The organism is Adhaeribacter aquaticus DSM 16391, assembly GCF_000473365.1.
GTDB classification, from domain to species: Bacteria; Bacteroidota; Bacteroidia; order Cytophagales; family Hymenobacteraceae; genus Adhaeribacter; species Adhaeribacter aquaticus.
The window spans coordinates 2812566-2870236 of record NZ_KI421517.1 but is presented as its reverse complement, the minus strand read 5'-3'; the positions used below and the strand labels follow the sequence as shown (position 1 = coordinate 2870236).

At 40.0% G+C, this 57671-nt stretch carries 47 protein-coding genes (2 of these 47 cut by a window edge); 16 read left to right on the top strand and 31 right to left on the bottom strand.

What is annotated here, in order from left to right:
• The 4 genes from ADHAQ_RS0114825 to ADHAQ_RS0114810 all read left to right on the top strand — a co-directional run.
• Nucleotides 1–5, top strand: partial view of a LemA family protein gene (locus ADHAQ_RS0114825; protein WP_026463602.1) — the final stretch only. Its footprint begins 574 nt before the window's first position; only the last 5 of its 579 coding nucleotides appear in the window; the start codon falls outside the window, past its left edge; the stop codon is at nucleotides 3–5.
• A gap of 82 nt (nucleotides 6–87) precedes the next feature.
• The gene (locus ADHAQ_RS0114820) at nucleotides 88–525 is read left to right on the top strand and encodes a TPM domain-containing protein (RefSeq protein WP_026463601.1); all 438 of its coding nucleotides are present in this window, start codon (nucleotides 88–90) and stop codon (nucleotides 523–525) included.
• Between the two features lie 70 nt (nucleotides 526–595).
• The gene (locus ADHAQ_RS0114815) at nucleotides 596–1387 is read left to right on the top strand and encodes a TPM domain-containing protein (protein WP_034256845.1); all 792 of its coding nucleotides are present in this window, start codon (nucleotides 596–598) and stop codon (nucleotides 1385–1387) included.
• 45 nt (nucleotides 1388–1432) lie between these two features.
• Entirely contained in the window at nucleotides 1433–1825 is a 393-nt protein-coding gene (locus ADHAQ_RS0114810) for a hypothetical protein (RefSeq protein ID WP_034256844.1), read from the top strand.
• A gap of 102 nt (nucleotides 1826–1927) precedes the next feature.
• Here ADHAQ_RS0114810 and ADHAQ_RS0114805 read toward each other — a convergent pair whose 3' ends face one another.
• From ADHAQ_RS0114805 to ADHAQ_RS0114795, 3 genes are all read right to left on the bottom strand, one after another.
• Nucleotides 1928–2173, bottom strand: a complete 246-nt coding sequence (locus ADHAQ_RS0114805) for a hypothetical protein (RefSeq protein ID WP_026463598.1) — start codon at nucleotides 2171–2173, stop codon at nucleotides 1928–1930.
• 13 nt (nucleotides 2174–2186) lie between these two features.
• Entirely contained in the window at nucleotides 2187–2423 is a 237-nt protein-coding gene (locus tag ADHAQ_RS0114800; protein ID WP_026463597.1) for a hypothetical protein, read from the bottom strand.
• Between the two features lie 192 nt (nucleotides 2424–2615).
• Nucleotides 2616–2819, bottom strand: a complete 204-nt coding sequence (locus ADHAQ_RS0114795) for a hypothetical protein (protein WP_157433428.1) — start codon at nucleotides 2817–2819, stop codon at nucleotides 2616–2618.
• Nucleotides 2820–3127: 308 nt separating this feature from the next.
• Here ADHAQ_RS0114795 and polA point away from each other — a divergent pair, with 308 nt between their 5' ends.
• On the top strand, nucleotides 3128–5971 hold the full coding sequence (gene polA / locus ADHAQ_RS0114790; protein WP_026463595.1) for a DNA polymerase I: 2844 nt from the start codon (nucleotides 3128–3130) through the stop codon (nucleotides 5969–5971).
• Between the two features lie 228 nt (nucleotides 5972–6199).
• Nucleotides 6200–7093: an NAD(P)/FAD-dependent oxidoreductase gene (locus ADHAQ_RS0114785; RefSeq protein ID WP_026463594.1), complete on the top strand. Its 894-nt coding sequence runs from the start codon at nucleotides 6200–6202 to the stop codon at nucleotides 7091–7093.
• Nucleotides 7094–7210: 117 nt separating this feature from the next.
• On the opposite strand, the gene ADHAQ_RS0114780 is transcribed toward ADHAQ_RS0114785, so the two are convergent.
• Complete coding sequence (locus ADHAQ_RS0114780; protein ID WP_026463593.1) at nucleotides 7211–8110, bottom strand: hypothetical protein; 900 nt, start codon at nucleotides 8108–8110, stop codon at nucleotides 7211–7213.
• A gap of 441 nt (nucleotides 8111–8551) precedes the next feature.
• On the opposite strand from ADHAQ_RS0114780, the gene ADHAQ_RS25855 reads away from it, so the two are divergent.
• Nucleotides 8552–9517 carry a zinc dependent phospholipase C family protein gene (locus ADHAQ_RS25855; protein WP_051359948.1) on the top strand — a complete coding sequence of 322 codons (966 nt, stop codon included), beginning with the start codon at nucleotides 8552–8554 and terminating at the stop codon, nucleotides 9515–9517.
• A gap of 66 nt (nucleotides 9518–9583) precedes the next feature.
• On the opposite strand, the gene ADHAQ_RS0114770 is transcribed toward ADHAQ_RS25855, so the two are convergent.
• The 10 genes from ADHAQ_RS0114770 to ADHAQ_RS0114715 all read right to left on the bottom strand — a co-directional run bounded on the left by ADHAQ_RS0114770 (nucleotide 9584) and on the right by ADHAQ_RS0114715 (nucleotide 23186).
• The gene (locus tag ADHAQ_RS0114770) at nucleotides 9584–10510 is read right to left on the bottom strand and encodes a M48 family metalloprotease (protein ID WP_245590620.1); all 927 of its coding nucleotides are present in this window, start codon (nucleotides 10508–10510) and stop codon (nucleotides 9584–9586) included.
• Nucleotides 10511–10839: 329 nt separating this feature from the next.
• Nucleotides 10840–11211 carry a hypothetical protein gene (locus ADHAQ_RS0114765; RefSeq protein ID WP_026463591.1) on the bottom strand — a complete coding sequence of 124 codons (372 nt, stop codon included), beginning with the start codon at nucleotides 11209–11211 and terminating at the stop codon, nucleotides 10840–10842.
• 279 nt (nucleotides 11212–11490) lie between these two features.
• Nucleotides 11491–12861: a GH1 family beta-glucosidase gene (locus tag ADHAQ_RS0114760; protein ID WP_034256842.1), complete on the bottom strand. Its 1371-nt coding sequence runs from the start codon at nucleotides 12859–12861 to the stop codon at nucleotides 11491–11493.
• Nucleotides 12862–12959: 98 nt separating this feature from the next.
• A complete protein-coding gene (locus ADHAQ_RS25850; RefSeq protein WP_034256840.1) occupies nucleotides 12960–13970 on the bottom strand; it encodes a glycosyltransferase family protein in 1011 nt (336 codons plus the stop codon).
• Nucleotides 13967–14836 carry a UDP-2,3-diacylglucosamine diphosphatase gene (locus tag ADHAQ_RS0114750; protein ID WP_026463589.1) on the bottom strand — a complete coding sequence of 290 codons (870 nt, stop codon included), beginning with the start codon at nucleotides 14834–14836 and terminating at the stop codon, nucleotides 13967–13969. Before ADHAQ_RS0114750 ends, ADHAQ_RS25850 begins: the two co-directional genes overlap by 4 nt.
• Before the next feature lie 1503 nt (nucleotides 14837–16339).
• The gene (locus ADHAQ_RS0114735; RefSeq protein ID WP_026463587.1) at nucleotides 16340–17314 is read right to left on the bottom strand and encodes a Gfo/Idh/MocA family protein; all 975 of its coding nucleotides are present in this window, start codon (nucleotides 17312–17314) and stop codon (nucleotides 16340–16342) included.
• 186 nt (nucleotides 17315–17500) lie between these two features.
• Complete coding sequence (locus ADHAQ_RS0114730) at nucleotides 17501–18919, bottom strand: APC family permease (protein ID WP_026463586.1); 1419 nt, start codon at nucleotides 18917–18919, stop codon at nucleotides 17501–17503.
• Nucleotides 18920–19033: 114 nt separating this feature from the next.
• Nucleotides 19034–19507 (bottom strand): 23S rRNA (pseudouridine(1915)-N(3))-methyltransferase RlmH, encoded by a 474-nt coding sequence (gene rlmH, locus ADHAQ_RS0114725; protein WP_026463585.1) that lies wholly within the window; start codon nucleotides 19505–19507, stop codon nucleotides 19034–19036.
• Nucleotides 19508–19904: 397 nt separating this feature from the next.
• On the bottom strand, nucleotides 19905–21020 hold the full coding sequence (locus ADHAQ_RS0114720; protein ID WP_026463584.1) for a Gfo/Idh/MocA family protein: 1116 nt from the start codon (nucleotides 21018–21020) through the stop codon (nucleotides 19905–19907).
• A gap of 687 nt (nucleotides 21021–21707) precedes the next feature.
• Nucleotides 21708–23186, bottom strand: coding sequence for a M48 family metalloprotease (locus tag ADHAQ_RS0114715; RefSeq protein WP_026463583.1), 1479 nt, complete (start codon nucleotides 23184–23186; stop codon nucleotides 21708–21710).
• Between the two features lie 323 nt (nucleotides 23187–23509).
• Between ADHAQ_RS0114715 and ADHAQ_RS0114705 the strand changes: the two genes are divergently transcribed.
• On the top strand, nucleotides 23510–24286 hold the full coding sequence (locus tag ADHAQ_RS0114705; RefSeq protein WP_026463582.1) for an SDR family NAD(P)-dependent oxidoreductase: 777 nt from the start codon (nucleotides 23510–23512) through the stop codon (nucleotides 24284–24286).
• Between the two features lie 100 nt (nucleotides 24287–24386).
• Here the strand turns inward: ADHAQ_RS0114705 and ADHAQ_RS0114700 are convergent, their stop codons facing one another.
• Complete coding sequence (locus tag ADHAQ_RS0114700; RefSeq protein WP_026463581.1) at nucleotides 24387–25688, bottom strand: sugar MFS transporter; 1302 nt, start codon at nucleotides 25686–25688, stop codon at nucleotides 24387–24389.
• Between the two features lie 251 nt (nucleotides 25689–25939).
• On the opposite strand from ADHAQ_RS0114700, the gene ADHAQ_RS0114690 reads away from it, so the two are divergent.
• Nucleotides 25940–27460, top strand: coding sequence for a gluconokinase (locus tag ADHAQ_RS0114690; protein ID WP_026463580.1), 1521 nt, complete (start codon nucleotides 25940–25942; stop codon nucleotides 27458–27460).
• Nucleotides 27461–27525: 65 nt separating this feature from the next.
• Nucleotides 27526–28842 carry a gluconate:H+ symporter gene (locus tag ADHAQ_RS0114685; protein WP_026463579.1) on the top strand — a complete coding sequence of 439 codons (1317 nt, stop codon included), beginning with the start codon at nucleotides 27526–27528 and terminating at the stop codon, nucleotides 28840–28842.
• An 85-nt stretch (nucleotides 28843–28927) separates the two neighbouring features.
• On the opposite strand, the gene ADHAQ_RS0114680 is transcribed toward ADHAQ_RS0114685, so the two are convergent.
• The 6 genes from ADHAQ_RS0114680 to ADHAQ_RS0114655 form a co-directional block, all read right to left on the bottom strand.
• Nucleotides 28928–29689 carry a LytR/AlgR family response regulator transcription factor gene (locus tag ADHAQ_RS0114680; protein WP_026463578.1) on the bottom strand — a complete coding sequence of 254 codons (762 nt, stop codon included), beginning with the start codon at nucleotides 29687–29689 and terminating at the stop codon, nucleotides 28928–28930.
• 67 nt (nucleotides 29690–29756) lie between these two features.
• Nucleotides 29757–30809 (bottom strand): sensor histidine kinase, encoded by a 1053-nt coding sequence (locus tag ADHAQ_RS25845; protein ID WP_084523864.1) that lies wholly within the window; start codon nucleotides 30807–30809, stop codon nucleotides 29757–29759.
• Nucleotides 30810–31028: 219 nt separating this feature from the next.
• The gene (locus tag ADHAQ_RS0114670; protein ID WP_026463577.1) at nucleotides 31029–31775 is read right to left on the bottom strand and encodes a head GIN domain-containing protein; all 747 of its coding nucleotides are present in this window, start codon (nucleotides 31773–31775) and stop codon (nucleotides 31029–31031) included.
• Nucleotides 31776–32408: 633 nt separating this feature from the next.
• Nucleotides 32409–32960: a DUF2911 domain-containing protein gene (locus ADHAQ_RS0114665; RefSeq protein WP_026463576.1), complete on the bottom strand. Its 552-nt coding sequence runs from the start codon at nucleotides 32958–32960 to the stop codon at nucleotides 32409–32411.
• 92 nt (nucleotides 32961–33052) lie between these two features.
• Complete coding sequence (locus ADHAQ_RS0114660) at nucleotides 33053–34450, bottom strand: RtcB family protein (protein WP_026463575.1); 1398 nt, start codon at nucleotides 34448–34450, stop codon at nucleotides 33053–33055.
• A gap of 245 nt (nucleotides 34451–34695) precedes the next feature.
• The gene (locus tag ADHAQ_RS0114655) at nucleotides 34696–36177 is read right to left on the bottom strand and encodes a TolC family protein (protein WP_084523859.1); all 1482 of its coding nucleotides are present in this window, start codon (nucleotides 36175–36177) and stop codon (nucleotides 34696–34698) included.
• A gap of 143 nt (nucleotides 36178–36320) precedes the next feature.
• Here ADHAQ_RS0114655 and ADHAQ_RS28355 point away from each other — a divergent pair, with 143 nt between their 5' ends.
• Both ADHAQ_RS28355 and ADHAQ_RS25840 read left to right on the top strand, forming a co-directional pair.
• Nucleotides 36321–36668, top strand: coding sequence for a hypothetical protein (locus ADHAQ_RS28355; RefSeq protein WP_169728004.1), 348 nt, complete (start codon nucleotides 36321–36323; stop codon nucleotides 36666–36668).
• Entirely contained in the window at nucleotides 36661–37533 is an 873-nt protein-coding gene (locus tag ADHAQ_RS25840; protein ID WP_034256838.1) for an HAEPLYID family protein, read from the top strand. Before ADHAQ_RS28355 ends, ADHAQ_RS25840 begins: the two co-directional genes overlap by 8 nt.
• A 110-nt stretch (nucleotides 37534–37643) precedes the next feature.
• On the opposite strand, the gene ADHAQ_RS0114640 is transcribed toward ADHAQ_RS25840, so the two are convergent.
• From ADHAQ_RS0114640 to ADHAQ_RS0114620, 5 genes are all read right to left on the bottom strand, one after another.
• The gene (locus ADHAQ_RS0114640) at nucleotides 37644–39086 is read right to left on the bottom strand and encodes a TolC family protein (RefSeq protein ID WP_034256837.1); all 1443 of its coding nucleotides are present in this window, start codon (nucleotides 39084–39086) and stop codon (nucleotides 37644–37646) included.
• Nucleotides 39087–39094: 8 nt separating this feature from the next.
• Nucleotides 39095–40462 carry an HlyD family secretion protein gene (locus tag ADHAQ_RS25835; protein WP_051359945.1) on the bottom strand — a complete coding sequence of 456 codons (1368 nt, stop codon included), beginning with the start codon at nucleotides 40460–40462 and terminating at the stop codon, nucleotides 39095–39097.
• Nucleotides 40463–40465: 3 nt separating this feature from the next.
• Nucleotides 40466–42205: a peptidase domain-containing ABC transporter gene (locus ADHAQ_RS0114630; protein WP_026463571.1), complete on the bottom strand. Its 1740-nt coding sequence runs from the start codon at nucleotides 42203–42205 to the stop codon at nucleotides 40466–40468.
• Between the two features lie 6 nt (nucleotides 42206–42211).
• Nucleotides 42212–42916 carry a TetR/AcrR family transcriptional regulator gene (locus tag ADHAQ_RS0114625; RefSeq protein WP_026463570.1) on the bottom strand — a complete coding sequence of 235 codons (705 nt, stop codon included), beginning with the start codon at nucleotides 42914–42916 and terminating at the stop codon, nucleotides 42212–42214.
• A gap of 317 nt (nucleotides 42917–43233) precedes the next feature.
• Nucleotides 43234–44157: a LysR family transcriptional regulator gene (locus ADHAQ_RS0114620; protein WP_026463569.1), complete on the bottom strand. Its 924-nt coding sequence runs from the start codon at nucleotides 44155–44157 to the stop codon at nucleotides 43234–43236.
• Nucleotides 44158–44342: 185 nt separating this feature from the next.
• On the opposite strand from ADHAQ_RS0114620, the gene ADHAQ_RS0114615 reads away from it, so the two are divergent.
• From ADHAQ_RS0114615 to ADHAQ_RS0114605, 3 genes are read left to right on the top strand one after another with little or no spacing between them, the layout of a single operon-like run.
• Entirely contained in the window at nucleotides 44343–45197 is an 855-nt protein-coding gene (locus ADHAQ_RS0114615; protein ID WP_026463568.1) for a DUF6671 family protein, read from the top strand.
• Between the two features lie 5 nt (nucleotides 45198–45202).
• Nucleotides 45203–45727 (top strand): hypothetical protein, encoded by a 525-nt coding sequence (locus ADHAQ_RS0114610; protein ID WP_026463567.1) that lies wholly within the window; start codon nucleotides 45203–45205, stop codon nucleotides 45725–45727.
• The gene (locus tag ADHAQ_RS0114605) at nucleotides 45702–46667 is read left to right on the top strand and encodes a sodium-dependent bicarbonate transport family permease (RefSeq protein WP_026463566.1); all 966 of its coding nucleotides are present in this window, start codon (nucleotides 45702–45704) and stop codon (nucleotides 46665–46667) included. The genes ADHAQ_RS0114610 and ADHAQ_RS0114605 overlap by 26 nt, the downstream gene beginning before the upstream one ends.
• A gap of 209 nt (nucleotides 46668–46876) precedes the next feature.
• Here ADHAQ_RS0114605 and ADHAQ_RS28705 read toward each other — a convergent pair whose 3' ends face one another.
• From ADHAQ_RS28705 to ADHAQ_RS0114590, 4 genes are all read right to left on the bottom strand, one after another.
• A complete protein-coding gene (locus ADHAQ_RS28705; protein ID WP_342667303.1) occupies nucleotides 46877–48397 on the bottom strand; it encodes an ABC transporter permease in 1521 nt (506 codons plus the stop codon).
• Between the two features lie 18 nt (nucleotides 48398–48415).
• Complete coding sequence (locus tag ADHAQ_RS28700; protein ID WP_245590618.1) at nucleotides 48416–49300, bottom strand: ABC transporter permease; 885 nt, start codon at nucleotides 49298–49300, stop codon at nucleotides 48416–48418.
• 81 nt (nucleotides 49301–49381) lie between these two features.
• On the bottom strand, nucleotides 49382–51823 hold the full coding sequence (locus tag ADHAQ_RS0114595; protein ID WP_026463565.1) for an ABC transporter permease: 2442 nt from the start codon (nucleotides 51821–51823) through the stop codon (nucleotides 49382–49384).
• A 56-nt stretch (nucleotides 51824–51879) separates the two neighbouring features.
• Entirely contained in the window at nucleotides 51880–54312 is a 2433-nt protein-coding gene (locus ADHAQ_RS0114590; protein ID WP_026463564.1) for an ABC transporter permease, read from the bottom strand.
• A 353-nt stretch (nucleotides 54313–54665) separates the two neighbouring features.
• Here ADHAQ_RS0114590 and ADHAQ_RS25825 point away from each other — a divergent pair, with 353 nt between their 5' ends.
• On the top strand, nucleotides 54666–55859 hold the full coding sequence (locus ADHAQ_RS25825) for a serine hydrolase domain-containing protein (RefSeq protein ID WP_051359944.1): 1194 nt from the start codon (nucleotides 54666–54668) through the stop codon (nucleotides 55857–55859).
• 143 nt (nucleotides 55860–56002) lie between these two features.
• Here the strand turns inward: ADHAQ_RS25825 and ADHAQ_RS0114580 are convergent, their stop codons facing one another.
• Nucleotides 56003–57671: the 3' portion of an ABC transporter permease gene (locus tag ADHAQ_RS0114580; protein WP_026463563.1), read on the bottom strand. Its footprint extends 689 nt past the window's final position; only the last 1669 of its 2358 coding nucleotides appear in the window; its start codon lies beyond the right edge, outside the window — the gene reads right to left on this strand; it ends in the stop codon at nucleotides 56003–56005.

The window sequence follows — 57671 nt, the reverse complement described above, 5'->3', positions numbered from 1 at the left end:
TTTAAAGGTGGTCAATAGGAAGAAAGACAGTAAAAAGCAACTAACCGCTTTTTACTGTCTTTCTTCCAAACCTGAAGGTAAAGAAAAATGAAAGACACTATCACGCCAGAAGACGAAATACAGATAGTTAATGCCATTAAGGAAGCTGAGAATAACACCTCTGGCGAAATTCGGGTTCATATAGAAAATACCTGCGAAATAGACACACTAGACCGTGCTACTCAGGTTTTTGCTTATTTGCACATGCACCAAACCAAATTGCGCAATGGCGTTTTGTTCTACGTAGCCTTAAAAAGTCATAAATTTGCTGTTTTGGGCGATGCTGGTATAAATGCTGTTGTTCCACCTAACTTCTGGCACGAAATAACAAATCTGGTAGTAGGCTTTTTTAAGCAAGGCAAATATGCCGAGGGTTTAAGCAAAGGAATACTAATGGCAGGAGAACAACTTAAAGCCTACTTCCCGTACCAGGAAGGTGCTGACACAAACGAACTGGATAACAATATCTCTTTCGGAACCGAATAAATAAGAGTAGTAAACTTTGGCTTGCCTTGTTTTGGGTACCTGCCCTGTTGTTATACCTGCGCTAAATATTATGAAAAACTTACTGCTACTATTCTTTTACCTAACCATTTCCGTTTCACCACTGGCTGCACAGGAGGCCGGAGATGTACCGCCGCGCCCAAATCCGCCGCGGTTGGTAAACGATTTAGCTGGCATATTGCAACCCGACGAAGTGGCGGCACTGGAGCGAAAGCTTGTCGCTTACAATGATTCTACTTCTACCCAGATTACCATTGTGAATGTTTCTTCTATTGGCCCTTATGAAATTGCCGCTTTTGCCTACCGTATAGCCGAGACCTGGGGAATTGGGCAGAAAGGGAAAAACAACGGGGTTATCATACTAACAGCTGTAAAGGAGCGAAAGGTAAATATCTCTACCGGCTACGGCATGGAGGCTATTTTGCCTGATGCCATTGCTAAACGCATTACAGAATACACATTAAAACCAAATTATAGAAATGGAGATTACTATAAAGGGTTGGATGAGGCTACCAGTTTTATCATAGATGTTGCCAGCGGGCAGTACAAAGCAGATCCTAAAGGCACAAGTGGAGGCGATTCGCCGGTTATGTTCTGGTTGATAATTGGCTTCCTAGCCTTGATAATCTTATTAAACTTCCGTAAAAAGGGTGGCGGCGGCAGAGGGGGCCGGGGAATGCGCACTTTAGGTGGACCTTTCTTTCCTCCGGTAATTTTCGGTGATTTTTCTTCTGGCCGTGGTCCTTTTGGCGGAGGCGGAGGCTTTGGTGGTGGCGGCGGAGGTGGTTTTGGCGGCTTTGGTGGCGGCTCATTTGGCGGCGGCGGGGCCAGCAGCGATTGGTAACTGCTATAGTTTTATTGTAGTACTTAAACTTAACCTGTGTTTAACATGCTAAAATCATTATTTCTGCTAGTTACAGGCTGCTTTTTGTACCTCTCATCCGCCCGTGCACAAATAAGAAATACAACTTCCGTTTCCTCCGACAGCGTTATGATTACCATTTTTCTGAAACACCAGCAGGATAAAAGCTTAAAAGAAATTCAGAAAAAGCAGGAAGAGAATAAACTTTGGGAACAATTTCCGCCTAAAGAAGCGCGGGTAATTTCATGGTATGTAATGATGGGTATTGGCCAGGTTGTTACAGTTAAAATTCCTGCATCCGCATTACGCCCACTAAATTTAGCCATTGAGAATGGAGCCTGGGGAGCTTTCGATACCGAGTTTTACCCTACCTACGATTACGTTCCTATCTGGAAAAACAACTTAAAATCTAAAAAATAACCTGCATTTTCAAGAATAGAGCTAATGTAACCTACAAAGAAAAAGCACAGACATTAAGTCTGTGCTTTTTCTTTTTTTAAAATTAAAACTTGAAAGCCTGTTTTACAGGGAAGGCAACTTAATCATGTTCAGGTATGGCTCCAGGCAAATTATATTCTTAAACCCGCTAACCTCTATCACCTGCTTCTGATCTGCTTCTAAAACCCAAATTTCTACAAAGAAACATTTAACTGCAAATAACTTAATTCTATACTCCTTTAAGGTGCGTTGTGCCAGCAATAATCCCCTGACTTGCACAATCTCTGCACGCAACTTAGTAGAATAAGTATTGAAGTCAGTTAAATTCATTAGCTATTTTTATTTATACTGCCTGGTGTGCTGCAAAAGAAACTGGTCTTTCGGCCATTTTATTGTGAGCCAAATATTTTATTCTTTCTTCTAAGCTCTCAATAAGTTGCTTATTAGCATTAGACTGTAGCTCCTGGCTATCAAGTTGCTGAAGCTTAACCAATAGTCCTAAACAATCAGAAAAGGAATAGTTAGCAATGGTATTTTTTCTATCTAAAAACGAATTTGTATTTATTGTTATTTTTGGCATAATTCAATTAATCTATAAACTACCTCTTATAAGTAAAAAGAGGCTAAAAAGTTACTTGCCTCCCTGTTTTTACGTATTTATTTAACCCTATCAGTACTTCGCGTATACAGCGTTTTTTGTACTTTTTACATACAACCCGAAGCCACTTAGTGCATTACAACTTTATATATTAAAAACTTTATAAAAGTCAGTTTAAACTCCAGTTATATCTCCTCCAGATTCCTTAACAGCAACCAGCTTTAATATTCTGGCTTCAACCTTTTTTAATAAAGCCTTTCTTGTGGGCAGATTATATGAAGCTTCTGCCTTGTCTTGTAACTTTCTAAGCAACTCCAGACAATTGTGAATATTTAACTGCTCAATTTCTGCTGGGTTAATTAACTGCTGCTTTTCCAAAACCAATTCCCTTTGTTTTATAGACTACTTGAAGATAGGCGAAAAAATTCCCTTGCATTAATAAAAGCCTAGTTTTTAAGTATTTAAAGGCGTAAACTCAGTAATAACACCCGCTAAAAACCTAAATACGTATAGCTTTTTCTTAATAAATTTATACTTAAAGCTTTTTACTTAAGTCAGTTTTAGATGGTTAATTGAACAGTATTTAAGCACCCTTCTATTTAATGCACGCCTCCTAGTTTGCAACATTTAAATTTTAACTATCCTGGCCGTTAGCGGTTATTCCTAAAATCTGATTAATTTTGGCTATGAGCGAAAGAACAAAAAAACTATTTCTACTGGATGCCATGGCTCTTATTTACCGGGCGCATTTCGCATTCAGTAAAAACCCGCGCATTAATTCTAAAGGCATGAATACCGGGGCCGCTCTCGGTTTTACCAATACCTTATTTGAAGTTTTATCTAAGGAAAAACCAACGCATATTGGAGTGGCCATAGATGGACCAGCTAAAACATTCCGGCACGAAAACTTTACAGAATATAAAGCAAATCGGCAGGCAATGCCCGAAGATATTGGCATTGCTATTCCCTACGTAAAACAAATTGTAGAGGCTTTCAATATTCCCTTACTAGAATTACCAGGTTATGAAGCCGATGATGTAATAGGGACTCTTTCTTGTAAAGCTGAAAAAGCAGATTTTGATGTGTACATGATGAGCCCTGACAAAGACTTTTGCCAGCTGGTAACCAATCATGTTTTTCTATATAAACCAGCTTTTTTAGGTAATGGGGTAGATATTCTGGATGTAAAAAAAGTATGTGAGAAGTGGGAAATCAGCAATGTAAAACAGGTAATTGATATTTTAGGTTTACAAGGCGATGCCGTAGATAATATTCCGGGCATACCAGGTATAGGCGAAAAAACCGCTAAAACCCTAATTCAGAAATACGGTTCGGTAGAAAATCTTATTGCCAATGCCGATGAACTAAAGGGAAAACAACGCGAAAATATCATTCAATACGCCGAACAAGGATTACTTTCGAAGGAACTGGCCACCATTCATTTAGATGTACCCATTGACTTCAATGAAGATCTGTTTCAGTACCGGGGACCGGATGCTGAAAAATTGAAAGCATTATTTGAAGAACTGGAATTCCGGCAACTAGCCCAGCGAATTTTAGGCACCAGCTTAGCCGAACCTGCCAAAGCTCCCGCAGCCAAAGCTAACCGCACCATGGTAAAAGGTAAAAAATCTGATCAGCAAACCTCCTTATTTGAAGAGCTTGCTGATTTGGTAGCTGATATTCCGGAATCTGCTCCTGCTCAGAATACGCAAAAGAAAGATATCAACAACACCCTGCACGATTATCATCTTATTAATACACCAGAGCTGCGGGCTAGCTTAATAAACTTTTTGAAGCTGCAAGGAGAAATTTCTTTTGATACCGAAACCAACAGCATCGACCCCATTACAGCTCGTTTGTTAGGGATGTCTTTCTGTTATAGAGCCGGGGAAGCTTATTACGTACCCCTACCGGACAATAAAGAAGAAGCGCAAAAAGTTGTAGAGGAGTTCCGGTCTGTGCTGGAAGACCCCGCAATAGTTAAAATCGGTCAAAATATTAAGTATGATATTCTGGTACTAAAAAGTTATGGCATAGAAATAAAAGGACGCATTTTTGACACCATGCTGGCACATTATTTACTTGAGCCAGACATGCGGCACAACATGGATTTGCTTTCGGAAACTTACCTGAACTATACGCCTGTTTCTATTACCGAGCTTATAGGTAAAAGAGGAAAAAAGCAGCTAAGCATGGCCGATTTGACACCCGAAGAAGTTTATGAATATGCTTGCGAAGATGCCGACATTACCTTACGTTTAAAGCAATATTTTGAGCCCCGCCTGGAAAAAGCTGGGGTGATGAAACTATTTAACGAGGTAGAGAATCCACTTATTCCGGTTTTAGCCGCCATTGAAAAAGAAGGTATAAGTATTGATGCCAGTGCCATGGCGGAGTCATCGAAGGAACTTTCCGGCTATATGGCCGACCTGGAGAAACGAATTTATGAAATTGCCGGCACTAATTTTAATATTGGTTCTCCTAAACAACTAGGTGAGATTTTATTTGAAAAATTAGGCATTCAGGAAAAAACCAAAAAGACCAAAACGGGTCAGCATGCCACCGGCGAAGAAATTTTATCTAAGCTGGCTCATAAACATGAAATCGCCCAGCTTATTCTGGATCACCGGGAATTATCTAAACTAAAAAGTACGTACATAGATGCCTTACCCCAACTGATTTGCCACCTGGATGGCCGCGTACATACTTCTTTTAACCAAGCAGTTGCCGCCACCGGGCGTTTAAGCTCTACCAACCCCAACTTGCAGAATATTCCTATCCGCACAGAGAAAGGCCGGGAAATACGTAAAGCTTTTGTACCCCGGGATCAGAATTACCTGCTGGTTTCAGCCGATTATTCGCAGATAGAGCTTCGCATTATGGCTGAATTTAGCGGCGATGCCACCATGAAAGAAGCGTTCCAGAAAGGATTGGATATTCACTCTTCCACAGCGGCCAAAGTATTTCGGGTGCCTATAGATGAAGTAGATTCTGATATGCGACGCAAAGCCAAAACCATCAATTTTGGGATTATATACGGCATTTCAGCTTTTGGCCTGGCCGATAGGTTAAATATATCACGTCGGGAAGCCGCTGATATTATTGATGCTTATTTCCAGGAGTTCTCCGCCGTAAAAAACTATATGGACGAGGCTATCAGTAAGGCCCGCGAACAAGAATATGTAGAGACTTTATTAGGCCGTCGCCGGTACCTCCGCGATATAAATTCAGCGAATGCCAACATTCGGGGATATGCCGAACGCAACGCCATTAATGCTCCTATTCAAGGCACAGCTGCCGATATAATCAAAATTGCCATGATCAATATTCATAATTGGCTGGAAGAAGAAAAACTAAAAACCCGTATGATTCTGCAGGTACACGACGAATTGGTGTTTGATACCCCAAGAGAAGAATTGGACTACATTAAACCTAAAATAGAAGACCTGATGAAGCATGCGCTGCCGTTAAGCGTCCCGATGGAGATTGGTATAGGGGTAGGCGAAAACTGGCTTCAGGCACATTAATTTTCGTTTGTTTATCACATTACAAAAGCCCAAACAAATCAATGTTTGGGCTTTCTTTTTCTACCCTGTAGTGTCAACCGCTCTTGAGAATGCTTCTTTCAAAACCTCTATATATGTTTACAATTGTAACCTGGAGGTGCAGACTTAGCCATTTATATATTTTTCTGCCTGTTTCATCATCCTTATTTAGAAGCTTCACGTTAAGGGATAGCTACTTATTTTTAAGCTATGTACGATGTAACTATTATTGGCGGCGGACCAGCCGGCTTAAGTGCTGCTTTATTACTGACGCGGTGCATGCGTAAAGTAATTTTGTTTGATTCAGGAGAATACCGGAATGCTTATTCAAATGCCATGAATGGCTTTATTTCGAGAGACGGCACTAATCCCAAAGAATTTTTAAAATTGGTCCGCGCTGATTTGAATAAATATAAAGTTGATCTGAAAGACAGAAGAATTGTAAAGGCGCGCCGCGACAATAACCTATTTGAGGTAACTGATAGTGATAATAATATTTACCTTTCCCGGAAGCTTCTGATTGCAACTGGTGTAAAAGACCGGTGGCCACAAATTCCAGGTATCGAGCCCTTCAATGGCAAGAGTGTGCATCATTGTCCTTACTGCGATGGCTGGGAATCCAGAAACAAACCGCTGGGCGCTTATGGAAAAGGGCGGGATGGCTTTGGTTTATCCTTGTCCTTAAAAACCTGGAGCAGCGATGTTACCTTATTTATGGATGGGATCCGGAACTTAAGAAAAGAAGATGCTGCCGTGCTGGAACGAAACCACATAAAAGTAGTAACAGCCCCTATTGAACGGGTAGAAGGAGAAGGAACCGAGCTGAAACGGATTGTGCTGAAAGGAGGTGCCACCATTCCGTGTGAAGCTTTATTCTTTAGTACTGGCCACGAACAACGCAGCAATTTAAGTATAGAATTAGGCTGCGATTTTACCAGCAAAGGGGTAGTACGTACTTATAAAAATCAGCAAACCAATATACCAGGCCTTTTCGTGGCAGGCGATGCGGCCCGGGAAATGCAATTGGTAATTGTAGCTGCCTCTGAAGGCACCAAGGCTGGCGTGATGATTAACAAAGAGCTTCAAGAAGAATTCAGGTTATAAATAACTATAAAAGCATACTTTTAAACTATAGCCACATGAGCTTAAGTAACTAAAAGTATGCTTTATATTTATTATTAAAGACCAATCAAATAACTAGCTGCTATCTATTTATTGTAATTAGAATCCAGTATAAGTAAAGGTACCGGAATAAGAAACGGTTCTTCCACCAACATCTACAGTAGTATACCTGGAAACTGGCCTACCAGCTTCGTTATAGCTATACCCGTAGGTTTCAGCACCAACTAAAAGATTACCATCTTTACTAAGGATATATCTTTTGCCCGGATTATTTACCCATAGAGTTACTTGTGGCAGATAAGGTTCTGATAAGTACGGAATAGCATTCTGTTTATTATCAAAGTTCTCGTAATGGAAAGAGGCTGACAATACTAACTGCCCCGTTGCCGGATCAATATAATATTGCTTCATCAGGTTCATATTTCCTTTATTATCATAAGCATAAACCTGTTTTTCAAATTCAGTTTTACTTCCATCTAATGCTACTCTAAAACCATGTTGCTCTATTAATTGATTTTGGGAATTAAAGTTAAACACATATTCTTTTAAAGGCCGGTCAAGCAAATCGTATTTAACTGCTTTTTCTAACACCTCACCTGTATAAAAGTAACGGGTATTACCAAAATTATTTGTTGTTGCCTTTACTGGCTTTTTATTAGCGTCATACTCAAAGTTATGGATAAAAGTACCATTAGAGTGACTGGTATAACGCTGTAGTGTTCCATCTACATTGTATTCCAGTAGTTGTGTGTATTGCCCTCTAAACGTCATGGATTTACCCTGAACAGGAGCTGGAGTTGGATCAGCAGTGGCTGGCGGTGTATTCTCTGCCGGACTTTCTCCCTGCGGAGTATTTGCAGGAGATCCTGTTACCGGGGCAGGATTAGCAGTAACCGGCGCTATAATTTCATCTTCTTTACAGGCACTTAATAAAAAGGTAAGGCTGAATAAGAACGGTATTGTTTTATTTAGTATATTAAAAAGTAAGGTAGTTTTCATAAATTTAAATTTAATAAGTGAAACAGCTAATTATTTGGTTTGGGTTTAACAGGATCTGCAGCCCCTGAAACCCTGTTCATTCCCTTACCTATCAATCACTTACCACCCTCTCGAACACTTTAGCTAAATGCAGCTTTTATGCCAGAAACTGTTTTTTAGCAGCAATATTAAATTTTCCTTATATTTTACAATTTTCTTCTGACTCTGCTTTTTTGCTACAAAACATGTAAGTGTAGGCCTGCAATAATTATAGGCAGCAAAAGCAGTATACTAGAAGATATCCGCCTTACTATTTTCTTTAATTATTTACATTTTATCAATAAAAAACGCTATAAAATCAAAAGTTTAGAAGGTACCGGAGATTATTGATTTAGATTACTGTGCTTAAACTAATATCAAAGCAGGTCGTTGTAGAAAAGCAGATTAAGCTTTGTCAAGTACATGTATAAAAAACTTTGGCTGGTTTTATTATTACTTTGGGTCCCAACAAAGTTGTGGTCCTGGGGCTTTTTTGCTCACCAGCGCATCAATCGGTTAGCGGTATTTACTTTACCGCCTGAAATAATTGGCTTCTATAAAAAACATCTGCTTTATATAACGGAAAATGCTGTAAACCCCGACCGCAGGCGATATGTGGTGAAAGCGGAGGGTCCACGTCATTTTATTGATTTGGATGTATACGGAGATAGTGCCCGCACCAAATTACCTTTATTTTGGCGCGATGCAGTGGAACATTTTGGAGAAGATTCTTTGAATAAACATGGTATTGTACCCTGGCATATCAGCCTCATCAAATTTCAATTGACCGAAGCTTTCAAAGAACATAACTTAACTAATATTTTGCGCCTATCTGCTGATTTAGGGCATTATGTTGCGGATGCTTGTGTACCCTTACATACAACCCGCAATTACAATGGACAATTTACCAATCAAGCTGGCATTCATGGTTTATGGGAATCAAGACTTCCAGAACTACTTGCCAATAGTTATGATTATTTTGTAGGGCCAGCTATTTATCTTAAAAATCCGCAGAAACAGGCTTGGGAAATTGTCTGGCGATCCCATGCCGCACTGGACTCGGTATTCACTTTTGAAAAGCAGGTAACCAGTCAGGTTCCTGAAGACAAGAAGTATACCTTTGAAGAACGCGGTATTACCTCCGTAAAAACTTATTCACCTGATTTTTCAAAAGCGTACCACCAGAAATTGAAAGGACAGGTAGAACGGCAAATGCGCTTAGCCCTTTGGCTGGTAGGTTCGTTTTGGTATACTTGTTGGGTAGATGCCGGCCAGCCAGATTTAAACCATTTACAACCACTAACTGACGAACAAAAAGCTTTATTAGAAGCTGAACGCCAAGCCTTAAAACCTGTAATAACACCAGATCGGCCGCATGATGGGGAGTAAGCTACAAAAATAAAAAAGCCTGAATCAGGTGACTCAGGCTTTTAACTAAACACTAACTATTTAAAATTAAGATATAAAACCAACACGCTGGCCATTTTGATTTAAGACATACCCATTGTTTCCAATAAATAAAGATTCAAAATAATTGCTTTTCAACACAAATGGATAGCTTTGATTATTGGTTTTAGAGATTTTTCCGATAGTTTCCACTTCGCCATCACCCTTTACCCTTACCACATTCATATTAGCAGTCACATAAATTTTTTCATTAGGCAACGACGAAAAATTGATTTTACCTAATATATTTTGCGCTGTACCACCACGTTGTGACACCGTGCGGCTTGGGGTAGTTGCTACAGTTTGACGGCTGCTTGGAGCTGGCTGCCGTAATGCTACCGGCCTATTACTTGGTCTTGTATTCGCACTTGCAATAATTTGCTCATCTGCTGACTGCCAACCTTTACTGATAGATGCTAAACGCGTACTCCGTCCCGGATGCGTATGAGAACCTTCTTCATCAGATAACAGGCCAATGGCAGCCTGGGCATCCGCTAAACTAGCTCCCATTTTGCGCAACACAAAACCAGAGAATTCATCTGCCTCCAATTCATCCTGATGATTGCTGCCTCCTCTTGAAAGGGTATGGCCATTTAAGTGGTGACCAATCTCATGAGCCAAAATACTAACTGCAGCCCAGTCGGTTTTTACGGCGTTATTAACTGCCGCCACAAACTGACGGTTATATAAAATATAACGTTGGCCTCCATAAATTACAGCAGCTGCATTATCTATATTTGCTTCCCGTAATTCAAAACGTGGTTTTAAGCCAACTACATCAATAATCTCTTTAATAATATCCCGGGCACCGGCTTTAGGAGCACTAGCACTAGTGCTAGTAGGCACCCCTGAGGTTTCTGCTATGGCCTGCGGAGCCTGCATCAAAGCAACTACCGTCATCAACCACACCAAACCTTGCTTCACTGCTTTTTTCATAGATTCTTATATTCGATTGTGTATCTTTATTTCCTATTACTTAAACAAATTATGCCCCAAAAAGATCAATCTTGTTACAAAATTTTCTTCTTTTGAGCTAAATTTCTTATTCATAATATAGCAACATAAGTGCCAAACTCTATAGAATCAGTTATTCTCCCAAGGCTTTTTTAGGCATCTTAGTCAACTGATATGAAGCATATTAAATATATAAAAACTTAATATTTCAGCTAAACTTATTCCTAAAACTAATAGTTCCGAACAGCCAGTGTTACAAGAAAAAAAGCCCTGGCAAATGCCGGGGCTTACAATCAGAAAATAAATAACCCTTAAATTTTTCGAGTTTTAAAACCAACTATACAAGTTACGTCTACGGGTTTACCCTTTACTTCGCCGCAAGTTACTTCTCCACCCGGTACCGGCGTAAAACCAATAATAATGTGGTGTCCTTCTTCCACTTCAAAACCATTTACGGTGTACTTTTTCTCCTCCCCTGCTGCTGGTATTGTCTTGACTTTTGTTGGCAGTACAACCTGCCCATTTTCTAAAACCAGCTGCACCCCACAACTCTTATCAAACTTAACCTGAGCCATAATCTCACAGTCCTGCGGCATTACCACATCTTCTTTTTCACTACAACCGGTAAAGGTAAAAGCCCCCAACCCAAAGAACAGATATAATAGTAAGTAAATTTTCTTCATAAACAGTATTTAAGATGCTATAAACTAATCAGCAACCTTTACTACTCTAAGAGTATTTTCTATTAGGTTTGGTTGCCTGGGTTTAAAAATATTTTTATTATATAGCAATAATCATACCTTAAAATAAGGCTAATTAAAAATATTTTTACCCAATAAATAGTGAATTAGTTCTGATCTTAAACAGCTATAAATTAATAAGGTTTTGAAATGAAACAGAAAATCTGGGCAGTTTTAATAGGAAATCGGAATTTCCCCTAATCAATTATAAGTCTATTATTGTTATTGCTTCAAAAAATTACTATACCATTGCCCTGAAGCTTTTACATAACGTTCTTGAGTTTCAAAATCTACGTAAACTAATCCAAACCTAGGATTATAGCCTTCAGCCCATTCAAAGTTATCCGTAAAAGTCCAAACAAAGTAACCATCCACCTTTACCCCTTCTTGCTTCGCCCGCAGTATTTGTTTTAAATATTGCTGTAGATATTGCAGGCGCTGGGAATCCTGTACATTTCCATTTATTAGCACATCCGGAAAAGCTGCACCATTTTCGGTAATAATAATTTTTTTAACCTTCGGATAAGCCTGAAATTTATGGAGCATGTGGTAAATAGCTTCCGGATAAACTTCCCAGTTCATAGCCGTGTGTACTACTTTACGTTTATTTGCCGGCACCAAAGACGCCTGAATAAAAGGGGTAAATAAAGAATATTTAACTACCTCCCGGGTATAATTCTGAACGCCAATAAAATCAAAATCAAAAGGTAACAGGTCTTCATCACCCGCTTTAAAAAAATCGGTAATGCGCTTTAAAGACTTTACCTCCTGAAAAGGGTAGCCCAAACCTAATGCCGGCTCCAGGAAAAGTCGGTTTAGTATAGCATCTACCCTTAAAGTTGCCTTTTTATCCCGCTCTAAATCCCGGTAAGGCTCCAGGTGCGAACAGGAAAACGTGGTACCTACTTTGGCATGAGGCAAACTTGCTTTTAAAATACGCCCTCCAGCCGCCTGACATAAAGCAGCATGATGAGTAGCAGAAAGAAAAGATTTAATTCCTCTCCGGCCTGGCGCGTGCTTTCCTAGGAAATATCCGGCACCCACAAAAACCATGGGTTCATTCAATACCATCCAATTCCGCACCCTATCCCCAAACTTATCAGCACATAACTGGGCGTATTCTTCAAACCAACTTACAACATCCCGGTTTGCCCAGCCGCCCTTTTGTTCTAAAGCCAGCGGTAAATCCCAATGGTACAAAGTTACCCAAGGCTCAATGTTATTCTCTAAGCAATGGTCTATTATGCGTTGGTAGTAGTCTACTCCCTTGTAGTTAATTTGTCCTACCCCCTGGGGTAATATCCGGGACCAAGACAATGAAAACCGAAAGTTAGGAATATGCAACTCCCGCATCAGGTTTAAATCGGAATGGTACCGATTGTAAAAATCGCAGGCGTTGTTACCGTTATGATTGTTCAGAATCTTACCTTTAATTCCGGTAAAATGGTCCCAGATGGAAGCTCCTTTCCCATCAGCCTGATGAGCGCCCTCTATCTGGTAAGCTGCTGTTGAAACACCCCATTTAAAATCTTTACCAAATGCCTCTTTATGTAATTCTTCTCTTTTGAAACTATCTTCTACTACGCTATCCATTCTTATCTTTTTACTTTATGCTGTCGCCTTAGAATAAAGAATCCTATCCTTGGGGTGCGGCGAAACATTTCTTCCTTTCTAGTTTATTCGCTTTTTAGTTAAAACACTAATGATTCAGCTTTTACGGAATATTTTTCTAATAGCATATCCACAACTTTTTCTGTTTCATCCGGATAATGTACCGGAATAACTTTATCCTGCTGCAGCCACTCTCCTATTAAAGGCCCGTGTTTGGCTTTTAAACTTTTAATAACCGGCACCCCCATGGCTGCTAAAGCCGCGGCATTACAATGCTGTTCATACTGGTTTTTCATGGGAACTACCAATAATTTCTTTTCCATAAAAAGGGCTTCGGCAGGCGTTTCAAAACCAGCCCCGCAAAGTACCCCCGAACTGGTAGCCATACTTTCTATAAAAGCTTCGTTTTGAATTGGGCGTATGGATATATTCTTGTACTGAAATGGCTGACGGTTATGTTTAGAGAAAACCTGCCATTGCACCTGTTTAAAATCTTGAAGAGCTGTTACCAGACTTTTATCGTCATACGCTGGTAAGTAAACGGTGTAATGACCTCTGTTTTCAATTTGTAAATCTCTTACCTGAGACCGGATTACCGGCGTAAAAATTTTAGAATTGAACCGTTGAAAATGAAAACCGAAATGATCCGTTACCGGAGCATAATTACGCAAAATAAACCGCCCAAAAACATCTTGTTTTTTAGGTTGCGGAGCTTCGGGAGCCAGAACTGCACTTTGATGACTTAATGAAATACAAGGTAACTTTTTAAAATAACATGCCCAGGCCGAAACGGGCTCAAAGTCATTAATAACCAAATCATAATCTTCTACGGGCAAATCCCGGACCTCCTGAAAAAAAGATCGCGATTGTAATTGTGCAAAGGTCTGCACAAAATCTACCCCACCTTTTTTCCCGAATATAAAGCTCATCCCATGGTATTTATATTTAACCGGGAAGGGTAAAGCTAAATCGGCCTGGCAACCACTCATTAAAACATCTACGGCAGCTTTTTTCTTTAACTGGGGAATTACATCCAGCGCCCGGCTCAGGTGCCCGTTACCGGTGCCCTGTACAGCATATAATATTTTCAAGCGCGTTTAAGGTTAAATTCAGACATCAGGGATTGGAAAAGCAAAGTTGTATCTAATACTTCTGAACTAACCTCATCAGCCTCCTGGCTGTGCAGCGAAGTATCTTCCAAATATTTGTACAGGTGCCAGGTTCCACCAGAATACTCCAGAGCCGTCAGATTTTCTATCCAATCTCCGGAGTTTAGATATGTTACCTGGCCATTATTAGTAGTAATTTGTCGTATTTCGGGATGATGAATATGGCCACAAATTACATATTGATAATTGTTCTCAATGGCAATTTCAGCGCAGGTTTGTTCAAAATCGTTTATAAACTTAACAGCACTTTTTACTCGGTTTTTAATACTTTTAGATAGTAGAATTTTATCATATTTGAGTTTACTGCAAAAATAATTTATCAATCGGTTAAGAAGAATTAGCAGATCGTATCCTTTAGCGCCTAAACGGGTTAGCCATTTGGCATGCTTCATGGTAACATCAAATACATCACCATGAAAAATCCACGCTTTATGGCCATCTAACTCCAGCACTTTTTTATTCTCAATGCTAAATGAACCTAACTTAAACCCAACAAACTTCCGGAGCATTTCATCATGGTTGCCGGTAATGTATTCCACTTTCACTCCTTTAGCAATCAAGCCGGTCAGGTATTTTACAACCCGCATATGCGAAGCCGGCCAATAACTTTTACTAAACTGCCAGATATCTATAATATCACCATTCAGAATTATATGCTTTGGCTGGATACTTTTCAGGTACCGCAGCAGCTCCTCCGCATGGCACCCGTACGTCCCTAAGTGAGTATCCGAAATAATAACTACATCTACTTTTCTTTTGTAGGAGTGCAGTTTCCTGATATTAGCCATTCTTTACAGATTAGTGCGTTTTGAATGGAGAGCAAAAGGAGTGCAACCGGGAAAGAAAGAGGTTCTCTAACTTTTTTTTGAAAAAATTTACTAAAGTTTTCATAACACAAAAGTTTAGTGCACCATTGACCAATAAGCCAATAGATACAGGCCATACAACAATATTTTATAGAGATTCTTGAGCATAATCACCATCCTTAACCTACTGATCATTAATACGCTAAAGCTATTAATCAGACATTACCAGATAATTATAGCAATATTATTATTTTGTTAATTGGACAGGGAGAGAGCTATTGACAAAGCTACTTTTAGAGGCGTATAAATGGGGGTTTAAGCAATTTTGTTCGGGTCAGGTTAAAAGTACAGGAACTCAAAACCTAGTTTTTTTGTAAAGGATAAAAATTGCACTATTTATGTTGAACCACAATATCCAATATTTACCTAATCATTTAGAATTTGATTTTAATGAATTAGAATTAGTAGCAAGAAGCAAGCATTCGGTGCCTACTAATAGTTTCTCTATTTACAAGATAGGGCCAGAAAATTATATACTAAGAAACCAAATTTCTGAGCCAGAACAAGAAAAAATGGCAAACTGGCAATTTATCTCTGAGATAGATTACTTATCTTTTATATTATCAGGATCCATAACAGTACTTATATAGATAGAAAAAATTTACTCATCCTCTACCTCTTCTTATTTTCAAAACGCGAACTTATATTTATAATTAATATAACTTTTTTAATAAATATTTCGATTAGCATTCGAAAAAAGCGAATCCTACTTGTGCCTATTAGCAGGAGACTTTTTAATCAACCCAGAGAATAAGAAATCTATTTTTCAGGAACAGGAAATACAAAATCAGACACCGTTAAGGCTATAAGAGAAGAAAACACTTATAGCCAATTGTGGTTAGTACCCTGAGAAAGCTAATTTGATTTAAAGAGAAAAGGTTACCAACACGCACAAAAAAAACTCCTTAAAAAGAAGTAAATTTTTCTCCCTTATTACGTCTTTGCATCTTCGTTTTGCAACAAGAGCAGTTGCTTTTCCAAAAACTGCGTGTTGAGCCAGATATTATGTAATGTGGGCACGAGAAGTAAACGAAAGCTTTTGAGGCATCTTTTCTGCCTAACGGTTGTTACACAAAGTGAGCAAAGCTTAAATTATGGCAGGATAAGGGTAAATTGTTCTTCCTTTTATAGCACTTTATTTCTCTATGCTATTAAACCCTTTTATCTTTCAATCAACAAGCTCTTTCTTATTATTTAGAACATGAACCCTATACTTCAAAGCTACAATCTTTAAGAGAAAAGAAGAAAGAGCAGCAATCTTATTAAATTTTATAGCTCCCAAGGGCTAATCCCAGTAACATTAGAAATGCATTCGTAAGGAGAGCAAATACCGTTTTCAAAAGCTTTGCCGTAGCAAAACCTTTGAAAACGTTTAACATAGTAGCAAACTATGTCTATTTAAATTTTTATAAGGTTAATTCTTAGTTAGCGCCCTACAATCTGGTCCATAATTTTGGCAGTACGAGCAGCTGAAACGCCTGTACTCGGACAAGTACCCTGACCTAAAATATCCTGTACCATTTCTTCAATAAAAGGCTGCTGCACATGCTGCGGATAAGGTATAGTAAATGCCTGAACACCTTCTGCATTTTCTAGTGTGATAACTTCACTGGAAAAAGTAGAGAACATAACCCGGCCAGCACTACCCACTATTTCAATAGTATCAGTTTTTACATTATCGCCCACCGTAAAACTCCACATACCGGTTCCCAATATACCAGAACCAAAAGCATAGGTCGCTGCTACAACATCCTCAGCAGGATATAAGCCTGCCTGATTGCCTACTATGCCTTGCGCCTGCGTAATCGGGCCAAAAATATAATCCAGCATATCTAATTGATGGGAGGCTAAATCAAAAAACAAGCCCCCGCCAGCGTGCTCAGGCTGCACCCGCCATGGCAACTGCTCCTGGTCTAAATCTTTTTGTACCGGGTGATACAGGCGCATATTAACCAGGCGCACATCCCCTATTGCCCCGGTAGTTACTAATTCTTTTACTTTCCGGAATAGTGGCTGACTACGGCGGTAATAAGCCACGTACAACGGAACTCCCGCCTCCTCACAGGCTTCGATCATTTGCTGACACTCTTCATAGGTACGAGCCATGGGCTTCTCCACGTACACCGGCTTCCCGGCAGCAGCTACCTTAAAAGTATATTCGGCATGAGATCCCGGCGGTGTAGCAATGTAAACTGCATCTACCTCAGGATCATTAATTAAAGCATCGGCATCGGCATACCATTTCGGCACATTATGGCGGCGCGCATAATCTTCGGCTTTAGCGGCATCCCGGCGCATTACCGCCACCAGTTTAGAATTAGGCACTTTTGAAAAAGCTGGTCCGCTTTTTACTTCGGTTACGTCGCCGCACCCTATTATACCCCAACGGATTTGTTTCATTGCATTAAGAGTTTGTTTTGGCTCTGCCAGAAAAATAAAAAATATTACTTAGGGAGCAAAATTATGATTTTACAGGTGTACGCTACAAGGTAGATATCAAGCAAAAAACTAGATAAATCTATTATAACATCAACTACTTTTCCGCTTTACCTCTCCCTTTTTTAAGAACAGTCAATAGTTTATAGGTTAATCGCTTATTTTAAACTTTGTTTTAAACAGCAGGAAAACCGGAATTCCTAACAATACCAGAATAAATCCGGGCCAGGAGTTCTCGGGCCGGTAAATAAGCAGAATTAAACAAAAAGCCGAGGCCAGCAGGATATAGCAAGCCGGCAAAAATGGGTATCCGATAGCTTTATACGGACGGGGCAAATCGGGCATTTTTTTTCGCAGAATATAAATACCGATAATGGTGAGAATGTAAAAGAAAATAACCGCAAACATGACGTAGCCCAATAAGCTACCGTAAGTACCCGACAGGCACAACAAACTAGCCCATAACCCTTGAAACCACAAGGCTGCGCCCGGCACCCCTTTTTTATTTAATTTCCGCATACCCGGAAAAAACAAACCGTCTTTGGCCATGGCATAATAAACCCGGGCCCCAGCTAAAATACAGCCGTTAATGCACCCAAACGTGGAGATCATGATTAGCACAGCAATAGCTAAGGTAGCACCTGAGCCTCCTATTGCTTCGGCAGCGGTTACGGCTACCCGGTCGGAAGCGGCAGTCTGAATTTCTGATAAAGGCAATACCAGCAAATACACAATGTTTACCAGCATGTAGGTAAATGTTACCAGACCAGTTCCAATTGCTAAACTGCGCACCAGGGTTTTAGTGGGATCCACCACCTCGTCGCCGGCAAAGCTTATGTTATTCCAGGCATCGCTGGAAAACAAGGCACCTATCAAAGCTATACCAATAGCAACTACAATGTTTATCCCGGATAAAGGAGTAGAACCGACAACTTGTCCCTCCGTTACTAATACCCGTTCCGGTTGCCACATCTGACTAAAGTTACTACTTATAGCATCCGCATGCTGCCCAATTATGAAGCCCAAGAGAATAAGAGCAAACAAGGCAATAATTTTAGTACTGCCAAAAACGTTCTGAATTAATTTACCATTGCGCACACCCCGGGAATTTAGGTAAGTTAAAAGCAGAATAGTAAAAATCGCTAATACCTGGAGCGTCGAAATTTGCAAGAAGCCTAAATCAAGTATAATAGCCGAATCATTAAACATGTTCGGCAGCAAAACCCCGGTAAAGCGGGCAAATGCCACCCCTACAGCGGCAATAGTACCAGTCTGAATTACCAGAAATAGCGTCCAGCCATACAGAAAAGAAACTAATGGATTGTAAGCTTCGCGCAGGTAAACGTACTGACCTCCGGCTTTTGGCATCATACCGGCCAGTTCGGCATAGCTAAGGGCCCCAACCAAAGTAATAAAGCCACTAATAAGCCAGACCAATAATAAATACCCGGCAGATCCTACTTCGCGGGCAATATCAGAACTTACAATAAAAATACCGGAGCCAATCATGGTACCAGCCACAATCATAACCGCATCAAATAACTTCAGTTCCCGCTTAAATCCGCTCATTATAGTTTATAGATAATTATTAAATATTATTTACACCAAGCTATTACTTGGTGGTGCTGCTTGTGCTCCTAGGCATTAGTAAAACAGCTTCCTGTTTCCAAGGAGAAAATATAATTACTCATGATGGTATTTTTCACCACGAAGAATGGTAAATCCCCGGTACAGTTGCTCCGTAAAAAACAGCCTTACCATTTGGTGGGAAAAAGTCATTTTGGAAAGTGATATTTTTTCGTTTGCCCGTTCGTAAACAGCAGGTGAAAAACCAAAAGCGCCACCAATAACAAAGATTAAATTGGTAGTAACGGTATTAAGCTTCTTCTGCAGAAAAACAGCAAATTCTGAAGAAGTAAACGTTTTACCTTTTTCATCCAGTAGAATTACGAAATCCCCTTCCTGAACTTTTTGCAGAATTAATTTTCCTTCGGCTTCTTTTAAGTTATCAGATATGAATTTGCTTCCCTGCTTTATATCCGGAATAATAATCAATTCAAAAGAATGATAATGTTTAAGTCTTTTAAGATATTTTTCAATGCCCTCTTCCAGAAATTTTTCGTCTGTTTTACCTATCGCTATAAGCTTAATTTTCATCTGCTATTTACTTTCCGGCAATATCGTTTTAAAAGCAATATTTTCAAATAAACATATTTACGTGCCCCAAGCAGATTAAAATTAATCTACTAAAAGGTTTGGTTTTATACCTGAGGATTTATCGCTTATCTTTTATTAACTTATAATTCCTTATCTAAAATATATAGGCTATAGTAACCAAAACCTGCCAACTCTGCCTTTTAAAACCTAATGCCTTTCTTACTACTAATATGTTCATTTATTGCTTCCCAGGTAAAGGCTCAGCAATTCAGGCATACATCAGGCAGCCATTAAAAAAAACAATGGCGCCAGCATATATTATAAAATAACCGGAAATACAAAGGGCCCTCTTAAAGAGGGCCCTTTGTATTTAATAGCCGAAGCCAATTTATTCTTTCTATTTTAAAGCTACTTTATTACCAGTTTTAACGGCTTCATAAATAGCATCCATTACTTTCAGGTCTCTCACACCTTCTTCGCCATCTACCGGCACAACAGGCTTTTTACCATTTAATATAATATCAGCCATTTCATCCATTTGTACGGTTTGGTGCGTCATGTGTGGCTGCGTTAATTCACCTTTATGGGTGCGCCCTTTTATTGGACCATAACCAGTAGAAGGCTGCATTTCAGCATATCCTTTTTCACCATTCAGAAAGAATCGATCCAGGTTATTCATGTTATAGGTTGATAAACAAGAAGCTACCGCCCCGCTTGGAAAACCTAACTGGAACATGATGGTTTCGTCTACACCTTCTTTAAATTTCTGCGGATCAGTTTTAGTTTCCTGGGCAGTAACCCAAACCGGTTCTTCTCCAACCATATAGCGTGAACCATTCAAGGCGTAAATACCAATATCCATCAAAGACCCACCACCAGCTAACTCTTTATTCAAACGCCATTGTGTAGGATCACCAATCCGGAAGCCACACAGACCCTGGAAAAACGAAATTTTACCGAACTCGCCAGCATTGCGCATCCGAATAACTTCCAGCGTTTTTGGCTCAAAGTGCATCCGGTAACCTACTAAAAGTTTTACGTTAGCTTGTTTACAGGCATCTACCATTTCCTGGCCTTCTTTTGCATTTAAAGCCAGAGGTTTTTCACAAATTACATGCTTACCGGCTTTAGCAACCCGAATTACCTGGTCGTGGTGCAAAGCATTTGGAGTAATCACATAAACAGCATCAATATCTTTGTTACTTTTTATACGATCGAAATTGTCGTAATTGTAACTGTTCTTAGCCGGAATGTTATATTTGGTTTGCCACTCTTTAACTTTTGAAGGTGTTCCACTTATAACACCTACCAGTTTGGCTTTTTTGCTGGATTGCATGGCTTCGGCTACCCGGGTGCCGTAACTTCCTAATCCCATAATTGCTACCCGCAATACCGGACCATCGTAGGGCTTATCGTAAATATCTTCCAGATTTAAAGCATCGGAAACAGGCAAAAGCGGCAAGGCCATTGCTGAAAGGGAAATTTTTTGTAAAAAATCACGACGTGAACTCATAGCAGGATTTTTAAATTATGTTTGATGAAAGACTTAATGTGAGCTAAACACAGCTGAAGTATTCATAAAAATTCTCGGCGCAAGATTAAGAACCTACTGTAAAATTCCTATTCAAAATCTATAATCTTATGGTATAAATTCAACAGAAGGATATTTAAACCTATTTAAATAAATTTACAGAACTTCTTATCCTTCTGATCCGACCTTACATTAGGTTAGGCATAAAGTAATTAACAATTAGTTACTCTTACCTCATAAGACACAATATAACAGTAAAATAAAAGATTTTATTTATTATATGAAATTAGTTCTTCAGAAACAGCCACTTGTAGAACCATACTTTAAGCATATGAGAAGCTCATAACTTTTGGGCTGCTCAATACTACATTAAAATATCTTTGTTTTAAACTATATCAAAAATAAAGCCGCCAGAGGCTAGAGCTTTGGCGGCTTTATTGTTAATAATAAGTACACTCCTTTAAAAATATACGGGTACCAAGCCCGCTTTAATACCGAAAAAGGTCATCAGGTGGGAGAAGCGGATTATACGCTGCACCTCTCTGATTTTACACAAGCGGCTAAATTACAAGGCTTGTTTTGAATTAAAATCAACGAATATTTGGATAACTATAATTGCCCCACTGTTCCCAAGAAAATAACCCTGCTTTTACAGAAGCAAGATTAAAACTATTGAGTATCAACAACCTTAATCAAACTTCCTTTCGTCACCTGATCAGTTAAGGCCATTCCATTTAAAAGTGCCAGCTCTTCCAGGCGTTTGTCTGGCATTTGAAAACTCCGTAAAACCTGCGAAAGCGTTCCTGTTTGCGGTACCGTTTTTATTCTTACCCGTTCTGGTTGGCGGTTTAACTTACTCTGATCTGTTAACTGTTTGAAATTTTGCATGGAAGCAGTAAATACATTGGCGTAAGAATTAAAATCCTGCAGGGTACTTACTCCCATCATATTATAAATATTACCGCCATACTGAATTAGATAAATTAAAGCCCGCACAGAGGCCGTTTGTTGTCCCTGCGTTTGTTGCCCTTGTCCTTGTTGCTGCGGTTGCTGATCGGCCACCATAGCTAATGCCGGTAGTCCGTTAACACTTACCTCTTTCGACTCCCGCACCTGCAGGCTGTATTGTTGCGCTATCTGTTGTGCAGCTGCCTGCACGTTAGTTCCCTGGGCCAGCGTCATCATCATCATGGCTTTACCTCCTTGTGGAGCCATTTGCACCATTTGTGGGGTATTTTGCACCTGCCAGCCAGCAGGAATCGGGAACTGGAACTTCATAACAGGATGATAAAAAACATTATTCTCCACAAAGCCTTGTTTCGGATCTTCCCCCAATATAATACCATCAATAAGTCGTAAATACTGATCCCGGTTTACTTTAAGATTAGTTGCTCCCGTTTTTTGCTTCCATTCAGCAGCATACTGACCAACTGTTTCCAACCGCTCGGCCGGTGCCGGGTGAGTAGATAAAAAATTAGGTACTTTCTCCCCGTCTGATTTACTTGATTGCCGCTCCAGGGTAGTAAAAAATTTCGCCATCTCTGTAGCATCGTACCCTATCCTGGTAGAATATTCTACACCCAGACGATCTGATTCCCGCTCATCGTCGCGGCCAAACTTTAGAAAAAGTAATCCTACCCCCTGTTGAGCGGCCTGGGCAAATTGTCCTAATTCAGGTGCCACCACCATACCTACCACCATACCTATTTGCGCCAGCATAGCCTTACTTTGCTGCTGCGCCGAATGGCGGGCGGTAACATGGCCAATTTCATGTCCTAAAACTCCGGCAAATTCGGCTTCGTTATTAAAATGTGCCATAATGCCACGGGTAAAATACACATAGCCTCCCGGCACGGCAAACGCATTTATTACCGGCGAATCCACTACTTTAAAAGTATAGTTTAACTCGGGCCGGTGCGAGATAGCTCCCATAGCCTTGCCTTTTTCATTAATGAATTGTTGCAGCTTAGCATCTTGGTACACGCCAAAATAATTTATAATCTCCGGATCAGATTGCTGCCCCATGGCATTTTCCTGTTCTTTAGAAACCAGAATAACTTCTTTTTTACCAGTTACCGGATTAGTAGAACAGGAATTAAAAGACAACATAACAAATGTTGCCAAACAGGAATACCAATATCTTTTCATAGTTTTATTTATATTTTTAAGCTTTCCAGCTATATAGTTTAGTATATCTATACTTAAGAATAGCAACGATAGTAATTAGCAATAGTTACCATTCCTTAATCTGGATTTATTTTATGCGGTTGGTGGGCCAATAATATTACTACTTCTATCAGCTGTTTAAACCTGAGTAGTTGCAGCTGTAGCATACCAGCCTCAACCTTTCTGTCAGTATACATGCAAATGACTTCAATGCTTCTATCCAATCCTTGTTTTAAACCTTCTTCAAATTCAATGAGTATGACTAACTATTCGTGCTGATTATAGCTAAAACCAAAACAAAGTTTATGCAAAAACTAAACGGAAAAATAGCTTTAATTACTGGTTCAGATTCAGGAATAGGAAGAGCTACCGCTATAGCATTTGCCCAGGAAGGTGCCGATGTGGTTATCTGCTACCGAAGCGATATGGAAGGTGCCCAAGAAACCTTAAGAGAAGTAGAAAATCACAACCGCAAAGGAGTGGTTTTATATGTAGACATTAGCGATGAACAAAGTGTTGAACAGCTATTTGCGCAGGCTCTTCAGGAGTTCGATAAAATTGATATTTTGGTTAATAATGCGGCGGTTAATGGCTCAGGCATGCATGTTGCCGACATGGACACTGAAGTATTTGACCGGACAATGCGCACCAATGTATACGGCACTTTTTTCTGTTGCCGCAGCTTTATCCGCCACCGCAAACAAAAAGGCGGAAAAGGAAAAATAATCAATGTTACTTCCGTGCATGAAGAAATAGTTTCAGCTGGTACCGCTGATTATTGTGCCTCTAAAGGTGCAGTCCGAAACCTAACCCGTACCCTGGCCTTAGAGTTGGCAGAAGATAACATCAACGTAAATAATATAGCCCCGGGCATGATATTAACCCCTATGAACCAGGAAGCCATGAATAATGAAAAAGTAAGAGAAGAAAAATCTCAGAACATCCCTATGAAGCGCCCGGGTTACCCCGAAGAAATAGCCAAGCTAGCTGTTTTCCTGGCTTCACCAGATTCTGAATATGTTACCGGATCCAGTTATTTTATGGATGGCGGTTTATCGCAATATATGGGACAGGGAGCTTAGGTTTGTCTGCATCAAACCTGCTAATTTTGAACTAACCCACTTAAAATAGAACAGGCCGAAATTTCTTTCCAGCCTGTTTTATTTTACCTAAATGTATTTTTCAGGCGGCTCTTCTTCTTATTTTATGACCGTAAGTAGCGTAATACAAAATAAATAAATAACATGGCACCATAATCCAATAAGCATCCTGCCGGTTCCAGATATCGGCTAACCGACCATATAAAAGGGGAATTAATGCTCCGCCGGCAATAGCCATAATCATGTAGGAAGACCCAATTTTAGTAAATCTTCCCAAGTCAGCAATGGCCAATGGCCACAATGCTGGCCACATAAGCGAATTGGCTAAGCCAAGTAAAGCAATGTATAATACCGAGGAGAAACCAGTAGAGAATATCGCCATCAAGGAAAAGACAACACCTAAGGTTGCACAAATACGCAAAGCTTTTTCCTGAGCAATGTACTTGGGTATAGCTACAATGCCCACTACATATCCCACAATCATAGCTACTAAAGTACAAGTGGTAAAAAACTTGGCCGTATCAAAAGCAATTCCTTGTGAGTTACCATAACTAATAATGGTATCGCCAGCCATTACTTCTACCCCTACATATAAAAACAAGGCCAGCACACCCAGTATTAAATGCGGGAACTGAAATGCACTGGTTTTGCCCGCATTAGCCGCCGCTACGGTCGCATCTTCCTCATCGGTGTCTACTTCCGGCAGACCAGAATAGGACACCCAAATAGCCAGTATTATTAACACCACCACCATAATAACATAAGGCAAAATAGCCCGTGAAGCCAACGCATCCAGCTCCGAAGCCTTTTGAGCTGCATCCATACTACCTAGCTTGGCCACTAGGGAATCTACATTTTTAAGCGTAATTGCTCCCAAAATGATTGGCGCCATGGCCCCGGCCAGTTTATTACAGATACCCATGATGCTAATGCGTTTAGCAGCACTCTCCCGGGGTCCCACAATGGTAATATAAGGATTAGAGGCTGTTTGCAGAATAGCTAATCCTGTTCCCTGCACAAATAAGCCCAGTAAAAACAAACCATATAAACGCGTTAAAGCAGCTGGAATAAAAATTAAGGCTCCTACTGCCATTACACCTAACCCTACAGACATTCCTTTCTTAAATCCAGTCTTTTTTAATACCCAGGCCGAAGGAATAGCCATCACTAAATAAGCAATGTAAAAAGCAAATGCTACGAAGTACGATTCAAAATTATTAAGCTCACAAGCTATTTGCAGGTAAGGAATTAAGACTGAGTTTAACCAGGTTACAAAACCAAAAATAAAAAATAAGGCTCCAATAATAATAATGGGTTTATTGGAGTAAGTACCCTCAATTGCCTTATTGGCTACCGTAGCAGTTGAAACAGATTTTTTTGTCATATTTTAAAAGCATCATCAGAAGTAATACCGGCATCAAGGTAGGCAATAGCATTCTTACATCAAACCGGTCCTGATTGTATTTTAATACAATTGTAAAGCTAAACTTATTTCTGATAAAATTTGATTCCTAACCTAAACCAGCCTTTTTTATTTCCGGGTTTCGCCAGATTCAATTTTTCTATTCTTATTTTATATCCTGAATAATTCCGTAATTTTCTACCCATTTTATATAGAATTATAATTTTTAAAATATGAAGGTTGTTATTGGCGTTGATTTAGGCACTACCAGTACCAAAGCAGTTGGGTTTTCATTGGATGGTAAAGTTATTTGTTCTTCTTACCAGGAATACCCGATTTTTAATCCACAACCTGGCTTTAGCGAACAAGATCCGGAAGAAGTATATAATGCCGTTCTTTTTACGCTTCAGGAGGTAATTGCTCAACTTAAAGGCCATGACTTGGTTGGGATTGGATTTAGCTGCGCCATGCATAGTTTAATTGCAGTAGACGACCAGGGACAACCGCTAACCAACTGCATTATCTGGGCTGATAATAGAAGCGAAAAGCAGGCGTATGCGTTAAAACAAACTCCGCTCGGGTTAGATATATATCTCCATACCGGCACCCCTATACACCCTTTTTCACCGCTATGTAAATTAATCTGGTTCCAGGAACATAAGCCCGATGTTCATCAACAGGCTCACAAATTTATTTCTATTAAAGAATACGTTTTTTATAAATTCTTCCGGAAGTATATTATTGATTATTCCCTGGCTTCAGCTACCGGTTTATTCGACATCCGCAACTTTACCTGGTATGCACCAGCCCTGGCTAAAGCAGGCATCTCCGCAACGCAATTATCAGAACCAGTTAGTACCCTGCACGCTGAAACAAACTTGAACCCGGAAATTGCAGCTTATTTAGGTATAACCAAGCCCATTCCATTTGTAACCGGAGCCAGCGATGGGTGCTTGGCTAATTTAGGAACCGGCGCTGTAAAGCCAGGCTTAGCGGCGCTAACTATTGGCACCAGTGGTGCTATTCGGGTAACGGCTCCCCAACCCGCTAATGATAACCAGCAACGCTTATTCAATTACATATTAGCACCTAATCAATACGTAGTAGGCGGAGCCGTTAGCAACGGGGGTATAATTTTGCGCTGGTTCCGCGATAATTTTGGTTATTTAGAACAGGAAGAAGCTAAAGCCCTGGGTGTAGATGCCTATGATTTACTACTGCAACAGGCTGCTACCATACCAGCCGGCGCGGCAGGGTTATTATTTTTACCGTACCTGCTTGGCGAACGCGCCCCTATCTGGGATGCCCAATCCAGAGGTTTATTTTTTGGTTTAAGTATTACCCATACCCGAGCGCATATGCTCAGAGCCGTATTAGAAGGTATTATGTTTGGCATGTACCAGGTAGCTCAGGCCCTGGAAGAAACCACCGGACCCATTGACGTTATATTCGCTAACGGAGGCTTTGCCCGCTCCGAATTCTGGGTACAGCTGCTGGCCGATGTTTTTAATAAACGGGTTGTATTGTCCGAAACCATTGAAAGTGGCGCGTGGGGAGCCGCCCTTCTTACCTTACAGGTAGCCGGCATCCAGCCTGAAATTCTAGTTGATTCATCGGCTAAAGAATATTATCCAAGCCCAGAAAATCATGCTAGCTATAAGCAGAACTTTGCTATATTTGAAAAGCTCTATCCGTTATTGAAAGAACAAATGGCTCAGATTAGTGCTTTGCAGATAGATGTTAAGCCTCAGTAAAAAGGTAAATTGAGCAGGATAACATTCTTGATAATAGATTTAAAAATATACTTAAAATATAATATATGCCTTTACTACTAGTTATTGGTGCCGTTGCCTTGCTACTGGTGCTTATGATTGCTTTCCGGCTTAATGGTTTTATAGCCCTTATTATGGTGGCTTTTGCGTTGGGGCTTGCTGAAGGCATGTCGGTGAAAGCGGTTATTACCTCAGTACAAAATGGCGTAGGCAGCACGCTTGGCTCTATTGCGCTTATTCTCGGCTTCGGAGCCATGTTGGGCACTTTAATTTCTGAAAGCGGGGCCGCCCAACGTATTACTTATAGCCTGATTAAAAGCTTTGGTATTAAATATATTCAATGGGCGGTAATGCTGACGGGCTTCTTAGTAGGCTTACCTATGTTTTATAATGCCGGCTTTGTTTTATTGATTCCATTAATTTTTAGTATTGCTGCCTCTACAGGTTTGCCATTGCTGTATGTGGGTATTCCTATGGCATCTGCCTTATCGGTAACTCATGGTTATTTGCCTCCTCACCCGGGTCCTACTTCTATTGCCGTGCTTTACAAAGCCGACATTGGATTAACTTTAATTTATGGTTTAATTGTAGCCATACCGGCTATTATAATTGCCGGACCTATTTTTACCAGCTTTTTAGGTAAATACAAGGCCTCTCCTCCTCCTGGTTTAGCCACTCCCAAAGTTTTTACCGAGGAAGAAATGCCCAGCTATGGCACCAGCCTTTTCACGGCCTTATTCCCTATTTTGTTAATTTCGGCAGCAACTATTTCGGGTTTAGTTCTGCCAGAAACCTCTCCTGTACGACTCGGATTAGAATTTTTTGGTGACCCCGCTATAGCACTTCTACTATCTGTGCTATTAGCTATTTTTACTTTAGGAATTAGCCGGGGCCGGAAAATGGATGATATCATGAGTTCCTTAACGGCATCTATCAGCAGCATTGCCATGATTATGCTGATTATTGGCGGTGGTGGTGCCCTTAAACAAGTACTGGTAGATAGCGGGGTTGGCGATTATATAACTGCTATTGTACAGGATATGAATCTTTCGCCTTTGTTCCTGGCCTGGAGCGTTGCAGCCCTATTGCGGGTATGCTTAGGTTCGGCCACTGTTGCCGCCATAACTACTGCTGGTATTGCCTTACCGGTTATTTCTGCAACCGGCGTAAGCCCGGAACTAATGGTATTGGCTACCGGATCGGGCAGTTTAATGTTTTCGCACGTAAACGACCCTGGCTTCTGGATGTTTAAAGAATATTTCAGTTTAAATATTCCGCAAACTATGGCTACCTGGTCTATTATGGAAACATTAGTTTCGGTAATAGGATTAGCAGGTGTATTACTTTTAAATATGGTTATCTGATTTAGATAAAATAATAATAAACAAAACGGGCTACTAATATTAGTAGCCCGTTTTGTTTAATTAAATTTAATTATACTACATAGTGCTAAACATTCAGCCAGTCTTTAAATTTGGTGACCTTATCTAAACTTACAAATACTTCGCCGGGAGCACTTGGCTGCAACTCTACCTGCAATTTGCTCTTAGGGTAAACATGTATGTTTTCAATGGCCGATAGCTTTACAATATACTGGCGGTTTATCCGGAAAAACTCTTTCGGATCTAATTGGTCGTTTAATTGATCCAGGCTGAGATCGAGGGGGTATTTTACCTTTTTATCTGTTACCAGGCAAACAACACCTTCTTCGGCATGAAAATAAGCTATCTCCTCAATACCTACTGTTTTAATTTTCTGGCCAGCTACAATAGAAAAACGCGACCGGAATTGGGGCGTGCGATGCTGAATCATTTCGTAAAGGGCATGCATATCCAGAGGGCTGCTGTTTTGTGGACTTACCCACTCCCGGTATTTAGTTATACTTTGTTCCAGTTCTTCCTGGGTGACCGGCTTTAGTAAATAATCAACGCTCTTTAGCTTAAAGGCCTTGATAGCGTATTCATCAAAAGCAGTCGTAAATATAATAGGCGAACTTACTTTCACTTTTTCAAAAATGCTGAAGCTAATGCCATCTTCCAGGTGAATATCCAGAAAAATAAGATCGGGTTCATTATTACTTTTTAACCAATCTACCGATTCTTCTATAGACTCCAGTTTAGCTAATATTTTAATGCTGTTATCTGCCTTCAGAATCATGGTTTCCAACCTTTTGGCAGCTAATTCCTCATCCTCTATAATAATAACGTTCATGTTGTTCAGCTTATGATGTTTTGCGGTTAGCTGTTAGTACCCCTGGATTATTTAATTTAAAAACAACTTATTGCAGCAGCGGAATCTTCGTCACGTAATCTTTACCTTCCACCCCAAAATAAGTAGGCTGATCGGTTATATAACTATACCGATTGGATATATTTTGCAAACCAACTTTACTGGATGCCATGGCTTCTTCCCGTATTTGCAGGTTGTTCCGGACGCACAAATAATTGTCTTTATCCACAAAAATTTCTATTTGCAACGGAGATTTTCTGGAAAGCACATTATGCTTAATGGCGTTTTCGATAAGCAATTGGAGGGTAAGTGGGGGCAACAACCAAGTAAGTTTTTCTTCCGGCAAGTTTATATTTACTTTGAGCTTGTCTTTAAACCGGATATCAATTAAAAATATATAGGAATAAATAAACTCCAATTCGGTTTTAAGCAGTACCAGATCGTCGCCTTTGTGCTCCAGCACATAGCGGTAAGCCTTGGAAAGTTGTTCCGTAAATTTCTCAGCTAAAAGTGGATCGATGGAAATAAGGGAGGTAAGGACATTTAAACTATTAAATAGGAAATGCGGGTTTACCTGGTTTTTGAGCGACTCAAACTGGGCTTGTGCTATCTCTTTCTGTAATTTTTCGGCTTGCAAACTGGCCTGATGAATATTCTTAAAAACTAAAAAGCTGGTAAGTATGCCATAGTATATAGCTGACATTAGCACCAGCATAATAAAATTTAACCTGATTGCGGCCGCATCGCTCATATTATTACTAAGCGCACCCATAATCAGGTAGAAAGGTATAACGCCAATCAGTACAAAAATTGCCAGGCTGTATATTTCAAAAATCAACAAGCCAATAAGATATTTTTCTGCCGACATTTGTAAGGCTGGATACCGCTTGCTTAAGAATACCATTATCTGGATATACCCCTCATAAAAGAGGTAAAACATAACAAAAGAATAGGTAAGGTCCAGAATTAGATGATCGAGGCGGTAAATAAATTTGCCCGACAACAGGTAAGCAATCAGAAAGGTCCAAACCAGAGATAAAATAAGAGCAGTGCCTACCTTAAAGACATAATGCCGCATCAGCACATTGACTCTTCTTCTCATGCAAATCTTGGGATTGAAATGGTAACAGGAACCTAAAATAATTATTTCTCTGCCTTATTTTATAAAATTTTCCCTTAGATCAACCAGGGCAAAGGCTTTGGTAGGATAACTACTTAATACAAAGGGATAAAATTAATAAAACAGGAAAGTATAGTAGTCTCGACTATACCTGTCCTGTTTATTAACAAACACCAAACAAACTAAACAAACAAACAATCTTTATATAAGCTGGCTAACTCTTCCTGTGCCAGTTATATTGGTATCTACGGTTGGCTGGCCTTTATATTTAACCTCGCCACTACCTGTAATTTTTACATCTAACTTTTTAGCAACCTGAGCAAAAGCATTTCCAGATCCACCAATCTGTACTTGGCTCGCTTCGGTTAATAATTCATAACTTAATAACTTACCAGAACCCGAAATGTTTACTTCCTGGCTATAAGCATGGCCGGCAACTTCAATGGTACCAGATCCATCTACATCCGATTTAATAGTTTCTGCATCAGCTGCCACTTTAATCTCACCCGAACCAGTTACTTTTAAGGCTAAATGGTCTGTGCCTAAAACACCCTGGCTAATAACTTTACCGGCACCTCTAACGGTTAATTTCTCTACACTAGGCACGGTTATATATATTGTAATCTGGTCCTCAGAACGGAAAGATCTTTTGTTATCAATAATTAAAGTTTTTCCGTTTACAATTGTCTGCACAAACGGTTGTAAGTTTCCAAAGGCACTAACCTGAACTTTTGTTTCAGCTCCTTCTGTCACATATACAGTCGCATTGGTTTCTAATTCAATTTCTGAAAAAGCCTCCACTTCTCTACTTTCTGTCTTAATTACACCTTCTCCAGAAACAGATGGTTTCAGATCCTCTTCGTAAAAAGAGCAAGAGGTAATAGATAAATTTAATACCAGGGCAACTGCAACCAATTTACTCCAGTTATTTTGTACTATTCTTCTCATAATTGCTGTCATTTCTGTTACTTGACAATGCAAATTTGCACCAGAAAAAAGGCTCTGTAAAGTTTATTTCGTTGAATGGCTGAAGTGCAGGGTTGAATGCCCGAAATAAAGGGTTGAATATAAATTGAGCTTTAATTATAATTAGCTTTATTCAACATATGTATATCTATTTTGAAATTGAATCAATAAACAACCAATTAACTTTAAAATATTTTACACAAACCGTGATTTCATTAAAAACGAGCAGCAAAAAATTTTAATTACTATTTTAATAAAACAGGTAAAGGAAAAAGAACAGCCCAACCTTATTATCAGCCTTAATTGATTGCTATTAGTATGATATTTCTTAGAGTGTTTTATTGATCAGGATATATAACTTTATTCTTAACCAGCTCCTACTGGTAAGAATGCAACAGCACCCCCACAATTGTTCCTGTTGTAAGGTTGAATGTTGCCGCCTGATCACTTGATGCTTCAAAAAAGTTATTCTTAGTTTGATCCGGACAACCATTTCCTACTTCATTCTTTATTACTTGTAACTTTAAATACTATATTTTTAGTGACTGCTTATTATAAATAAAAAAGCCTGCTGTATTAATACAGCAGGCCTTCATTAAAATTTACTTTTATTAACTAGGAAGCTTTTACGGTAAACGGAACCGCTAATTTCTCCCAGGAAACAGTTATTACACCAGCACTCTTACCTTGTGGCTTTATAGCAATTTTCATGCGTTCATTATTTTCTTTAGAAGCTACTGGTTTTACTTTTACCCGTAGCACATCTTGTGCCTGGTCGTATTTAAAGGCGCCCCATTGCTTGGCAGTATTATTAAATACAACTGTCCACTCATTTTCTGTAGGGATGGTGAATAAAGCATAAGTACCTGCTTTCAATGGTTGTCCTTCTACCGTTACATCTTTAGAAAAAGTAATAGTAGTAGCCTCGTTGGCACCGGTACGCCAAACCTGCCCATAAGGCACTAGCTCACCCCATATTTTACGGCCTTTAACGGCAGGAGAACTATATTTAATTGAAACATCCGTAGTTCCAATTTTACCAGATGCACTGGCTGGCGGACTGGCAGGGGCCCCATTGCCCTGAGCTAAACTTACAAAAGAATACAATAACAGCATGCAGGCAATCATGCTAGTTTTAATAGAACTTGTAATCGCTGAATTAATCATAGGTGTTTATTTTTGGTAGACAAATAGATAGCGCTAATATCAAAATTATATTGTAAATCTGAAATAAAATTTAATTTCTAGCCTGAAAACAATTAGCGGTCCATGCGCACAATACGCGGCGTAAATGTGCCCAGCACTTCTACTAACTCTTCCTGGCTTTTCATTACATGATTAATGTCTTTATAAGCCATGGGTGCTTCGTCTATACCGCCTCCTATTAATTCCACATTATGTTTAGCCAAAATTTCTTTTATTTCTTTTTGGGTTATAGTATCTAACGCTTGGCGACGCGACATGATACGGCCGGCTCCGTGTGAGGCAGAGTTAACGGCTTCTTCCACGCCTTTTCCCCGCACAATAAAGCCGGGAGAGGCCATGGACCCCGGAATGATTCCTAATACTCCTCTCCCAGCCGGAGTGGCGCCTTTACGGTGCACAATTACTTCCTGCCCTTCATATTCTTCTTTCCAGGCAAAGTTATGGTGGTTCTCAATTAGGGCAAGCGGTTTCTCTCCTAAAGCATCTCCTAGGCGTTTATGTATCTGATGATGACACGCCGAAGCATAATCGCCGGCTAAGTTCATGGCCTGCCAATACTCCTGACCTTCTTCTGAATCCATATCTAGCCAAGCCAGGTGCCTAGCGTGGGGCGGCAGTTTACGGGTGCTCATAGCCAACTTGGTATAATGGTTAGCAATGGTAGCCCCTAAGCCCCTTGAGCCCGAATGAGACAAAACGGCTAAATACTGACCTACCGGCACCTCCATCTCATTTTTTTTATCCGTAATGTCAGCTATGCCAAATTCTACAAAATGGTTACCAGACCCGGAGCTGCCTATCTGGTCATACGCTTTTTGTTTTAGCCCCTTTAATAAAGGTATTTCTTTAAATTCTTTTCTACCAAAGATCGGATCATCCATTGGCCGTTCAAATCCGTTACCAGCCCCAAACCGGGTATTATCGTTTAAAAATTGTTTAAATTTACTTTTGTCTCTATCCAGCAGGTTTACCGGCAAATTGTACAGAGTTAAGCACATGCGGCAGCCAATATCCACTCCCACACCATAAGGTATCACAGCATTTTCGGTGGCTAAAACCCCACCAATTGGCAGCCCATACCCCTGGTGCGCATCAGGCATTAAGGCTCCGGCAACCGTTATGGGCAAACTCATAGCAGTTTCCATTTGCAACACTGCTCCCCGCTCAATATACTCGGCGCCGTAAGTTTTAAAATCCAGCTGACTTTCAGCCAGGTTTACTTCCCGCATTTTATCTTTCTCCGCATCAAGCTCCTGCACCAGCTTTTCCAGCTTTTTATGATGGCGGTATTTATCAGGGTTATGAAACAAATCATTCAGCATGGCCAGCTGGTCGTCTTTGCTGGTGCTTTTAAAATACTTTTCCATCAGGTTTAAGGCTAAGCCTATTACCTTACTTTCCGGATAACCTAAATCCAGAATATCCTTACCTTTTAATTTTTCTCTTGCCATAGCTCTTTTGTGTCAGAAGCTTTCCTTCTACCTGTTAGCTACGGCATTTTATTCGCATCGTTTTCTAAAAATCTATAGCAAATACTATCAGGTCCGCTCTTAATTTAGATACCCGTCAGGAATCTACCTCTTGACATAGCTGTGAAATTTAAGAGAAACTATATTAAAAATGAATTACTCCCAACAGCTATTAATTTTATAAAAACACAGACTAAACACTAAAACTGGCTATGTCGCTTTACAATTTATTCTTGTAAGGTGATGGGTTTATTTTGGTAAAAATCCAGAATCTTCTTTCGGAACACAAATTCATACTTTACCCGTACCAAATTAGATTGTGCCCGATCATAATTGGTTTTGGCCAGGTTTAAGTCCACGAAATGGGTACTACCATTCTCAAACCGTTTTTGGGCTGCCTGATAAGCAATCTCCGTGGCCTCAGCTTGTTTAGTTGATGTTTGAAAACGAGCCTGAGAAGAGGTTAAATTAGCAAAAGCCTGTTCAATATTTTGGCGCAATTTAATGCGTTCTGTACTGGCAATAAATTCAGCACGTTTTTTATTGATTACGGCTGTACTGATTCGGTTGCGGGCTTGCCAGCCATTCAGAATTGGAATGGTTAAATTTAAACCTATCGATTTTCGTAAGTTGAATTGTAACTGATCGAAATAATAAAAGCTTTGCAAACTGCCATTAGGTTCATTTACGGTTCTAATAATGGGTTGCTTATTTCCATTTATCAAAACATAATCTGTGGCAGATGTAACTTCGCGGGTAGTATAACCTGTTCCATCGGCTACAAACCGGCTGGTTTGCGCAGCACTGGAATAAGCACTTCCAATGTACCCAAACATGGATATTGAAGGTAAAAGGGTTCCTTTAGCCGCCTGCAATGCCCTGGCTGTGCTTTTTACCCGAAAATCTGCTCCTAATATGTTAGGTTGCGTTTTTTCAGCAATATCATATATTTCGTTATCAGATTTATCGTATCCAGACGTAATAATAGCATTAACACTGAGCTTCTGCACCTGAAAATCGGTGGTGGCAGGCAGGTTCATTAACTGCATTAAATTAAGTTTTGCCGTAATTAAATTATTCTGTGCATTTACCAGTTCCAGTTCATCATTACCAGCTTGTACTTGTAAATCAGCTAAGGTATAGGAGGCCATAGCCCCGGCAGCGACTAACTTTTCTGCCCGGGCTGACTGGCTGCGGGAAGTAGTTACCTGTCGATTAGCAATTTCCAGTAACTCCTCGTTTTGCAGTACTGACAGGTAGGCTAAAGCAATATTTAGCGAAACGGTGTTATTTGCCTGTTCTACAAATTCCTGATTTGCTTTTACACTTAAATTATTTTGCCGGATAACGTTCTGCTTTTGTAAGCCATTAAACAGCACTAAACTGGAATTCAGATTAAAATCATTGGCTTGTATCTGCGCCTCTACATACTGATTCGTGAACGGATCTATTGATCGCCCAAAATTATAAAAGTGATTAGCTCCTAATTGGCTATTTGGTAACAAACTGGCTTTTGCCTGCACCTGAGCTGCTTTACTGCTTTCCAGATCCAGCTGGCTAGCTCTTACATCTGCATTATTATTAATAGCATAGTTGATACATTCTTCCAGAGACCATGGTCCGCTGGTATGTTGAGCTGCCGCAGGGTCAGAAGTTAAAAGAAGCAAAAATATAGCAACCAGAGTAAGAGCTTGTGACCGCATTGTCATGAACTAATAGTTTTATAAATTTTATTAATTGCATGAAATTTAAATGCCACATCAACAACCCATTATAAATCAATAACTTACCTATTCATATTTATTAACAAGCTCGTTAAGATGTACGTTTTTGATACAAATTCTGTACGATTTTGCAACAGCAGGAATACCATTTAGCACAGAGCTTACATAAGTTGACCTCTGACGCTCAGGCCCAAGAACCCTATCTTTTGCTAGCTGCATTGCCTCTTTTAGATTGCACCTGCTCTTGTTTTACCTTGATAGAATGGATAAACCCTTCTTATTACCTACAAGTAAGCTCAGGAACATTAAATTTTATCTTTTCGGTAGTTCTTATAATTATTATAATTCTTCTATTTTTTAATTTTGAAAAAAATAAGCTGAGCGATACTACCTTTTTAGTTACAGCCAGTAAAATAATATCTAAATTCGATTTGTCGTATCAAGGCAATATTGGTTACTTAAATTTTTATGCGTAAAATATTCTGTATAATTCTTCTTTTTTTACCATTATTTAACATCAAAGCTCAAACTATTGATAGTACTGATGTAATTAACGAGCGGCTTGACAGCCTTTACATTCTGGAAGTTGAAGACATACATGAACCCAGTAAAGTTTTGCACGCTGAGCCACTTTTTGTGGATTTAATTCGTGATTTAGGAGCCAGAAAAGGAGAGCAGGAATGGAATGTTGGATTAGGACTTACAGATAATAATAATTACGACATGTATGGCGCTTTGGTAGAATATGAATTTGCTCCTATAAACAGGCTAGGGTTTGAAGTAGAATTACCTTTTTCTTTTTATTACCCAACTACCAATAATCGTGAAATTGGCACCCCATCCAGTAGGCTAAACAGTATAAAACTGGCTTCTCAATGGACTTTCTTGGTTTCAGAAAAAAGAAAAACATCTATGGCCATAGGCTATATTCATGAATTTGAATTAACTGAATTTAACAGATACGGGAAAGATGTATTTGTAAAAGGCAATGTTTATAACCCTTTTCTTATAGCAGCTAAACGGTGGGGCAATAACTTTCATACCTTAAATTATTCAGGTCCGGTTTTTCTACACCATTTCCAGGACCAATCTATACATACCATATGGCAGGTAAATTCTAATTTTCATTATATGATTCCTGGCACCAGAAACTTTATTGGCGTTGAATTTAATAAGGAATTCAAGCACGATGATTTTGATATGACAATCAGGCCCCAGATGCGGGTGGGCATTTCCAATAGTTTACTTGTGGGTATTGTTACTGGCATACCTATCAGGAGGGAGAATGAAAGGTTTAGTACCTTTTTAAGGCTTATTTACGAGCCTAAACATAAAATGTAAGTTACACTCTTACGCATCTACTAATAGTACCTTAAAGAAAGAAGAGCCCGTGTGTTCAGAACAACGGGCTCTTCTTTCTTTGGAATAAAAACTATACTATAGAATATAATTTAATCTACTGTAATTTCCCCGGCTGCCCAGTAAAGTGTTGTTTTGGCCTTCGCGTATTTTGTTCTTAAGGCATTTAACTTAAGCTGAGCCTCCATTAACTTCACTTCGCGGGAGTTTACCAAAAACAAAGAACTTTCCCCGTTTTGAAATCGGGTTACTTCCCCATTCCGAAGAATATTGGCATTAACAACCATACGCTCCTGTAGCTTGATTTGCTCTTCCAGCGCCAGCCATTCATTATAAGCTGCCAGCAGATTATTCTCTACTTCCCGGGTAACCTGGGTTAATTCAAAATTATTCGACTGTTGCTTCAGTTTGGTTAACTGAAGCTTACCTCGTTCTTCGCGCAGAAAAAGCGGCAGACTAAAACTTACACCTAATTTATAGTTAGCCCCCATATATTGCCGGTCTAAAACATCGGGTCTGAGATAAAAGTCGTTTCGGAGCACATTATACTCTAAATTGAGCTTAGGCTTTAATTTATCAGCCGCAAACCGCTGTTCTATCGCTAACTGCTGGCCTTTTAAAACAAGCTTGCGCAAATCAGGATGGTTGGCCTTGGCAATTTGTAAAAGCTGATCCACTGAATCTTTAGGCAACGAGGTAAGTTCTGTACCTTTTATGGCAGGCACAGTATGCTCTTTTAGCTCTAAGGGAACAGTATTAGGTGCCCATAAGTGAGTAGCAACCATTAATCGGGCATTATTATAAGCCAGTTGTGCCTGCTGCAACATTACCTGCCGGTTTTGCACCTCAGTTAGAGCCTCTACGGTATCAATGGCCGCTAAATCTCCTTCCCGCACCCGGGAACGCACCGCCCGCAACCGGAAATCAGCTAATTCCAACGATTCCTGAATCAGTTGCGTTTCCCGGTAATTCATGAGCCAGTCCCAGTAATCTTTAGTAGCCTGCAACAGCAGCTTGTTTATAAGCTTTACTCTTTCCGCCTCCGCAATATCCTGAAATATGGCCGCTTGTTTTATAACCGCCCGGCGCTGATCTATAAAAAGTCCCTGGCCAAGCGGAACCGAAATACCGGCAAAGCTTAAACCGGCGGCTGGTGTTCTTTTCTCCGGATCTAAGTATTGCCCACGGGTCTGATCATATCCGGCTCTTATCTCTGGCCCAAACCAGGTAGGAATTTGCAAGGTATTGGTCCAGATATGGTAATACTCTTTCCCTCCATATTCTTTTTCAGACAGTTTAGAACTAATAACCGGATCCAGCGCTCCCCGGGCCATTCGCAGTTCCTGGCGTGCCTGTTCATTTAACAATGCCGCCTGCGAGGCAATCGGATGAAATTGCAGAATAAGTCTATGAAAATCCTGCAAGGTAATGACCTGTACTGAATCTTTATTTTGCCCCCTCACCGGCAGTTGGCTTACAAGTATAAGCGCAACGGCCAGCAACAGGCGGAAATTTTTATTTAGAAACACTAACATACTGGATCTTAATACTCTACTGTCCCTTTATCTTTTGCCGCTTCTTTACCCTTGGCTCCAGAATCTGTTTTGCCAGTGTAATCAGGAGGGAAATTGTTTAACTGGCGCCATATTTCGTACCAGATTGGCACAGTTTTAAGCATAGCCCAACCATTCACGCCTGAGCCTACCCGCAAAGCATTTGGCCATGGTTCATGCTCTGTATCAGGCACCACCAGTATCCGGTATTTTCCATTTGTGCCGGCGTTGTCTATCACAGCTACTCTGCCACCAAATGTACCAAAGCTTGCCCCAGGCCAACCAGAAAATACCAAGGCCGGCCATCCTTCAAATTGCAAACGCATATGATCACCGCGCTCAAGTAAAGGAAGGTCCAATGGATCTATTAAAAGCTCAGCGGCCATTTGCGGATTTTCTGGCATAATGGTAGCCACCGCCTCTCCTTCTTTAATGGTTTCGCCAATACCTGCTTTCAGTGTTTTTACTAAAAACCCATCCTGTGGCGCTAGTATATGATAATACTGATTTCGCACCTTCGTACTGCTAAATTCATTTTGCAATTTCGAAACTTCGGCTTGGGTAGAGAAAACATAGGAACGAGTAGAATTCAGCTCGGCCTCCGCTTTGGCTATTTTATCAGCATACTCAGCTTGTAAGGAATTAAGTTCGGTTCGGGCATTCTGCAGTTCTGCACGAGAAGCATCAAACTTATTTATTCCTGATAATAATTTTGCCTGCGTTTCCTGTAATTTCAAACGACGTTGCTCCAACTCTGTCAGTGATTTCAACCCCTCCTCATACAGTTTTTGCTGACGCGCAAATTGCGCCTCGGCAATGGATAAATCGGTACGCTGCGCTACCACATCCATACTATCACTTTGCAGCTTCAGACGCGATTGCTGCACTTTATTACGTGCTTTCTGCAAACTAAAAACTAATCCCTGCCGCAACGCCTGTATCTGCTCCTGCATAGCCTTTACCTTGTCTTGGTTTGCCAGAGCAGAACCCTGCTTAGCCTCAACCTGCTCCTCAATACGAGCCAACAAGTTAGGGTCCAGGTACTTTTCTTTTACCTCACTTATACTAACAATGGTATCTCCTCTTTTTACCAAAGCACCTTCCATAACATACCACTTTTCTATTCGTCCGGCAATAATGGCTTCTACCGTTTGCGGCCTATCTTGGGGCGTTAAAGCTGTCAGAGAACCTGTAGATCGAATATTTTGGGTCCAAGGCAAGAACAAACTCAGAATTATAGCCAGGAGAATACCACCAAGCCAGTAAGTAAGTTGGCGGCCCAGACGAGGTGTTTGCACCTGGCGCATAGATTCCAGATGAACCTGATCCAATGTATTTGATTCTTTTATTTCGGGCATTGCTTAACCTTTTAACTCTGTTAAATCTAAAAATAATTCATGATGTCGAATCTCTTCAAAATTTCCAACGGCCACTAATTGTCCATCCTCCATGAGCAAGGTCCTATCGCAAGTCTGCATTATATCCACATCATCCGAAACCACAACAAGCGTCCATTCAAATTGTTGATCGGTAAGAATACGCATCATATTTATCCGCTCTTTCCGGCTCATATCTCCCCAAAAATTATCAATAATGAGTAACTTCGGACGGTGTACCAAGCTACGGGCCATCACAATCTTGCGAGCCACCCCGGTTGGTAAACGCAGACTTCCACCAGTCAGGTAAGTTTGTAAGCCTTTTGATAAGCTGTGAACATAATCTTTCAATCCAGCCAACTCCAAAGCCCATAACACATCTGGAAGAGGCAGTTGGCGGCCCAGCGTTATGTTCTCCAGAAGCGTGCCATCAAACACCTGCTCTTTCGAAATATTATCCCCAGTTAAACTCCGGAGGTTACCAATATGTAGGTCGCGGAGCGATATACCGTTATACACGATGCTGCCTTCATACGAGGGGTATAAACCTAGTAACAAACTTATTAAAGTACTCTTACCAGAACTATTGTTACCCGCCACACAAATACGTTCAGAAGGTTGAATAGAAAAATCTACATTTTTAAGAGCAAGTTTTTTAGACCCCGGATAACTATAACTCAAATTTTGCACTTGTATGCTCAAACCAGCTTTTAGAGGTAAATCTTCTAACTTTATCCCTGTTACCTCCTCTATCGGCAGGTCCGTTACATGTCCTATTTTATCTAAGCTGGTTAACACATCATAAACAGTATCTAACTTGATCAAAAGCTTTTCCACAGCAGTCATAATCAAAATGATGATAATTTCAGAGGCAACAAACTGCCCAATGTTTATTTCGCGTTGCACTACCAAAAAACAGCCCAGAACCAATAATCCACCGGTGATAACTGTTTTAAAACCTATAAAGCTTAAATATTGGGTCATCAGCACTTTAAAGTGTTCTTTCCGCACTTTCAGATAACTACTCACATATTCATCGGTGCGGGAAGTCGGCAAGTCAGTATAACCTACCAGTTTAAAGGTACTTATAGAACGGGCCAATTCTTCTAACCAGGCTACCAGCTTATATTTATATTTTGACTCCATTATACTGGTATCTACCCCTTTTTTACCAGTAATGTAGATTATAAATATTAAAACAATAACCAGAACAATTCCTAAAAAGATAAAATAAGGATGGTATAACGAAAGCAGAACCAAACCAAATATAATTTGAATAACAGCCGTTGAGAAGTCAAGCAACATTTTAGCTAACCCCTTCTGCAGCGACACCACATCAAAAAACCGGTTCATCAGCTCGGGCGGGTAATATTTATTTAAAGCCTCGGCTTGGAAACGAGGAATCCGGTAAACAAAATCAAAAGCTGCTCTGGCAAAAATTCGCTGCTGGATAAACTCTACCAGCCAAAGCTGCATTACCTGCAAGCCACCTACTACCAAAAGAGCCAGCACAATAAGTACAATCAGAACTACTACTGAAACTGATATTTGTCCGCTGGACACGAACCCGATAATGCTTTGGATTCCTAAAGGAAGCGCCAAACTAATTAGTCCTGCTGCTATTGCGTAAGCATACAGGTACATAATTTCCCGGCGCTCGATTGAAAGAAGTTGCAAAAGGCGTTGAAAAGGAGTTGGATGCGAATGTGCACTTTTATCTTTCATATTAAATTATTCGGCTTTGATTTTCATTAAGTTACCTTCAATAGCTGAAAAAACCAGGTGCTTTAAAAACGGCAGGGTTTCTTCTACAGCCTGCTCCTTCTTTTTTATATCTGTAAGAGTAGGCAGGTGTTTGGCGAAATAGATTTGCTGGAGCGTAGCCTCCATAACCGTACTAATCAAGGCATGAGGATAAGGATATTCCGGAGCAGCATCCTGCACCATTTTTGCCAGAAAGCTACAAACAGATTTAATCTCTAAAAAATAACCTGCTTTATTTTCCTCGTCTACTTCTTTGGTATGATAAACTTTAGATGATTCTGAAACAACGATGCGATGCAAAATACGCTCATCAATATAGGCTATGCTAGGGTCTTCATCTTGCCCTGCCTGGGTAAGTACTTCAATGGCCCGGCACAGGCGTTCGCATGGATCCTGAATATTATGGGTGTGAAAAGTAATAGTATATTTAACCCAAGCCCAATACCACGACACCAGATAAACCAGCAATTTATGTTTATTTTCAAAATACCGGTAAACAGATGCTTCAGTAGATCCGATTTTGGCAGCCAGTTTTTTGAAAGTAAAATTTTCAAACCCCAGGTTATCAATCATTTTAATACTTTCAGCAATGATTTTTCTACCTAATTCAGTGCTTTCTGGCTCCCGCAGGTATGATTTATGGTTAAGACTAATAAGGATGCTCGCAGCCATTCTTAAGGTAAATTCCTTTTGTTGAGACAAAGATATAAAACTTCCATTAATAATAGTATTACTATCATAAAAGTTTCTAAAGCTATCATTTTTTTTCTCAATACTATCAAGCTAAGAAAAGGCTTACTTTAAAGTTTTGGCTCCATATTATATAAGAAGTAAAACAATTATAGACCAGAAATGTTGGGAAATCCAAAATTCCGGAATTATAACCCGACTTAAAATAGAAGCTGTTTATATATTTTAAAGCAAAAAATATTATTAATGGCTACCGTACCTGCTATAAGGAAATCCTGTAGTTAAAGAATGAAATATTATTAATATTGATCTAACCAGTTAAACTTTTCTTTTACAATTCTTTCTTTTTCGGTTTTCAAATGTTCCAAAAAGGCATTAGCCACAGGAGAAAACTTTTTATTCTTTAACCAGATCAGGCTCCAGATTGATTTTATTGGAAATCCTTTAACCGGAATAATCTGTAAATCATGGTTGGTGAGTTCATTTTTAATCCCTATCAAAGGCATAATAGAATACCCTAAACCAGCAATTACAGCTTGTTTTACTGCCTCATTAGAGGTAAGCTCCATTTTTTTTCTGGCTGGTAAGTTGTGTTGCTGAATAAACTTCTCCATTACATGCCGGGTACCCGAGCCTGCTTCGCGATAAATTAAAGGAATTTCATTAAATAAATTTTTACTGTTGGATCTACTCTTTACTGTTTGTGCTTTATTTCCAACCAAGTACAGTTTATTTTGCATCAGCTCAATCTTTTCTACCTGCAAATTTTCAGGCAAAACAGAAACCAGCGAAAAATCAACTTCATTTTTTTCCATACTTTCTATTACACGCGCTTTGTTTGTTACATCCAAGGCTAGCTCTATTCCTTGGTGCTGCTGCAAGAAATCAGCTAAAAAGTAAGGCATTACATATTTTCCGGTAGAAACAACTGATATTTTTAAACGACCGGTAAGCTGGCCTCTATAAGCCAGGGTTTTGTAATTAATAGCATCTACTTCATTTATTATACGTTCGGCAGCAATGGCAATCTCTTTCCCGAAATCAGTAATAAAAAGCTGGCGCCCATGCACTTCTGTTAAAGGTATTTCAAACTGATCCTGTAAGTTTTTTAACTGAATAGAGACGGCGGGTTGCGTTAAATGTAATTCCTCCGCCGCTTTTGTGATGCTTTGTGTTTGAGTAATCCTCAAGAAAACCTGCAGTTGGTGCAACGTATAATTCATAAATTACTTTTATGTATTTCATTACAAATATAAATAAAAATTTATGGAAGTGATTTCAGAATTTTGTCCCGTCAAAAAGCAGAAACCACCTATTAACTTAAAGTAAGGCCAAATAGGTACAACTAAAGAAATATCCCAGGAACTGCATTTAAAACAAAAGACAACTTAAAAAATAACGCAAACACATGAGTCCTTACCCTTCATTATTCTCCGGCCGGGAACTGGTAATAGCAACCAAACACCACAAAGAACAGGTAATGGCGCCTTTGCTTGAGCAGGCCCTGGGAGTAAAATGCATTGTACCGGCAAACTTAGATACAGATATTCTGGGAACCTTTACCGGGGAAGTAGAACGAACAACTGATCCCTTAGAAACAGCCCGTAAAAAATGCCAATTGGCTATAGAATTAACCGGCTGCACTTTAGCCATTGCCAATGAAGGATCTTTTGGACCACATCCAGCTTTTGGTTTTATACCTGCTGACGAAGAAATACTAGTCTTAGTAGATAAGCAGCACGAGCTGGAAATAACTATCCGGGAAATTAGTATGGATACCAATTTTGTTGGTGAACTCATTCATACGGAAGCGCAATTAATTGCCTTTGCCGAGAGTGCACAGTTTCCTGCTCATGGTTTAATAATCAGGCCCGCTCAGGGCAGCCAAAATGGAATAATAAAAGGCATTACTGATTGGGATAGCTTAAGAGATGCCTTCCAAAAAACAGTAAAAGAAAGCGGAGCTGCTTATGTAGAAACTGATATGCGCGCCTTATACAACCCAACCCGCATGGCAGTAATAAAGCAGGCTACTCAAAAACTAGTAAAAATAATAAATACATGCTGTCCACAATGTAAAACACCTGGCTTTGGGATTACAGCCACCACAACTGGCTTACCCTGCAGTCTCTGTTCTTCCCCAACCCAATCGGTGTTGAGCCTGATTTACACTTGCCAGAAATGTGCTTTCTCACAGGAAGAAAAATACCCTAATAAAAAATTTACTGAAGATCCAACCTTTTGTGACGTTTGCAATCCTTAATAAAAATGAAAAATAAATTATTTCTTATTTGTCCTACCTGCCACCTGGAAACCTTTATTAAAAGCAAGTATGGCCATAATGCCTTCTTTTTAACTGCCCTGGGAGGAGTATTTGACTTTGGGAATATTGATTATGTAGAGGCTGTGGCAGATTTTATCCGACGGGAGCATATTACAGAACTAGTATTTGTGAATGACATCTCTTGCTCCTTTATGAATAGTATTCTGGAAAAAGAAAAAGGATTTGGCACTTATGCTGAGCGAGTAATGCTGGACCTGTTGATAGATAATTATTATGCTATCATGGAGGGTTCTACCCTTCTAGAGCAAAAGAAAAACCTGGCCAGATTAAATATGCAGCGGCAAGCGGAAGAAATTTTAGCCAACCAAATGCTTATAGGCCCAATCTTGGATAATGACCTGCAAATAAAAGGTTTGATTACCAACAAGGCCGAAAACAAATTACAACTTATACCTATAAACCAATCCCTAAATACCCTGATAAATGAATTTGAACTTATTAACGGATAATCTTACCAGCCCTGCTTTATTATTCTTTGTCTTGGGAATATTAGCGGTGCGCCTTAAAAGTGACCTGGAAATTCCCCCATCTTCTTCCAAATTCATTTCGCTTTACTTATTATTTTCAATTGGTTTTAAAGGTGGCCAGGAACTAGCTCATAGCCACTTTACCATGGAAATAGCCTGGTCTGTTTTATTTGGAGTCTTTATTTCCTGCGCTATTCCATTCTATAGCTTCTTCTTACTAAAGCGGAAATTAAGTATAGAAAATTCAGGTGCTATAGCTGCTGCTTATGGTTCTGTTAGTGCCGTAACGTTTGTTAGTGCGGTTTCTTTCCTAGAGTTGCAAAAGCTTGAGTTTAGTGGTCACATGGTAGCTGTAATGGCCTTAATGGAAGCGCCCGCCATTATTATTGGGGTGGTATTGATACGATTATATGGTGGCAAAAAAGAAGCCTCTACCAGCTTACGCCAAGTAATAACTCACTCTTTTACGAATGGCAGTGTTCTATTAATTTTAGGCAGTTTGATTATTGGATTACTAGCTAGCGAGCAACAGGCACAAGGTATTAAGCCTTTTACAACTGATCTTTTTAAAGGGTTTCTGGCCATATTCCTCCTGGATATGGGAATCGTTAGTGGTCGCAAGTTAGGTGATTTCTTCAAAAGCGGGTGGTTTACAGCCATCTTTGCCGTACTTATTCCCCTGGTTAATGGTTGTATAGTGGCGCAGTTAAGTGGAGCCATAACCCCAGATCTTGGCAATAGGTTTATGTTTGCTGTACTAGCCGCCAGTGCTTCTTACATTGCTGTACCGGCTGCCATGAAAATAGCCGTGCCAAAAGCAAATCCCGGAATATTTTTACCAATGGCTCTGGCTTTTACCTTTCCCTTTAATATTACGTTTGGCATGCCTATTTACCTGGCTATAATTAATGCCAACTTCTAATATAATTTATCTGACAATAAACTTTACTAGTATAAAAAAGTGAATTTTAAAATTTGGTTACAACCTTAACTTGCTATACAAGCACCCTTGGTTGTAACCATTCCTTTTACTTCTCCGTGCGCAAACTTTATTCTTGGCGCACGGAGATTTCCAGTTATTTAGAAAATCAATCCTATCAACTTAAAAAGTTAAAACTTGCTACCTGTCTATTATTCACAATTCAGAGATTTAACAGGATTAGCCATGGCTGCCTTAAAGGCATGGAAGCTTACCGTCATTAAAGCAATAAATAAAGCAAGTAAACCGGCTACTCCAAAAACCCACCAGGAAATAGTTGTGCGGTAGGCAAAATCTTGCAACCATTTTTCCATACCGTACCAGGCCAGCGGCCAGGCTAGCAGGTTAGCCACCAATACCAGCTTGAGTAAATCTTTCGATAACATACCAACCAAACCACTAACAGTAGCCCCCAACACTTTGCGGATGCCTATTTCTTTGGTGCGTTGTTCGGTGGCAAAAGAAGCTAAGCCAAATAATCCTAAACAAGCAATTAGAATAGCCATGCCGGCAAAAAGCAAGAAAAGCTTGCCCTGCCGTTGTTCTGCTTCATAAAGTTGACCAAAGCTTTCGTCCAGGAATTGATAATCAAAAGGGCGCCCGGGCAGAAACTGGTGCCATGTTTTTTCAATATGCGCTAAGGCCTGTGGAATATGCTCTTTGTTCGCTTTTACCGAAGCCCTGGTATACCGTTGACCTACCTGAAATACCAGCGGCTTAATTTGCTCGTGCATCGACTCAAAATGAAAATCCTGCAGCACTCCCACCAGTTTACCTTTTCTAGGCCCATATTCCATGCTGCGGCCTATAGCTTCTTCCGGACTGGCAAAACCCAGCAGCTTTACAGCTGATTCGTTTAGCATAAAGGCCATGGAATCATCGGTCGGATAAGCTTTAGAAAAATTCCGGCCGGCCACTAATTTAATGTTGTAGGTATCTATAAATTTATGATCAATACTTAAATACTGAAAGGACAAAGGAGAAGGAACAATGCTATCGCCTTTGTTAATTTTGAGATTACCATGTGAGTTGAGCAGGCGGTCGGATGGTACGCCAACAGAACGACCAACTTCCAAAACACCAGTGTATTTCGTTAGTTCTGACCGAAAGGCGTCATATTTTTCGTGCATTTCATCGGAATAAGGTAAGGTTATGATATGATCTTTATTTAACCCTAAAGCCTTGTTGTGCAAAAAATTTAATTGCTTGTATACCATACCGGTGCAGATAATCAGAATCACGGAAATAGAAAACTGCAGCACCACCAATACTTTTCGCAGCGAAACTGCACTGGTTCCTACATTCAGCTTACCTTTAAGCACCTGCACCGGCTGAAAACCGGACAAGAATAAAGCTGGATACGACCCCGCAACCAATCCTACTAAAACGGCCAAACCCAGAACCCCTAAACCAAAGAGCCAGGTGTTGTCAAAGGCTAAACTAAGCTCTTTGCCGGTTAATAAATTCATTAACGGCATAGCCAGCCGGGCCAGCAGGAGCGCTAACAAAATAGCCAGGAAAGTAAATAATAACGATTCACTTAAAAATTGCCAGATTAAGTTTCGCTTATAAGCCCCCAGTACCTTGCGCACCCCAATTTCCTTGGCTCGTAACGAGGACCGAGCCGTAGATAAATTCATGAAATTGATACAGGCAATAAGTAATATAAACAGTGCTATTGCTGAAAATAGCTACACATTGGTAATGTTACCGTTTTCTTCCAGCTCTGTATCCAGGTGCGAATACAGGTGAATATCGGCAAGCTTTTGCAAGTTTAACCTAGTCCAGGACGAAGGCTTCTTACCAGCCTTCGAATCAACTTGAATATGCTTATCCAGAAATGTTGGAAATTGTGCTTCTACTTTATCTACCGGATAATTTTGGGGAAAGAGCAGATACGTAGTAAAGTTATTACTTCCCCAATTGCTTTGCAGGTTATTGCGGCCATAAATATTGTCATCTTCCAGGGTTGAAAAAGACACCAGAAAATCTGGATGCAGGTGCGAATTAGCGGGGAATACCTTGAATACCCCGGTTACTTTCACTTGTATTTGCCCGTCTATTTTAAGTACCTGCCCAACCGGATCTTTATCACCAAAGTACTTCTGCACCACCTTGTCACTTACCAGCATGGCAAATGGCTCGTTCAATACGTTAGCCGGATTGCCCCGCAATACCGGTATAGTAAAAATATTCAGCAAACTGGGTTCAGCAAAATAAATATTTTCTTCATTAAAAGCTTTTTCCGGGTTAACCGATACTACTGAACTGAACTTCAGCATCCGGCCCACCTCTTCCAAATCTGAAAAGTAACTTTTAAGCAATGGCCCAAACGGAGGCGCTACATTCCCCAGTTGCAATCCAACAGATCCGTCCGGATTGATAAAATCCCGGGTAACCCGGTAGATGCGGTCAGCCTTGGCGTGATGCTTATCATAACTAAGCTCCTGCAAAATGTACAACACTATCAGCAGACAACTGGCCAGCCCTACTGAAAGACCAAACAGGTTGATAGCTGAAAAAACCTTATGGCGCAACAGATTGCGAACAGCGATTTTCAGGTAATTGTATAACATATCAGCTGATTATAAGATTGTAAATAAACTTTCGGGAAAATCAGAAGCAATGAAACAGGCTTTTACTGTTTCTTAAACGTACTACTCCATTCTTAAAGAACTTACCGGATTACTTTTGGCTACCCGGTAAGTTTGGGAAACTATGGTTACCAGCCCCAACAACAATAAGACTACAGAACTCAGGAGCACTGATCCAAATCCAAAAGGAACGCGATTAGGAATATTCTGTAGCCACAAATTATTAAGGACAAAACTTAAAGGAGCGCCAATTACTACCGATAAACTTAAAATCACTAAAAACTCTTTGGATAATAAGAAGGCGATACTATATTCCCGAGCACCTAATATTTTCCGGATGCCTACTTCTTTTGTTCTTCTTTCAGCGGTGTAGGTGGCCATACCCAGCATACCCAAACAGGCAATTACAACGGCCAGAAAAGCAAGCGATCCTAATATGGAAACTGCATCAAAAATGGCCTGATGCGATGCCGCTAGCTGCTCATCAAAAAACTCGTATTTAAAAGGGTGAACAGGATCAACGGCCGCCCATTTTTCCTCTAGTTTTGCCATTGTTCCGCTTACATTATTAGTAGCCAGCTTAACATTGGCATATTTATAAGTAGCAGCCTGGATTTGGATCAGCAAGGGCAATATCTTATCTGTATTTATTGGTAAATCGGCGCGAAAATTTTCTACCACCCCAATAATCTGTAAAGGATTGGTATTCTCTTTAGTTACTAAAACCTGCCCAATAGCCTCGGTTGGATTTTTATAACCCAGCTCTTTTACTGTGGCTCTGTTTACCAGAACAACCCGATTAGAAGCCTGATCTGATTTAGGAAGATTGCTTCCTGCTATAAGCTTTATATCCAGGTTATGAATAAAATTTTCGTCTGCATTAAGAGTCAGGAACGATTTCAGATCCTCATCTTTACTGCCTTGTTTTTTTAAACTGATACCAGGATTGGTACCGGTGGCCGGAATAATATTACTGGCTGAAATGGTGGATACACCCGGTACCGCACTAAACTCCTGTACTAGCTTCTGATAGTTGTTATTCTGTAGCTCAACGTTAACAATATTGCCGGATGAGAACTGGTAATCGAACTCCAGATAATGTTTAAACTGATTGTAAATAACAAGGGAGGTCGTGATAAATAGCAGGGAAATAATAAACTGAAAGACACTTAATACTTTCCGCATCCCCAACTTGCCGGGCAACATACTTTCAGCATTTTTGAGGACTTTAATCGGTAATAACTTAGATAAGTAAAAAGCTGGGAAAGCACCGGCAATTAACCCTATTAGTAAGGCGAAACCCACAAACAAAAGGTAAACAGAAACATTACCCTGCAATTCAAAATTAAGATATTTATTTACCCATAACCCTTTAAAAGCTGGCTTTATAAAAATGAGCAGCAGCCACGCCATTAAAAGGGCCAGTATGGCAGTAAGTACTGATTCGCTTAAAAATTGAAAAATTAAATGCTTTCTTTTAGCTCCATTTATTTTGCGTATGCCTATTTCTTTGGCCCGTGTTACTGCCCGGGCAATAGACAAAATAGTATAATTAAGGCAGGCCAGCAACATTATTATAAAAGCTAGTACGCCCAGGCAATAATAGGCTATGGCCGGTAACCGAAACAAAATATCGTTGTTTACCATGGTGCTACTAATTTCCGCCAGCCTTTGCTCTTTTAGTCTAAAATCCTTCAAACCCTCTAGGTGCATGTATTTTTTTGTTGCCAAATCATGCAGCGCAGCAGCCAGGTCGGCACGGGTACTTTTATTTTGTACTAGCACATAGGTCCAGCTACTAAAGTAATTTTCCCAGTTCTGACTCAGGTTAGGTACTTTGTTCTCGGCATATAGTGTTGGCAAAGAAGCCGCCGAAACCAGCACATCAAACTTTAGATGCGATTTATAACTTTTATCCGCTATTACACCCGTTATGGTATATAAACCCCATTTAACCGGTTCCGACTCATTTGTGGCCCCCTGCTGGCTTAATTGCCGATCTGTAAACTCAATCGTTTTACCAATCGGGTCTTCGTCGCGAAAAAGCTGCCTAGCCACTTTACTTGTAATAACCATGGTGTTAGGCGAAGTAAGTGCCGTTATTTTGTTTCCATTTTCCAGCTCAAAGTCAAATATTTTGAAAAACGCTGCATCTGCAAAAAAGCCTTTTATTTCTACTGCTTTGCGGTTATAAACAGCATCTCCACCCACTCCCGATACCAACCTGGTGGCTTCCACCACTATCGGATAGTTTGCCTTTAAAGCCGTGGCTACCGGAAAAGAGGAGGTAGCAGAAGGCTGGCTACTCACTGTTCTTAAAGAAAGAATGCGGTAAATCCGGTCTTGCTTTTTATGAAACTGGTCATAGCTTTTCTGATCTGCCAACATGAGCATAATTAGCATGCAAACCGACATGGCAACAGCCAACCCAAAAACATTAATAAAAGAAAACACCTTATATTTTAGGATATTCCGGATGCTGACTTTGAGATAGTTGAAAAACATAGATTTAATGCTTTTTTAGAAATTATTAGCGTGGTAGAAATTGTAACTTTATGATTTTATTCGCTGCGCAAAGAATTAACCGGATTTACTACAGCCGCTTTTACTGCCTGGTATCCAACCGTTAAAAAAGCCACTACTACAGCCACTAAACCGGCAGCCATAAAAGACCAGACTGGCATAGGAATGCGATAGGCAAAATCTTGCAGCCATTGCTGCATAGCATACCAGGCCAATGGAAAAGCAATTACCGTAGAGATTAAAACCAGTTTTAAGAAATCTTTCGAGAGTAAGGCTACAATAGCCGCTATATCAGCACCTAGAATTTTGCGGATGCCCACTTCTTTTTTCCGCCGTTCGGCGGCATAGGCGGCCAAGCCAAATAAACCCAGGCAGGCAACAAAAATGGCAACAATTGTAAAAGTCCAAAGCAGAGATTTTAACTTATCTTCCGCCCGGTACATCTGGTCAAAATTCTGGTCCAGAAAGTTATACTCCAACGGGTATTCCGGCGAAAATTTATTCCATACTTCGGCCACGCCGCTTACCGAATTACCAATACTCTGCCCTGTTATTTTTACAGCCACTTTCCAATAAGCTGAAGGATAAATTTGTAATATAGTAGGCTGTACTTTCTCGAATAAACTTTTGTAATGAAAGTCTTTTACTACCCCAATAATATTTCCTTTCTTCAAAGAATCTCCATCAGAACTCCAGGCATCCCAAGCCAGGGGTTTACCCAGGGCCTGTTCCGGGGTATTAAAACCAAGTTCTTTTACTGCAGTTTCATTAATAATAAAAGCATGATCCTGATCAGTTTTTAATTCTTTAGAAAAATCCCGTCCCGAGATTACCTGTATCCCTAAAGTTCTGATGTAGTCATGGTCTACCATTAACTGGGTTACCCCAAAGTTTTTTAGCTCTCCATTTTGCGGCACAAAAATATTGTCGCCGGCCGTAAGGTCGCCGGGAAAGCCGTAACCAATAGAAACTGAGCTCACACCAGGTATTCGTTTTAACTCTGTTTTAAAAGCTTCAAAATTCTTTACCATATTATCTCCCCGCATAGGGAAGAACATGATTTGGTTCTGGTTAAATCCAAGATCCTTCTCGTGCAAGTAAGTCACTTGCCGGTAAACCACCAAAGCACTGATAATAAGCAACACGGATAAGACAAACTGTACCACCACTAAGCTATGCCGCAACCAAAGATTTTTACTAACGCCATCGTCTGCAATTACAAACCTGCCTTTTAAGACTTTAACCGGCTTAAAACCTGATAAAATTATAGCTGGATAAATACCCGCTAAAACACCCACCAATGTACTTAACAGCATTAAAAACAGCGCGATAATAGGGGTTGACAGTATTGGAAAATTTATTTGCTTGTCTGTAAACTGGTTTAGCCAAGGCAGGGCCAGGTAGGTTAGCCCGACAGCTATTATGGTACTGATAAAAGTAAGCAGTATGGTTTCGGCTAAGAACTGCAGAATAAGTTGCTTCCGATTAGCGCCAATTGTTTTCCGAACGCCAACTTCTTTTGCTCTTTGTAATGATTTAGCAGTAGCCAAATTCACAAAATTAAAACATGCAATCAGTAGGATAGACAGTGCAATAATGGACAAGGCTTTTACATAAGTGATGTTGCCCCGTATAGCTATATCATATTTAAAGTTGGAAGAATGCAAATGGATATTCTGCAAGGGTTGGAAATATGGTACCAGATCAAATTTTTCGTCTTTATCAAATGCCTGACCTCGCATCAAAACTAATTGCTGAAATTTAGCTTGTAAAGGCTGTACATTCGTGCTTTCTTTAAGTTTGGTATAGGTATAAAATTGTTGCCAGCGCCAGCTTTGCATCCGCTCTTTTGATATTTCCTTTTCCAATACCGCCAAAGGAAGCAGATAGCTAGTCTGCAAATGAAATTTAGGGTTGTTCCGGTACACTCCTTTTACCTGATAAGCCTCTTTATTGATAGCAATTGTTTTACCAACCGGGTTGATAGTACCAAACAACTTACCGGATAGTGTTGTCGAAATAAGAATGGATTTAGAATCTGTTAAGGCCTGATCACCATTCCCATACTTGAAGGTTAGTGGAAAAATATCTAAAAAACTTTGCTCTGCTAAAACGCCGCCTTCTTCGTAAAGCTTTATATTGCCGGCCTCTAAAAGTTCTTTCGTATTTATGTTGTAGAGTCTGGCAGTGGTAGCTATTTCCGGAAATTCTTGCCGGAGCGTTGGGGCAAAAACAGGTGGCACCATAGCCATATTATTTTCGCCTCCCAGTTCCCCTTGGCTCTTATTATAAATTCTATAAATCAATTCTCCCTCCGGTATCTCCTGATCAAACTGCTTTTCATCCCACACAAATAAGCTAATAAGTAAGCAGGTCGTCAGACCAATGGCTAATCCGGCAATATTGATAAAGGAAAAACCCTTGTGCCGCGATAAAATCCGAATAGCAATCTTCAGGTAGTTGTACAACATTCTATTAATATTTAGCTGGGCCTAAGGGTCTTTTACATTTTATAAGAAATTTAAATGCCAATTACCTAACAAGCTGAATATCAGTAGTGTATTTACGAAGTATTATATGTTTGATCCTAAACTGTTCGTTTTTATTACAATAACGTGTCCGCTTGTGCAACAATTAGTTTAAAGTATTATTATAACCCGTTCACTTACATCCAAGAAGTTTTATGAAGTAGAATATAGACTACAGGCTTGTTTTCAGGAGTTGCTTATATTTTTAAAAACCTGCAGCAGGATTGAAATAATTTAAAAGAATTTTCTTTAATTAGAAGATTACTTTAACCGCATAAAGCAGCGTCCGGGTATTCATGAAAGTTTTTAATTCTTTGCTGAAGTTTTGTTGGGCAGCCAGTTTGGCTGCATTATTTGCCTGCTCCCAGTCTGCCTCTGAAAGCAAACAAAATACAGAAATATACAATGCAGAAAAAGCACGGATACAAGCCTTATATAATCCGGCAAAAGCTACAAAGCAGCGCCACCAGTTAGATTCGCTATTTCGTGTCTTACAAAAAAAGAGAGGGTTTAACGGTACTGTTTTAATTACCCAGTTTAATAAAATAATATACAAAGGCGCTTTTGGCTACGCCGATTTCACCAAGAAAGACACCCTAACCACCCAAAATTCATTTCAGTTAGCCTCCGTATCCAAACAGTTTACGGCCATGGCCATTATGATGCTGCAGGAAGAAGGGAAATTGAATTACGAAGATTCTGTACAACGCTTTTTCCCTGATTTCCCTTACCACGGCATTACTATCCGGCACTTATTAACGCACCGATCCGGATTACCAAACTATACCTATTTTACTGATAAGCACTGGCCGGACCGACGGGTATTTATAACCAACGAAGAAGTAATTCAGTTGCTAACGCGACATAAACCTCAGCCCTACTACAAGCCTAATACTAAATTTGATTATAGCAATACGGGCTATTGTTTGTTAGCCGCCATAGTAACCAAAGCCGCTGAAATGCCTTTTGAAAATTTTATGCAGGAAAGAATTTTTAACCCGCTGGGCATGAAAAACACCTGGGTACTTTCAAAAAATAGCGAAAGCAAATTTGTTCCGGTGGGGCATACCGCCCGTAGAAAAAAACGAGAAGTGGATTACCTGGATGGCGTACAAGGCGATAAAGGCATTTACTCTACTGTAGAGGATTTATATAAATGGGACCAGGCACTTTACTCAGAAAAACTAGTAAAACAATCAACCCTTATCGAAGCGTTTACAGGAACTAACAAAGCTACCCAAAAACAGGACTACGGCTTTGGATGGCGCTTAAAGAAGCTCTTTAATGGAGAACCTATTGAGTATCACGGCGGACTTTGGCACGGGTTTAACAACTATTTAATGCGTAACCGCAAAGACCATAGTTCTATCATTGTTTTAAGCAATGTGCCCAATGGAAGTTTAATGTATCTGGAAAGCGTGCAGCAAATTTTATACCCTTCGCCAGACTTGATCTCTTCTAAAAAAGATAAACCAAAATCTAAATCTTAAATCGACAGGAAGTCCCATAACCATTGGGTTAGTTATTTCCTCCGCCCGTAAAGTCTGCCGCAATAGCCTTTAAATTTAGTACTTTACCATTTACTGAAGCTGAAGCAGATACTTACTTGTAAAAGCTACCAGACTAAGCAAATTTACTCTGTCCTGATAGCTTTTACCGGATTGGCCATTGCGGCCCTAATGGCCTGAAAACTTACCGTAAGTAGGGCAATTACTAAAGTAGCCACACCTGCAAAACCAAAAATCCACCAGTTTATTTCCGTCCGGAAAGCATAGTCCTGCAGCCACCGGTACATAAAATACCAGCCCAAAGGCCAGGCAATAATATTGGCCAGCAATACTAATTTTAAAAAGTCCTTGGATAGCATGGCAACTATACCCGGAACAGATGCTCCTAATACTTTCCGTATACCTATCTCTTTAGTGCGTTGCTCGGCCGTGAATAAAGCCAAGCCAAACAAGCCTAAGCAGGATATTATAATAGCAAAGGCTGCGAAATAATTAGCCAGTTTGCTAATAACTGTTTCTCCCTGATAAATTTTATTAAAATCCTGGTCTAAAAAGTTAGCAATAAAGGGGAAATTGGGATTATACTTTATAGTTAATTTTTCGAAACTACTTAGGGCATCGGCGGTTTGTCCGGGCTTCGTACGCACGAACACATATCTGGCTGCTTCGGGCTCATAAAATATAATGAGAGGCTGCGTATTCATATGCACCGAGGTAATATCAAAGTTTCTTACAACACCAATAATGTTATAAACATCGCCCCATACGCTTACACTTTCACCAATTGGGTTTTTTATACCTATAATGCGTGCTGCCTCTTCATTTATTACTATCTTGGTAGAATCGGCCCCAAATTCCTCTGAGAAGAACCGACCTTCTTTCAATTTAATATCCATCGTTTTCAGGAAATCCGCATCACTCCGGATATAACTGAACAAGATATTGGTACTGGGATCTTTGCCTTTCCACTCTACGCCGCCGCCATTCTGACTTACCATTATCGGGGATTGGCTTGAGACACTTACTGACAGAATGCCCGGGGCCATCTCCAATTCATGTTTATAAGCTTTGTAATGTTTAATCAGGTCACCTTCTACGGCCACGTAAGCTACATTTTCGCGGTTTAGCCCAATGTTTTTGTTCCGAATGAATTCTACTTGTCTGAAGACGACCAGGGTACTAATAATAAGAATAGCCGATAATACAAATTGAAACACCACCAGGCTTTTCCGGAATAGGGCCACCTTAGAGCTAAATTTTAAAGTACCTTTTAAAACTGTTACGGGCTTAAAAGAAGATAAAAACAAGGCCGGGTAACTACCTGCTAATACCCCGGTTAAAAGCGCAATCCCCACTACAGAAAGTAAAAAAACAGGATCAACTAAACTTAGATTAATATTTTTACTGGTTAGCCCGTTAAAAGTGGGTAAAAATAGCAGGGTGAGTCCTAAAGATATCAGAATAGCAAAAAACGCTATCAAAACGGATTCCCCGATAAATTGCCCAACCAATACCGAACGCACGGCCCCAATAACCTTGCGCACACCTACTTCTTTAGCCCGTTTAGCCGAACGAGCAGTAGACAGATTCATGAAATTGATACAGGCAATAATTAAAATAAAAATAGCTACTACTGAAAATAACCGCACATACCCAATACGACCACCAGCCTGTCGTCCGGCTCTGAATTCATTATACAGGTACATATCTTCCATGCCCTGCAGGAAAATATCAATATCGGCATCAGGGTTATGTTTCCGGATGAATTTCTCGATTTTAGCATCCACCGCCTTT

Excerpts from the sequence above, each read along its gene's own strand:
- ADHAQ_RS0114690 (WP_026463580.1), top strand. The coding sequence starts at position 25,940 with ATGAAGGTTGTTATTGGCGTTGATTTAGGCACTACCAGTACCAAAGCA.
- polA (WP_026463595.1), top strand. The coding sequence starts at position 3,128 with ATGAGCGAAAGAACAAAAAAACTATTTCTACTGGATGCCATGGCTCTT.
- ADHAQ_RS0114785 (WP_026463594.1), top strand. The coding sequence starts at position 6,200 with ATGTACGATGTAACTATTATTGGCGGCGGACCAGCCGGCTTAAGTGCT.
- ADHAQ_RS0114595 (WP_026463565.1), bottom strand. The coding sequence starts at position 51,823 with ATGTTTTTCAACTATCTCAAAGTCAGCATCCGGAATATCCTAAAATAT.
- ADHAQ_RS0114730 (WP_026463586.1), bottom strand. The coding sequence starts at position 18,919 with ATGAGCGGATTTAAGCGGGAACTGAAGTTATTTGATGCGGTTATGATT.
- ADHAQ_RS0114685 (WP_026463579.1), top strand. The coding sequence starts at position 27,526 with ATGCCTTTACTACTAGTTATTGGTGCCGTTGCCTTGCTACTGGTGCTT.
- ADHAQ_RS0114590 (WP_026463564.1), bottom strand. The coding sequence starts at position 54,312 with ATGTTGTACAACTACCTGAAGATTGCTATTCGGATTTTATCGCGGCAC.
- ADHAQ_RS0114705 (WP_026463582.1), top strand. The coding sequence starts at position 23,510 with ATGCAAAAACTAAACGGAAAAATAGCTTTAATTACTGGTTCAGATTCA.
- ADHAQ_RS25855 (WP_051359948.1), top strand. The coding sequence starts at position 8,552 with ATGTATAAAAAACTTTGGCTGGTTTTATTATTACTTTGGGTCCCAACA.
- ADHAQ_RS0114605 (WP_026463566.1), top strand. The coding sequence starts at position 45,702 with ATGAATTTGAACTTATTAACGGATAATCTTACCAGCCCTGCTTTATTA.
- ADHAQ_RS0114630 (WP_026463571.1), bottom strand. The coding sequence starts at position 42,205 with ATGAAAGATAAAAGTGCACATTCGCATCCAACTCCTTTTCAACGCCTT.
- ADHAQ_RS0114780 (WP_026463593.1), bottom strand. The coding sequence starts at position 8,110 with ATGAAAACTACCTTACTTTTTAATATACTAAATAAAACAATACCGTTC.
- ADHAQ_RS0114720 (WP_026463584.1), bottom strand. The coding sequence starts at position 21,020 with ATGAGTTCACGTCGTGATTTTTTACAAAAAATTTCCCTTTCAGCAATG.
- ADHAQ_RS0114655 (WP_084523859.1), bottom strand. The coding sequence starts at position 36,177 with ATGACAATGCGGTCACAAGCTCTTACTCTGGTTGCTATATTTTTGCTT.
- ADHAQ_RS25845 (WP_084523864.1), bottom strand. The coding sequence starts at position 30,809 with ATGAGAAGAAGAGTCAATGTGCTGATGCGGCATTATGTCTTTAAGGTA.
- ADHAQ_RS0114810 (WP_034256844.1), top strand. The coding sequence starts at position 1,433 with ATGCTAAAATCATTATTTCTGCTAGTTACAGGCTGCTTTTTGTACCTC.
- ADHAQ_RS0114820 (WP_026463601.1), top strand. The coding sequence starts at position 88 with ATGAAAGACACTATCACGCCAGAAGACGAAATACAGATAGTTAATGCC.
- ADHAQ_RS0114620 (WP_026463569.1), bottom strand. The coding sequence starts at position 44,157 with ATGAATTATACGTTGCACCAACTGCAGGTTTTCTTGAGGATTACTCAA.
- ADHAQ_RS0114815 (WP_034256845.1), top strand. The coding sequence starts at position 596 with ATGAAAAACTTACTGCTACTATTCTTTTACCTAACCATTTCCGTTTCA.
- ADHAQ_RS0114680 (WP_026463578.1), bottom strand. The coding sequence starts at position 29,689 with ATGAACGTTATTATTATAGAGGATGAGGAATTAGCTGCCAAAAGGTTG.
- ADHAQ_RS0114640 (WP_034256837.1), bottom strand. The coding sequence starts at position 39,086 with ATGTTAGTGTTTCTAAATAAAAATTTCCGCCTGTTGCTGGCCGTTGCG.
- ADHAQ_RS0114715 (WP_026463583.1), bottom strand. The coding sequence starts at position 23,186 with ATGAAAAGATATTGGTATTCCTGTTTGGCAACATTTGTTATGTTGTCT.
- ADHAQ_RS0114700 (WP_026463581.1), bottom strand. The coding sequence starts at position 25,688 with ATGACAAAAAAATCTGTTTCAACTGCTACGGTAGCCAATAAGGCAATT.
- ADHAQ_RS0114750 (WP_026463589.1), bottom strand. The coding sequence starts at position 14,836 with ATGGCTAATATCAGGAAACTGCACTCCTACAAAAGAAAAGTAGATGTA.
- ADHAQ_RS25840 (WP_034256838.1), top strand. The coding sequence starts at position 36,661 with ATGCGTAAAATATTCTGTATAATTCTTCTTTTTTTACCATTATTTAAC.
- ADHAQ_RS0114760 (WP_034256842.1), bottom strand. The coding sequence starts at position 12,861 with ATGGATAGCGTAGTAGAAGATAGTTTCAAAAGAGAAGAATTACATAAA.
- ADHAQ_RS0114625 (WP_026463570.1), bottom strand. The coding sequence starts at position 42,916 with ATGGCTGCGAGCATCCTTATTAGTCTTAACCATAAATCATACCTGCGG.
- ADHAQ_RS0114665 (WP_026463576.1), bottom strand. The coding sequence starts at position 32,960 with ATGATTAATTCAGCGATTACAAGTTCTATTAAAACTAGCATGATTGCC.
- ADHAQ_RS0114735 (WP_026463587.1), bottom strand. The coding sequence starts at position 17,314 with ATGAAACAAATCCGTTGGGGTATAATAGGGTGCGGCGACGTAACCGAA.
- ADHAQ_RS25835 (WP_051359945.1), bottom strand. The coding sequence starts at position 40,462 with ATGCCCGAAATAAAAGAATCAAATACATTGGATCAGGTTCATCTGGAA.
- ADHAQ_RS0114770 (WP_245590620.1), bottom strand. The coding sequence starts at position 10,510 with ATGAAAAAAGCAGTGAAGCAAGGTTTGGTGTGGTTGATGACGGTAGTT.
- ADHAQ_RS0114800 (WP_026463597.1), bottom strand. The coding sequence starts at position 2,423 with ATGCCAAAAATAACAATAAATACAAATTCGTTTTTAGATAGAAAAAAT.
- rlmH (WP_026463585.1), bottom strand. The coding sequence starts at position 19,507 with ATGAAAATTAAGCTTATAGCGATAGGTAAAACAGACGAAAAATTTCTG.
- ADHAQ_RS0114660 (WP_026463575.1), bottom strand. The coding sequence starts at position 34,450 with ATGGCAAGAGAAAAATTAAAAGGTAAGGATATTCTGGATTTAGGTTAT.
- ADHAQ_RS0114805 (WP_026463598.1), bottom strand. The coding sequence starts at position 2,173 with ATGAATTTAACTGACTTCAATACTTATTCTACTAAGTTGCGTGCAGAG.
- ADHAQ_RS0114610 (WP_026463567.1), top strand. The coding sequence starts at position 45,203 with ATGAAAAATAAATTATTTCTTATTTGTCCTACCTGCCACCTGGAAACC.
- ADHAQ_RS0114765 (WP_026463591.1), bottom strand. The coding sequence starts at position 11,211 with ATGAAGAAAATTTACTTACTATTATATCTGTTCTTTGGGTTGGGGGCT.
- ADHAQ_RS25825 (WP_051359944.1), top strand. The coding sequence starts at position 54,666 with ATGAAAGTTTTTAATTCTTTGCTGAAGTTTTGTTGGGCAGCCAGTTTG.
- ADHAQ_RS28700 (WP_245590618.1), bottom strand. The coding sequence starts at position 49,300 with ATGTTATACAATTACCTGAAAATCGCTGTTCGCAATCTGTTGCGCCAT.
- ADHAQ_RS0114615 (WP_026463568.1), top strand. The coding sequence starts at position 44,343 with ATGAGTCCTTACCCTTCATTATTCTCCGGCCGGGAACTGGTAATAGCA.
- ADHAQ_RS0114670 (WP_026463577.1), bottom strand. The coding sequence starts at position 31,775 with ATGAGAAGAATAGTACAAAATAACTGGAGTAAATTGGTTGCAGTTGCC.